Below are 56,713 nucleotides of genomic sequence, written 5' to 3' on the forward strand. Positions count from 1 at the left end.
GTGCGGGCCGCGCGCCGGCCCGCACCCGCCACCGCGACGGCCCGCAGGCCCGGCGGCCGCCCGCAGGCCGGCAAGCCCTCACGCGCCCCGGCGTCACGCACCCCGCACCGCCCCAAATCCGCCAAGCGACGCTGACCGTCCGACCTCTCCAGGAGAACCCTCCCCATGACGATCGCCCATGCCCGCCTGCGCCCGCTGCTCGCCGCGTTCCCGCTCGGCGTGGCCCTGCTGATGGCCACGTCGGCCTGTGGCGGGTCGGATGCCGCCGCTCCCGCCCAGTCGGCGGCCCCGGTCTCCACCGAATCGGCTGCCCCGGCTCCTGCCGAGTCGGTTCCCGCGGCCCCCGACGCGTCGGCCGCCGCTCCCGCCGACTCGGCCGTGAAGGAGATCACCGTCACCATCGCCGGCCGGAAGGTCACCCCGCCGCCGGGACGGATCGAGGTGACCAAGGGCCAGACGGTGCGGATCACCGTCACCAGCGACACCGCCGACGAGGCGCATCTGCACGGGTACGACAAAGAGGCCGGCCTGAAGCCCGGAACCCCCGCGAGCATCGAGTTCGTCGCCAACGAGACCGGGCTGTTCGAGATGGAAACCCACGAGTCGGGACTGCAGCTGTTCCAGCTCGTCGTGCGATAGGCCGCCGGAATGCTGCTGGCTCACGGCGTCGGGGGCCGTCAGGACCTGCCGATCCCCTTCTCGGCCGCGCTGACCGGCGCGGCCCTCGCGTTGCTGGTGTCGTTCGTGGCGCTCGGCGCGTTGTGGAAACAACCGCGGCTGGATGCCGCCCTCACCGCCGCCCGCTCGCTGCCCGCCGCCATCCAGACCGCGGTGAGCACGCCGGCCTGGCGGTGGGGCTGGCGAGTCGCGGGGCTCGTCGCCGCGGCGTACTTCTGCATCGGATTGATCTTCGGTCCCGATCAAGCGGACAATCCCACGGCAGGGGCCTTCTACGTACTGTTCTGGGTCGGCCTGGTGCCGCTGTCGCTGCTGTTCGGGCCGGTGTGGCGCGGCCTGAACCCGCTGCGGACGCTGCACCTGCTGGCCAGCAAGGGGCTCGGACGCGACCCCGAGCTCGGCCTGCGGCCGCTGCCCGCGAACGTCGGATACTGGCCCGCCTGCGCCGGCCTGTTCGCCTTCGTCTGGCTGGAACTGGTCGCCCCCGAGCGGGCCACCCTGCCGGTCATCGGAGCCTGGCTCGCGGCCTACGCCGTGCTCATGCTCGCCGGGGCGGCCGTCTTCGGCTCGCGGTGGTTCGACCACGCGGATCCGTTCGAGGTCTACAGCGACCTCGTGGGACGGCTGGCCCCGGCCGCCAGACGCCGCGACGGCGTCGTGGTCTGGCGCAACTCCCTCGACGGCATGGCCGGGCTACGACCGGCGCCGGGACTGACGGCACTGGTGGTCGTGCTCCTGGGCTCCACCATGTACGACAGCCTGTCCAACGCCCCGGTGTGGGTGCGCTTCATGCAGGAGAGCGCGGTGCCGGCCCCGGTCACGGGGACCGCCGGTCTGGTCGCCGTCATCGGCCTGGTGCTCGCGGCGTACCGGACCGCGACCGCGCTCGCCGGCCGGTGGGGCGCGGCGGAGCCGGGTACGACGGCGGGCGAGATCGCCCACTCGATCGTGCCGGTAGCCGTCGGATACGTGGTGGCGCACTACTACACCCTGTTCCTGCTGGAGGGGCAGCGGACCATCGCCCTGCTGTCCGATCCACTGGACACCGGCGCCGACTGGCTCGGCACCGCCGGGTGGACCATCCAGGCGCTCGGCACCACCCCCGCCGGAGTCGCCACCCTCCAGGTGACGGTGATCGTCATCGGGCACGTGCTGGGCACCGTTCTGGCGCACGACCGCGCGCTGGCCCTGTTCCCTCGGCGTACCGCCGTCCTCGGGCAGATTCCCCTGCTCGTGCTGATGGTGGTCTACACCGTCGTGGGCCTGCTCCTCCTCTTCGCCGCATAGCCGCGGCGAGAGTTCGCCGCGACCGTATTCCAGGTGCCTTCTCACGGTCGGGCCGGTTAGGTTACGGGAGGCGCGAAAGGAAAGAGCATGTCGGACGGGCTGACGACCTTGTGGCGGCCGACCGGGCCGGAGGAGTTGGAACTGGTCCGGCGGTCCCGGTGGCGCGCGTGGCCGCCGCGGCTGCCCGAGCAGCCCATCTTCTATCCCGTGCTCAACGAAAAATACGCGATCAGAATCGCCCGCGATTGGAATGCTCCCCGCCACGGGGTGGGATACGTGACCCGCTTCCGGGTTTCCAGTGAGTTCCTGGCTCGTTATCCGATCAGGCAGGTCGGCGGGGAGACGATTCTCGAACTGTGGGTGCCCGCCGAGGAACTGGACGAATTCAACGCGCACATCTCCGGTGTCATCGAAGTGGTGCACGAGTTCCGGCCGGATCTCGACAGGCGCTGAGGAGGCGGCGCGGACGCTGCGTCGCGGCCTGGCTTCCTCAGCGCCCGCAGGCGTGGCGCGAGGCCGTGGAGGTCGTGGCGATGGACGGGTTCACCGGCTCAAGACCGCCGCCGCTGAGGAGAGGCGTCGGCTGCCCGACCAGGGACAGCGATGCGCAAACGCAGCCGAGGCCCGATCTTGTGTCACCGTTCGCAGTGGACTTCTTCGCGTACCCGCTAGATCGGTCAACGGCGCACCCGATAGCGCAGGTGAAGCACCCGGTTGCCCTGAATCACCACGTCAGGATCCTCCAACAGGTGCTGCGCGTGGACCGACCCGAAGTAGCGCTTGCCGGACCCGAACACGACGGGTACGACGTCCATGCGCACCTCGTCGACCAGACCCGCGGCAAGCACCTGGCCACCGACGTCGCCGGCGGCGACCTCGATCAAGCGGTCACCCGCGAGGTCCTGCGCCTTGGCTACGGCTGCCTCGACGCCGTCGACGAAGTGAAACGGCGCCTCGGGGTCCCAGCCCTCGGGCTGCGGCCGGTGCGTCACGACGACCACGTGGTCGATCCCGCTCGGCGGCTTTCCGTCCCAGCCGTCCGTCAGGTCGAAGACGTGGCGGCCGACGATCGTGACTCCGATCCGGTCCCAGTACGGCCGGGTGTAGTCGTAGGACGTCCGCGACACCTTCAGCTCGCCGCTCTCGTCCAACGGGACGTCACCGCTGGACAACCAGTCGAACAGCGGTCCGGGCTGGTCATTGTCGTCCGCGACGAAGCCGTCCACCGACACCGAGCTGTACATGACCACCTTGCCCACGGGGCTCTCCTCTGCTTTGGGGTGCCCCAAATTAGCGTGTCGTGAGCTGCGGCTCTTGTACGAAATCAATCGGCCGGCAGCGGCCAGCCGTCCATCACGTGGCCGGGATGTTCGCGCAGGAACCGCCGCCGGACTTCGACGTACCGGGTCGGCGTGAGCCCGGTGAACGCCCGGAACTCGTGGCCGAAGTGGGCCTGGTCGAAGTAGCCTGCGCCACCGGCGAGGTCGCCCCAGTCGATCGGTCCGGCGGGGTTGATCGCGAACACGGTGGCGGTGAAGCGGTAGGTGCGGGCCAGCCGCTTCGGCGTGACGCCGATGAGCTCCTTGAACCGCTGTGCCAGATGAGTGCTGCTGACACCGGCTGCCACGCTCAGGCCGCCGATCGCCACCGCCCCGCTGGTCGCCGCGAGGACGCTGCTCGTGTGCCGGACCAGCCCCAGGCCGGCGGTCTCGCACAGCCGCCGCATCAGCTCCTGCTCGAGCAGCGTCAGCATCTCGTGCGGTCCGTCCGCCGTGGCCAGCCGGTCTCGCAGCTCAGCAATGGCGGGCCGGCCCCAAACCTGCTCTACCGTCACCGGCCGGTCACACAACTCGGCCGCGGGCATCGGCAGGAACGGCGCCAGCCCCCACGGCTTGAAGTGCACGCCGACGGACCGGGTCCGGAGGGGGTAGCCGAACTCCAACGCGCGGGTGGGCATGGTGACCACGCAGCCGTCGGCGTACTCGTCCGTCTCGATGTCGGTGCCGGCGCGGATGCGGAACGGCGCCCCGAGGTTGACGATGAGCAACGCCGCCGGCATCGGCGGCAGCATCAGCCGGGCGTACGGCGGCGCACCCTCCAGGTAGTAAAGGTCGTCGATCAGCCCGTCCAGCGGCGGTCGCGGCACTCTGGACACGTACTCCACGCCCACAGCATGGCCGCCCCCGTGTTCGCGATCAAACCCGCCGGCATCGGGCGGAGATCACCCAGGAGCCGGAGAGCCCTGCTCAGCTCTGTTCATTGGTCGGCTCCTCGGCTACGGCTCGCTAGCCGTAGAGATGCTGACGGACTGTGGCGTCGTTCTCCAGGATGTGATCTATGGTCTCCCAATAGTCCGGCAGCCAGGGATGGGCGAGGGCTTCCTCCCGGGTCAGCTTGATGAACCCGGTCACGCGATCGAATGGGGTCTGGCAACAGTCGCAGACGCCGGTTCGAATGTTCCTGTCTGGATCGATTCGCAATTCCACGCTGGCATTATGGGGCGGCTTGCAGGGGGTCGCCGGCTCCGCGGAGGTGGTGAGGGGGTTTGGCGGACAGAATGACGTTTCTGGGCTGATCGGCGATTTCCGCATCCTCCCCTGCCGAGTCACGCTGGTGGAGGATGAAGGGCGGCACTATGTGCCACCATCGCGCGGGAGTCGCCCTACTACCACGGTTCACATATCAGGGGGTGACCTTCAGCTCCACGAGCGAAGCCGCTGCTGTCGAAGCGCGCGCCCGAAGCCCACCCGACCAGCCACTCGGTCATGGTCTCCCTGATCAAGTGCTCCTGCTCCTCGTAGCCATGAGTGATGAGCGCCACCGGCCATTCCTCCGGCGTGCCCACCGTCATCCAGCCGAGGTCGTCGCCATGGATGGTGGAGCCCCACGGTAAGAACCCTCCAGGCTCAGGCCACATCGCCAGCGGGAAGTCCTCGGGAGAATCCTCCGTGAAGATCAGCGACGAGCTGCGCCCTCAGCTCCAGCGCGCGTCACTGTCGGGCCCCCGCACCGTAGGGCGTCCCGCGTTCTTCGGCATCGATCGCATATCAGGGTTCGACCCCCTGCCGGTCAGAGGCGCCCGCCCGCAGCCGACAGAGTGTGATGAACGCTGCTCGCGCACCCCGGCGGCATTCACGGCACCGGCCGAACAGCCATTTTCCGACCAGAGGCACGTGGCGTTGACTTTGTCTCAATGCATGTCTCATGATGTTGCTACAAATCTTGCGACAAAGGAGGGGCTATGGCCAATGAACCCCCGGACACCAGCCCGTCGGCGCGTGCGACCGACCTGCGACTGGCGGACGCATGGCTCGCCCGGCACGGACTGTCCGGTGCCCGCTCGACCCCGCTGCTGGCCAGCCGGCTGGCGGTCCGGGGACGTGCCCGCCTCGCCGCGGCGACGATTCCGGCCCTGCTGATCGTCGCGAGCGCGCTCGCCGCCGTTCCCGCCTTCGACGGCCACGAGCCGCATCGTCCGCTGCCGCTGCTGGCCCTGACCGCGCTGGTCGCCGGGCTGCTGCTGGCACAGTCGCTGCTCGACTGGTGGGTGCGACGCGTCGATCAGCGGGCGGGCGCGACGCTGTCCCGCAGGGCCGCCCATCCGATCCAGCCCAGCTGGCGGGCCGTGCTCGGCCTGCCGTACGCCGTCTTCGCGGTCGCCACGTTCGCCGGCGCGATGGCGCTGGCCGGGAGCGCCCTGGCCGTATCCGACCCCACCGTGCGGCAGTTGGCGGTCGTCCTGCTGATCGGCCTGCTCGGCGTGACAGCCATCACCGCCGTGCAACTGCGCCACCTGCTGCGGCGCCCGGTCGTGGCGGAGGACGAGGAATCGCTGACCGCCGACGTCATCATGCGTGTCGAGGACGCCCGCGACCTCACCACGCCAAGCGTGCAGTGGTCGCTACCCATGGTGCTGCTGTTCGGCGCCGCGCCCGGTTGGTGGAGCGCCGCCGCGGTCGCCAACGTGGTCTTGGGCATGGTCGCGTGCATCGCGCTCCGTTTCAGGACGCCGTCGAGCGCGACGGTGGCCCGGCAGGTGATGAGCGTCCGATGATCGTCATCGACGCCGCTTCACCGGTGCCGCCGTTCGAACAGCTGCGCGCCCAGCTCGCCCGGCAGATTCAGGATCGCACGCTGGCCGTGGGCACCCGCCTTCCGACCATCCGCCAGCTCGCGGCCAACCTCGGCCTGGCCGTGAACACGGTCGGCCGGGCCTACCGGGAGCTGGAGGAGGCAGGTCTGATCGAGACGCGCGGCCGGGCGGGTTCGTTCGTGTCGGCCGCCGGTGAGGATGGCCTGGAGCGGGCCCGCCAGGCCGCCGCCGACTACGCGGCCGTGGTCGCCAGCCTCGGCATCGACGCAGGCGAGGCGATCCGCATCGTGCAGGCGGCGCTGACCTCGGGCACGGTGAAACCGGCCTCGTCATGACCGCGACTCTGACCGGCCATCCCGGGGGGAAGAGGTCCCCCGGACCTCCTGTCACCGGCCACCGTCAGTAGGTCCATCCGGCGGTGCCGGTCGAGCTTCACGCGGGTCGGCGCGGCGTTCTCGTTGCGACTTTCCTGTCGGCTCTCCTCGCGGAAGCGCCGGCCGGCTCATGGCGTACGAGGGCGTGGCCGGTGTCCGTGACGGGCAGCAGCGAGATTACGAGGCAGTGGCCAGGTCGGGCAGCGGGCTGTTCGGACAGTCCTGCGCGGTGTGCATCCCCCACACCTCCCGCACCCACTCCGCTCCCCTCCCGGCTGGCGATCGACTCCTGATCGCTTTCCCCCTGTCGACGACGTGGTTGCGAAGGTACTCGTCCTCGCACATGCCCTTGAGAAAGGCATGCTCGGCCACCTGCCGGTTCGTCGGCGCCACCTCGGCCTCCCATTCCGTCGACAGCTCGGTGACCGATGCTGCACTACGCCGTCGACAACACCTGCCCCGTCCGAGGCGACACGGGCGGCCGTGAGCCGAGTCCCTTTTTGCGGTTGTGCCGACATATGCCGATACGCCAGAGTCTTCCCGATCTTTGTTGTGGATCTAGGTCGACATGGGAGGAAGGGCATGGCGGGTCGCCCGTACGCGCGGCTGAGGAGTCCGGTCCGGCGGACGCGGGGACCCCTGACGCTGTTCTCGGCGGTGCTGGCGTCGTCCCTCCTGGTCGCGGTCCCCGCGGCGGCCGCCCCGGCGACCGGCGCCGGGACGGTCCCGGCGAAGTCCGCGGCTTCCACGGCCGGGATCGCGAAGGACGACCTCCTGGCCCGGCTCAGGGCCGTCCCCGGTCTCCGGGTGGTGTCGGTGAAGAAGGGGCGGGCGAAGGGCTACAAGGACTACACCCTCACCTTCACCCAGCCGGTGGACCACCGGAACCCGCGCGGCGGCACGTTCCAGCAGCGGCTCACTCTCTCGCACCGGTCGCTGGACCGGCCCGTGGTCCTCTTCACCAGCGGGTACTTCATGCCGGAGAAGGTGTGGCTCGAGGAGCCCACCTATGGGCTCGACGCCAACCAGCTCTCCGTCGAGCACCGCTTCTTCGGCACCTCGCTTCCGAAGGGGAAGGACTGGGCGAAGCTCGACATCTGGCAGGAGGCGAGCGACGAACACGCGATCGTCGAGGCGCTCAAGCGGGTCTACGACGGCGCCTGGATCGGCACCGGGGCCAGCAAGGGCGGCATGACCGCCGTCTACCACCACCGTTTCTATCCGGGCGACCTCGACGGAGTCGTGGCCTACGTCGCGCCCAACGACGCGGTCAACGCCGACGACCGCGTCTACGAGCGGTTCTTCACGACCGTGGGCACGCCGTCGTGCCGGGCCGCCCTGCGTAGTTTGCAGCGGGAGGCGCTCAAGCGCCGCAAGAGCCTGGTCCCTCGGCTCACAGCCATGGCGAGGCGCGAGGGCCTCACCTTCCGCCGCACCATCGGCACGGCCGACCGCTCCTTCGAGATGAGCGTGCTCGACTCCGCCTGGACGTTCTGGCAGTACTTCCGGCAGCAGGACTGCAAGGACATTCCCGGCGAGAACGCTTCCGACGCCGCCATCTTCCGATGGGTGGACAAGATCCAAAAATGGAGGCAGTACACCGACCAGGGCATCGAGCCGTACCTGCCCTATTACTACCAGGCGGCCACCCAGCTCGGCTGGGCGTCCCTGAGCTTCGCCCACCTCAAGGGCCTGACGAGGTATCCGGGGCTCTACCAGCCGAACTCCCTGCTGCCCGCGTCCCTCCGCTCCCGCTTCGACGGCAGGGTCATGCGGGACGTGGACGCGTGGGTGACCCGGCAGGCGAGCCGGATGATGTTCGTCTACGGCGGGCGGGATCCCTGGAGTGCCGAGCGGTTCACGCCTAAGGGTACGGACTGCCATGTGTTCGTCGCCCCGAGCGCCAACCACGGCGCGAGCATCAGGCACCTGTCGTCTCGCGATTACGCCCAGGCCGCGGACACCCTCAGGCGGTGGGCCCGGCTCACCTGAGCGCCTCCGAGCACGCATGCATCAGGGGCCTGGCCGATTCTTGGACCTCGAGGCCGGAGACGGTGCGCTTGTCGCCGGGTTCATTCTCGTAGGTGCGCCGGCGCACGCGGCCTCGGACGATGACGCGCATGCCGCGGACCGATGCTTGGGCTTCGGGTTGTTGTTCGCGATCCCTGGCGGTCCACTGCTTTGCTGACGGAACTCATTGAGGTCCGTACGGGCGGAGTGGGTCCGGTCGGACCGCTTGCGGTGGCACCGTTTTCCGCTGATGCGTCCGCCCTAAGCCCATATACCGCCAGGGAGTCACTCGAACGAGATACATTCCTCAATATGAGTGCCCAATATGCATGGTCTGAACGCTTCCCTGCGAGGCATCCGGCTACCGAGGGCCCTGATACTGACAGCGATCTGCATTCCCCGGCTACAGAGGCAGAGGTCCGCCGCCTTGAAGAGCGATTGGGCATGGCGTTGCCGTCGGGTCACCGACAGTTTCTCCTTTTCTCCAACGGGTGGGGCAACGCCGACGACTGCTGCCTGCTACGCGTCGAGGAGATCGGCTGGCTTCGTGATGTCGACCCCTCGGTCGCCGAGAGCTGGTCAGAACCCAAGCCCGAGAACTCATGGAGCGTGCCCGACGAGCTCTACTTCGTCTACGGACACGAGCAAGTCTCCGGCAACATGAGAGGGGAGTATGTATCCGACACCCTTCTGGTGGGGTATTGGGACGATGGAGTCGTTCTTCTCAATCCTCACGTCAAAACTCCTGAAGGTGAGTGGGAAGCCTGGTATCTCGCGCCTTGGCTAGCCGGCGCCAGGCGTTACATGTGTTTCTGGGACCTGATAGCCGACCAGCTGAAAATCGGGGTCTAGGGGGCGCGCTTAGCAGGGCAGTTCTCGGCACTGAGCAGCCCAAGCGCATCCCCGGGAACTGGGCGGCTCCTGTCGGTAGCGATGCGGACGAGCCGCTGCACAGGACCACCAGCGATGAAAAGAACACAGAAAACCGGCTCGTCTTCTCGGGACGTTCATTCATCTCCGATCTCGGCAAGACGACGCAGAAGGTATGGCCGGATAACCCGGGAAGCAACTATTGCAAGTACTACCAGTGGGAGAAGTACATTGCCCCCGGGGCCAGGTGGAAGGACCCGAACTGTGACGAGTATCCATTCGCGGCCACATTAGAGGGAGCCGCGAGCACCGAGTGGGACTTCTCGATTCGGGCGCTCAACGCAAAACAGAACCGAGACCAGGGCAGCAGCAGGCAGACAGGCAGCATCGGCGGTAAGAACCACGTGGCATGGGAGCCCTCGTTCCCTATCGTCGATTCGGTGCCTGCTGAGTGCTGACAAGGATGAGGTTTTTATCCAGGGCTCCCGTAGCTTTCGCCGCCTGAGCCGCGAAAAGGAGTTCGCGACGAGCCGCGAGAGCCGGGCCCGCTACTACAGGCCCCAGGCTGCGTAGTCACGCCTTCCCCCGCCGTACGCACCTCACGGTCATGTCCACACACGCCCACTGTTCACCACTCGGCGAGTGATGGGGGCCGGAGCCCGGATTGTCGCGGATCCGGGCTCCGGCCGCCGCACGGCGATGCGCCTAGCCGGCGGCCCTGGAGCGGAGCCCGAGCAGGGTGTCGATCACCAGGAAAGCGGCCAGGGAGATGCCCATCAGGGGCAGGAAGTACCCCACGACGAGGGCGAACAGGGCCAACGGTGCCAGGACTCCCCAGTGCACATCCCGCCAGCCACCACGCGGGTAGGGCCGGCCGAATCCGCGGGTCGGACGGCGCCGCCACCACATCCGGTAGCCCAGCACGATCAGCGTGACGAGCCCGACCGCGATCGCGGCCAGGACGATCTGGTTGGCCAGGCCGAACAGCAGCCCCATGTGCGCGTCGATGCCCCACTCGGTGAGCTTGGCGGCCAGCGGATAGTCGGCGAACCGCAACTCGCCCACGACCTGCCCGGTCGCCGGGTCGAACGCTAGCTGGTCCAGTTGCGTGGGAGCGGTCTTGCGGATCTCCTTGACCACGTACGCGGCCCCGGGCTCGGTCGGCAGGACGATCTCCAGCGGGCCGGACAGCCGCCAGCTGGCCGCCGCCAGCATGATCTTGTCGATCCCCACGTCCGGGGTGTCCCCCGCCTGATCACCGCTCGCGGAGTGTCCCCCGTGCCCCCCGTGCCCCGCGTGCTCGCCGAGATCGGTGCTGATCGACGGAGTCGCCCAGCCGAACTTTGTGCGCAGCTCGCCGATGTTCTCTCCGGCGTACTTCGACCAGGTCAGGCCGGTGGCGGACAGGAACAGCACACCCAGCGCGGCCCACAGGCCAACCGAGCCGTGCCAGGACAACGTGCGGCGCGACCCGGTGGCGGCGCGGTCGGGGGTGAGCAGGCCGCGCAGGCGGCGGCCGTCGCGGCGCCGCCTGCTCAGCCACAGCGCCAGCCCGCCGAGGGCGACGACCCACAGCCAGCTGGCGGCCAGTTCGCTGTAGATCCGTCCGGGCTCTCCCAGGTGGAGGCGACGGTGCAGGTCGGAGATCCAGGCACGTACGGGCAGCGCGCCGGAGCCGCCGTAACTTTCCAGTGTGCCGCGCACCTGACCGGTCCCCGGGTCGACGAAGACCGCCATCTGCGTGCTTTCGGGCAGGTTCGGCACGTCCAGCAGCACCCGGGTGGTCAGGCCGGGCTCAGCCGCGGGCCGCACCGCGGTGACCTTCCCTTCGGGAAGCGCCTGGCGAGCCGCGGCTACCTGCTCGCTCAGAGGGACGGCGGTCTGGCTCACCGGCGCGGTCAGCTCGTGCCGGTAGACGACGTTCTCGATCTGGAAAGAGGCGGCGTACAGCAGGCCCGTGGTCGCGGCCACGAGCAGGAAGGGGGCGATGAGGATTCCGGCGTAGAAGTGCAGGCGCAACACCAGCGGGCGCAGCGCCGCCCAGTTCGCACGCCTGGGGCGGGGAGGCCGGGCCGGATCGACGGCACGCTGGATACCGGCGGTAGAAGTCATGGGGTTCTCCGTTCAACGGCGAGCGCACACCGACAGGTATGCGTCACCTGAGTAGGGGGTTGAGCCGCGGACCGCCTTCAGCGCGGTTCAGGGCGGCGAAACGGGCGCATGGCATGGCGAGCCGATGCCGCCAAGGCAGGCGGCAGCCCGTGTCAGAGAACGGAGACGGCCAGAGGCGGACCGCGCCGAGCGACCACCACGACGAAGTCGTTGCGACGAGGGACCGGGAGGGGAGGTTCCCCCACCGGACGGGGAGAGGACGGTGCGATGTCGGCCAGCGCGCCCGCGAGGACGCGCAACACGGCCCGCAGCCCGCGCACCGGCGTGACGGCCAGATGCACGATCATCGCCAGGGCGGACTCACCGTGTTCCAGCGCCCAGGCGGACAAGATCGCCATCGCGGCATGGATCAGCACCATGCCCAAACCGGTGCCGTGCTCACCCGTCCACGGCGACGGCGACGCGTGCGCGGCGCCGAGAGTGAACAGGTGGTGCATCCCGTACTGCGCGCCGAAGGAGGCGCCCAGCAGGACTCCCATGCCTCGCTGACGGCCTGCGAGCAGGAACGCGCCCAGCCAGGTCAGTGCCATTGCGGCGACCAGGGTTCCCCCGCGCACGGGAGCCCCTCCGGCCAGCATGTGCAGAGCGGCCGAGACCAGCACGCACGCTGCCGCGAACACCGCGGCACGTAACGCACGCAGGGACGATCCGCCGACATGCACAGCGCAATCGTCCCAGAACGCCCTAGCACCTTCCATTCTTGACTTGTTCGATCCCTGGCGGATATGGGTGTCCATTACCCCACATGGGGCTTGACCAGGATCAACCGCCTGCCGGGGTTGCGGAGACAGCAGAAGAAACTCATGAAACGGTCATACGACCGGTCGATGACGCGATCGGCCGTACTGCGCAGGCGTCTGGCCGATCGGCGGGCTTCTTCGGCGTGCAGCCTGGACTGTTACGCTCAGCCCCGGGACGACGGCCAGGTGGTCTCGCTGGGCGCGGCCGCCGAGCGGCTCTTGGTGCCCGTCAGGTGCCTGCCCCCTGATGTGGAGTCAGTCCGGCTGCGCACGTTATCTCCCGTCATGTGGAGTGGCGGGATCCCTCCGCGGGGGTGTCGGGAGCTGGCGGACGCCGGTCCGTGGTCGGAAGCCGGAAGACGAACCGGGCACCCCGCGGTCCTCCAGGTCGCCGGCTGTCATGGCGGTTCCCCCTCACCCCGAGTCCTCACGGACGAACGCGGATGACCGTCTTCCCCTTGATCCGCTCGGTCGGATTCAAGGCGGCGACGGCATCGTCGAGGGTTGCGACGTTGCCGATGTTCGTCCGCAGCCGTCCGTCACGCACCCGCCGGACGATCTCACCCAGTTGGGCACGATCGGCCTCGACAACGAAGTCGATCGCCATGCCGTTCACAGGCCGCGCCTCGGGCGGCCCGACGATGGACACCAGCGTTCCTCCGGCTCGTACCAGACCCGCGGACCGCTTCTGGATGTCTCCGCCGATGACGTCGAATACCAGGTCGACGCCGCCGACGTCTTGTAGCGCGTCGTTCTCAAGGTCGACGAACTCCATCGCGCCGAAGTCGAGCGCCTTCTGACGGTCGGCGGCGCGTCCGGTGCCGATGACGTACGCACCGAACTCACGCGCGAGCTGAGTCACCATCGACCCGACTGCGCCGGCCGCGCCGTGAACGAGCACGCTCTGCCCCGCCTGAAGGCGGCCGTGCTCGAACAGCCCCTGCCACGCGGTCAGCCCCGAAATCGGCAGGCTCGCGCCCACCGTGAAGTCGACGTCGCCAGGGAGCGGCGCGAGGTTGCGTGCCTCGACGGCCACATACTCCGCCAGAGTGCCGTCGCGATGCCAGTCCGTGAGGCCGAACACCCGTTGTCCCACCGACAGCCCCGTCGTGCCATAGCCGAGGGCGGTGACCAATCCGGCCAGCTCGTGCCCAGGGATCGACGGTGTTCGGTCACGGTCGCGGCGATCGGTCCAGGTCGAGGGCCACGCCATCTCAGTCGGGACGAATCCCGACGCATGAACCTCAACGACGACGTCGTTTATCGCTGCCGGCGGCTCGGGCCGCTCCACCAGCGTCATCCCGGCCGTTCCCGCAGCCTGGTCCGTCACCACGATCGCTTTCATGGGAATCGTCTCCTCGGTCATTTGTCTATCCGGTGCATTGATGAGCGCGCGTCGCTCACAGACGAACCCGGTGATCGTCTGCCCGCTGATCCGCTCGGTCGGATTGAAGGCCGTGACGGCATCGTCGAGGGGTTGCGATGTTGTCGATGTTCGTCCGAGGTGGACGTGTGCAGGCCGACGTGATCGATCTCATCTGCTCACGAGCGTTCGTTCGTCTGTCCCGTTTTGGGTTCTCATCAGGGAGACGAGGTGGCCCCTCGAGTTGTGACAGCTCAGACGTGAGAAAGCTTGTCCGGGTTGATGACCCTGCGGTAGGCGGTGATCAGACCGTCTGTGATCTGCAGCGTGTCCACGGAGTAGACACGGCCCTCCCGGTGGCACACCAGAACGAGCTCGCCGCCGACCTCGACGAGGTCGATGCGGTCCGGACGCCACCGGTGGCCCACCCGCACCATCACCTCAGCGACGCGTTCACCACCGTAGACGGGCTTGCGCATCGCGGCGACCTTGCCGCCGCCATCGGTGACGTAGACGGCGTCGGGGTGCAGCAACCTGACCAGGCCAGCCAGATCCCCGGCCTCGTAGGCGGCGCGAAAGGCCGCCAGCACACGTTCACGCTCCGCCTTCGACGCCTGCGGCGAAGACTGCTTCGCGTTGGCCACCCGCCGCCGCGCCCGCGAGGCCAACTGCCGGGCACCCGGCACGGAGACATCCAGCACTTCGGCGATCCGGACGAACTCGAGACCGAAGACATCATGCAGGACGAAGGCCACCCGCTCCGGCGGGCTCAACTCCTCCATGATCAGGAGCATCGCCGAGCCGACGGACTCATCGACGAGGACCGGCTCGGATGCGTCCGGCCCCGTCAGCAGCGGTTCCGGCAGCCACGGCCCGACATAGGTCTCCCGGCGGAAACGGGCACTCTTGAGAATGTCGTACGACCGCCGTGCGGCCACCGTCACCAGCCAGGCCCGCAAATCATCGATATCCTGCAGATCCGTTCCGGCCGCCCGCAGCCACACGTCCTGGGTCACGTCCTCGGCATCGGCCACACTGCCCATCAGCCGGTAGGCCACGCCGAAAACCGCGGGCCGGTGCCTCTCCCATTCGGCTCCGAGCGTGTTGTCGTGCTCAGAGCATCCAGGCCCGTTCTCGTCGCCCATGCAGATCGCGACCTCCCCCAACTTGCGGATCAAGCGTAGTCATCCGAGCACGGAACGCCGCGCGGGACGCCACCGGCCGGGTCGGCCCGGAAGGCCCCGGCCGCCGGCAGGCTCAGGCCGTACACCGCCAGCAGGCAGGGGCGCAGCCGCGGCTGTGAGCCCGGCGCAGGCCCGCGGCGAAGGCCATGATCGCCCCCCGTGGATCACCACCAGGGCGAATTGGACGATTTAGTCCACTTTGAGGCTAGTTGCCCGATTGTGTCAACTTGGCGACAGAGGTTCTGACCTGGGCTTTCAGGTGGTTCAGCACCACGTCGAGGGCAACCACGGGCCGCTCGTCCTGCATGGTCTCGGCGAGCAGGTAACCGCCCTGCGGGGCGGCGATGACCGCGACGGCGAGTTCCCGGGGATCGGTGCGGGGTCGAGCTCGCCGCTCTCCCGCATGCGGGAGAGACCGTATTCCGCATCGAGCACAGCGCGGTCATGACAGTGATCTTTCGCGGCGGCAACGGGCACGTACGGGCGCTCGCCGGCCGCCTGCGAAGGATCCGGGCCGGGCGGGTCGCCGACGCCCTCCTGATCGGGGTCCCGGCGGCCTTGCAGGCGCGGCGAGCGAGGGACGGGTCACTGCGGGCGGTGGCGTCCATCCGCCTCGATCCGCCCACTCGGTCATCTCCTCGGCGGTGAACGGCTCGCCGGTGAAACTGCCGTTCCACCCCACCGTCGCCTCACTCGCCGCCGCGTCGCCGCCGGGCGCGTACGTCGTGTCGAACAGCAGCTGCCGTCCGCCGAGCTTGTCGGCCTCCGTCGTCATCTCGCAGATCCTCAGGTTCGCTCTTGTACGGTCCGAATGCCCTGATGGTGGTGCCTGCGGCGAGCAGCACCATGCCGCCGGCGCAGATCCACAACAGGGCGCGGGGGCCCAGGACTCCTGTTGCGACGCCTCCCACGCCCATCGTCAGCGGGCGTAGGCCCCGGGCGATGAACCGGAAGGTGCTGTTCACCCTGCCCTGGAGGTGGTCGGGGATGAGGGACAGCCGGTACGACATCTGCGTCACGTCGTACACCGGGCTGATCAACGCGACGAGCATCCAGCCGGCGATCAGCACCTCGGGGGTCGTCGCCGAAGGCAGGACGGGCATCACGGCTGCCCAGGCGAGCACCGAGCCGACGATGATCCCGCGCGGGCGGAAACGCTCGGCGATCCGGGAGGCGAGCAGTCCGCCCACGATGCCGGCCCCGCCGCCCAGGGAGAAGACAAGGCCGACGAACGCCTCGGAGGCGTGCAACTCGTCCCGCGCCAGCCCGATGACGGCCAGGTAGCAGGGGCTGAACAGCACGTTCAGACACGCCGAGACGAGCGCCACGCAGCGGATGGCGCGGTGCCGCCACAGGAATCCCAGCCCCTCCCCCACCTCTTCTACGAGGTCGGCTGCCCCTTTGCGCGTGGTGCGCTCCGCGGCCGCGTCCGCGGTTCCCACCGGGCCCTCGCCTTCCGCGCGGCGTCCTCGGCCGGGCCCCGTCGTGCGCCACCCCGTCGTGCGCCGCCCCGTCGTGCGCCGCCCCTCCGTCGGCGTAGCAGGAACAACGGCCCCGTCCCCACGGCGTAGGCCACGCCGGCGGCCAGGAAGGCGAGCGCGCCGCCGTCGACCGGGGTGGAGCCCAGCGCGACGATCGCGCCACCCAGTCCCGGGCCGACCAGTCCCGCCGTCGACTCGATCACCGCGTTCACCGAAGTCGCCCGGGGCAGCCGGGAATCGTCCACCACGTCGGGCAGCACCGAGAGTTCGGCGATGTTAGAAGACGAAGGCGGTGCCGTTGACCAGAGACAGCACGTACAGCTGCGTCATCTCCAGCACCCCGAGGGCCTGAGCGGTTGGGACCCACAGCTCGACCGCGGCCCGTACGGCGACGCCGACCAGCAGCACGCGCCGCCGGTCCCACCGGTCGACCAGCGCTCCCGCCGCCAGGCTCAGCACCACGTGCGGCGCCGCGCCGAGCGCTCCACCTGCCGGGGTAGGGACATGGGTCGAGCCGTCGCCGCGCGGGGTGGGCGGCCCGTTGACAGTGCGGCACCAGATCGTTGCCCTGTTTGCCCTGCATTGGGGTTAACAGAGCCAGAGGAGCTGAGGCTTGACGGCCGTCGTATCCCTGGCCGCGTTCGAGGCGGGCGGCGCTGATGAGGAGGTCGGCGACGAGCTAGTGGCGCCGTCGGACATCTCAACCAGGGCTCGGAGCGCCTCACGGTTGAGGCCGAACTCACCGATCAAAGAGGACGCCACTACCTGGTCAGCCGTCGCCTCGGTTTCCTCGTCGTCGCCGAAGTATCCAATCGGCACGCCGAAAAACTTGGCCAGTGCCTTCAACGTCTTGAGCTGAGGGTTGTTCGGTCGACGCCACCTGGCCGGCGGCGTGCATCAGCTCGATCAGCGGGTCGGGCCTCGGCGGGTTCACCATCCGCGCCGCCGCCAAGGCCGCCTCCGCCGCTTACGCCCCGTACGCCAGCCCAAGACGTTCGGCGGCCGTGCGAAAGTTGGCGTACTCCTCCTCGGTCAGCACGAACTTCACCACGTGCCGCCGCGGCACCTCCATGTGAAAGGCCCGTCACTATCTCTGCTGCGGAGTCAGGACGTGTCGGGTCCGGTCCCCGGTCCAGGCCGCTTCGAGGATCGCGGTCAGGCTGGCCGTGTCGGCCGGGCCTGGATGGTTCTGGATCAAGCGGGTGACGCCACTGGCCATCTCCGCGAAGCGCGGGAGGTCGGCGCGTGCCACGCCGATGTCCGCCAGGGTGGGAGGGATGCCGATGTCGGCAAGGAGCCCGTCGAGCCAGGTGAGGAACATATCTGCGGCCTCGGCATCCGAGGCGTCGGTCACGTCGAGCCCGCACACCCTGGCGAGGATGGCCAACCGGTCACCGATGGCGTCCCTGGCCGCGTCCAGCGCGTAGGGCAGCAGCAGCCCGACGCCCAGGCCGTGCGGTGTGTGGGTGGCTGCGCCGATGGGGTACTGGAGGGCGTGCGGAGCCGCGGTGCCTGCGTGGGCGAATGCGAGCCCGGCCAGCATCGACCCATAGGACATGTCCGCGCGCGCCTCCTTGTCGCCTCCGTCCCTGACGACACGGGGCAAGCTGCGGGCGATCCGCTCCGCGGCCAGGAGCGCGTAGTGATCGGTGATCGGGTTGCGGCCGAGGAAGACCTGCTCCACCGGGTCGCGCGGTCCATGGGGCCGGGGTCGCGCGGTGTAGCTCTCCACCGCGTGACAAAACGCGTCGATGCCGGAGTGGGCGGAGACGGTCGCAGGGCAGCTGTAGGTGAGCTCGGGGTCGACGATGGCGAAGTCGGGCACGATGTGGACGCTGGAGACTCCCACCTTCAGCTCGCGGTCCGGGTCGGTCAACACCGAGACGGGCGTGAGCTCGGAGCCGGTGCCCGACGTCGTCGGGACCGCGACGAGAGGAATCGTCGGCCCCGGCACCTTCGACTCGCCGTAGTAGTCGCGCGGCGTCCCACCGTGGCGCCGGATGACGCCGACGATTTTGGCGAGGTCGATCACCGTGCCACCCCCGATGGCGAGGATCACGTCGGCGTCCACCTCCGCGGCGGCCGAGACGGCCAGGGCGACATCGGCGAGTGGCACGTCCGGAGTCGCGTCGGCGAACACCCCGACGGCTTCGACCTTCTCCCGAACGGCGGCCACGATCTCGGCCACGCTTGGCTGCCCCAGAAGAACCCGGTCCGTCACGATGAGGACTCGCGAGCCACACTCGGCCACCACTCGTGGGATGTTCTGCGCGACCCCTTCGCCCACTATCAGCTGGCGTGGTCCGCGGACGGTCTCAAGCATGTCAGTGCCTCTCTGGAACGTCGGCGGTGATTTGCTGGGCGGACGTCCAGGTCACCTGCGAGACCGGGACGGCGTGGGCAGGGTTGGCTGCCGGGTGGCGCAGGCGCGCGCCCGGCTTCCGGACTCGGGCGCGCCCGGGCGCCCTCGGGTCCATCGCGACGAAGACGTCGCCCTCGGCGGGCGGTTCAGCCGGGTCGAGGGTCCCGCGGACGTCGTCGCCAAGGGCCGTACGAGTCGAGGTCGCGACCAGCGCCTCGATCATGAGCCCGAGGGCCTGGCCTCTGGGCCCGCCGAAAGGGCTGATCGCCCCGTCCACCGCCGCGGCCCCGTCCACCGCCGCGGCCGCGTCTGTGGCGCGCACACCGGCGAGGTCGACGGCGTCCCCGGGTGCCGGCGGATTCGTGCCGGCCATGGCCCGGGTCCCGCCCCACGGGTGGGGGCGGGTCAGGTCATGTGCGCACAGGGCGCGGTGGTCCTCGGCGGGCACCCGGAGCAGCAGGCCGGTCACGGTAGGTCGATCGCCGCGTAGGTGACGTCGAGGTACTCGAGGATGCCCTCGTGCGACCCCTCCTTGCCGATCCCGGACTGCTTCACGCCTCCGAACGGAGCCGACGGGTCCGAGATCAGACCACGGTTGATGCCGACCATCCCCGTCTCCAGCCTTTCGGCGAACCGGAGCGCCCGCTGGAGGTCACGGGTGAAGACGTATCCGGCCAGGCCGTGCTCGGTGTCGTTGGCCTTCGCGATCACCTCGTCGTCGGACGTGAACGAGATGATCGGCGCCACCGGGCCGAAGATCTCCTCCTGCAGGATCTGCGCGTCTTCGGGCACGTCGACGAGGACCGTGGGCGGGTAGAAGTGGCCCGGCCCATCCGGCCGCTCGCCGCCCACCAGGGCACGGGCGCCGCGACCGACCGCGTCGGCGACGAGCTCGTCGATCTTGGCGACCGAGGGCTCGTCGATCAACGCCCCGACGTTCACGCCGTCGTCGAGACCATGGCCCACCGAGAGCGCGCCCATCCGCTCGGCGAAGCGCGCCGTGAACTCCTCGCGCACCGGCTCCTCGACATAGATCCGGTTGGCCGCGATGCAGGACTCCCCGATGTTGCGCATCTTGGCCACCATGGCACCGTCGAGCGCGACGTCCAGGTCCGCGTCGGCACACACGATCAAGGCCGCGTTGCCGCCCAGTTCCATGGAGGTACGCAGCACGTTGTCCGCCGCCTGCCGTAGCAGCACGCGCCCGACCTCTGTCGACCCGGTGAACGAGAGCTTGCGGGTCCGGCGGTCGGCCAGCAGTGCCGAGACCACCTCGCCGGAGCGCTTGGTGGTCACGACGTTGACGACGCCCGGGGGGACGCCGACCTCCTCCATGATGCGGGCCAGGAACAGCATGGTGAGTGGCGTCTGGGCGGCCGGCTTGGTGATCGTCGTGCAGCCCGCCGCCAGCGCAGGAGCGATCTTGCGGGCGCCCATGGCCAACGGGAAGTTCCAGGGCGTCACGAAGACGCACGGTCCGACCGGCTTCGGCACGGTGAGCACGCGATATCCACCAGCGGGAGCGGTGTTGTAGCGCCCCTCGACGCGCACCGCCTCCTCGGCGAACCAACGGAAGAACTCGGCGCCGTAGGCCACCTCTCCCCGAGCCTCGGCGAGGGGCTTGCCCATCTCGATCGTTATCAGCCGGGCGACCTCCTCGGATCTCTCGGTCAGTGCCCGGTACGTCGCGAGCAACAACTCTGACCGTTTTCGCGGCGGGGTCGCCGCCCACTCCGTCATCGCCTTGCTCGCCGCGTCCAGAGCGGCGAGCCCGTCAGCGACGCCGGCGTCCGCCACCTCGGCGATGGTCTTGCCGGTGGCCGGGTCCTCGACGGCAAAGGTGGCTCCGCTGGCGGCATCGCGCCAGGCGTCGCCGATCCGAAGCCGCCGGTGCTCGGGGGCCAGGACGTTCATCGGGTCACTCATCGCGTCGCCTCCTGTGATGTTTCTGGTGATGTCCGGCGTGACCTCGGCGATCGCGCCACGCGCGTTGACGAACGGGTCACACGACCTCGTGGGGCCGAGGTCGCCGAGCGGGTCCAACGTGACCTTGGCCCTGGCCGCAGGGCGACGCCCCGCGCCCGCGATCGCCTTCTCGGGCCATGGCTGCTTCGGCGTCGTCAGGCCGTGCTGACCCGTGACGCCGCGGCTCGATTGCCACGTGCGGGCGCATGTCGACGTCGCCGCCCTGTGCTGTTACCTCCCGGGCGGTTACCTCCCGGCCTCGGACAGCGCCAGCCCGGTGCCCGCGTCGAACAGGTGCGCACGGTCCAGGTCGACCGTCACATGCAGCCGCTCGCCCGGCGTACCGGTGAAGGTGGGCCGCGCCTTGACCTTGAGGATCTCCGTCCCTACTTGGACGTCGACCACCGTCCGGTCACCGAGCGGCTCAAGGCCGTAGAGCTCACCCGGCAACGACGCGTCCCCACGCTGCTCGACGGACAGGTCCTCCGAGCGCAGGCCAAGCAGCAGCGGACGACCGTCCTCGGCCGTGGTCCAGCGGGGCCGCGGCAGTGTCCAGCCTTCCGCCCCGACCAGACGATCTCCCTCGGCGTGGCAGGCGAGCAGACCGATCTGCGGGCTTCCGACGAATCTCGCCACCCACTGGTTGGCTGGACGCTCGTACACCTCGGCCGGCGTTCCCACCTGTTGCACCTTCCCCTCCTTGAGGACCGCGACCTGGTCGGCCATGGACAGGGCCTCGACCTGGTCGTTGGTCACGTAGACGAAGGTTGCTCCGAGGCTCCGGTGGATGCGGGTGAGCTCGGTGCGCATCTCGACGCGGAGCTTGAGGTCGAGGTTCGTCAGCGGCTCGTCCATGAGAAACGCGCGCGGGCTACGGACCAGCGCCCGGGCCAGGGCGACACGCTGCATCTCACCGCCCGACATCTGCGCCGGACGACGCTGCAACAGACGTTCGATGTGCAGCAGGCTCGACATCCGCTCGACGGCAGCGGCGATCTCGCTCGAAGAACAGCGGCGTGCCCGCAGCGGCGAAGCGATGTTCTCGTACGCCGTGAGTCGCGGGTAGAGGGCGTAGCTCTGGAAGACCATGGCCAGGTCGCGTGCGGCCGGGGAGTCACCGGTCGCGTCTCTCCCGTCCAGATGCACCGACCCGGCGTCAAGCTTCTCAAGGCCGGCGATCGCTCGCAGGGTCGTCGTCTTGCCTGCCCCGGAGGGTCCGAGCACGACGAAGAACGAGCCGTCCGGCACGTCCAGCGTCACCCCGTCCAGGGCCTGGACCTTATCGAAGGACTTGCGCAGCCCGTGCACTGCCACGGTTCCCATCAGGCCACCAGCTCTTCCGTGCTCACGTCGTAGACCGGCGGGGGCCCGCCGGTGTGCCGCAGCCCGACCGGTGCGTCAGCGGCGAAACGGACAGTCGGTGGCATCCGAACCCGTACGTCGCGCTGGCCGCCGTGGTCAACCACGTAGATGATTTCGTCGCCCAGCCACTCCGCGGAGACCACGCGGGCCGGGACCGAACCTTCCGCCCCTGGTTCTGTGACTTCCAGCGCCTCCGGCCGGACGCCTGCGACCAGGCGACGGTCGCGCGGCAGGCCTGGCGGTGGCGTGAGGACCAGCCCGCCCTGACCGCGCAGCTTCCCGTCGGCCACCTCCACCTCGATCAGGTTCATCGGCGGTGAGCCGATGAACCCGGCGCAGAAAAGACTCGCCGGACGGTCGTAGACTTCCAGCGGCGTGCCGATCTGCTCGACGCGGCCCTTGTTGAGGATGGCGATCCTGTGACCGAGCGACATCGCCTCGACTTGGTCGTGGGTGACGTAGACCATCGTCGCGCCAAGCTCCCCCTGCAGGTGCTTGATCTCCGTGCGCATGTCCTCCCTCAGCTCCGCGTCCAGATTGGTGAGCGGTTCGTCCATGAGGAATGCGCGCGGTCGCCGCACCAGGGCGCGGGCGAGCGCGACGCGCTGCTGCTCCCCGCCGGACAGCCGGTGCGGTCGCCGGTCCAGGAGCGGAGTGAGCCGCATCAGCCGGGCGGCCTCGTCGACCCGCTCGCGCACCTCCGCCTTGGGCAGTCCCTCGGCCCGCAGTGGGAACGCCAGGTTGTCGCGAGTTCTCAGATGCGGGTAGAGAGCGTAGAACTGGAACACCATGGCGATGTCGCGCTCGGCGGGCGGCAGGTCGTTGACCAGCGTGTCGCCGATGCGGATGTCGCCCGTCGTCTGCCTCTCCAGGCCGGCTATGGCCCGCAGCGTGGTCGTCTTGCCGCAACCCGAAGGGCCGAGCATCACGAACAGCTCGCCGTCGCCGATGGACAGGTCCACGTGTTCAACTGCGACCGTCCCGTCCGGGTAGCGCTTGTGCAGGGCGGTCACCTCGATGCCGGCCATCAGCGTCGCACCGCCCCGAGCGTCACACCGGCGACGAGGTGCTTGCGCACCAGGTAGGCGAAGACGAGCACCGGTAGGGCGAACACTACGGAGGCGGCGGCCACGAGACCCCAGTCCACAGTGGTTCCACCGATGAGACCGGCGATGGCGGGTGGGGCCGTCCGCACGCTGTCGCTGGAGGTAAGGAAGATGGCGAACACGAACTCGTTCCACGAGAAGATGAGTGCGAAGACCGCGGTCGCGGCGATGCCGGGCAGGAGCAGGGGAAGGGTGAACTTCCAGAACGCCTGCAAGCGGGTGTAGCCGTCGAGCATGGCGGCATCCTCATACTCCGCGGGCACCTCGTCGACGAACCCCTTCATCATCCAGATCGTGAACGGGACGTTGAACGCGGCGTAGATGAGGATCAGGCCGAGCTTGCTGTCGATGAGTCCGACTTGGCGGTACATGAGGAAGATCGGGATCACGACCACCACGGGTGGCATGAAGCGGGTGGACAGGATGAAGAACAGTTGGTCCTTCTTGGCCTTCACGGAGAAGCGTGAGTAGGCCCAGGCCGCAGGGACCCCCAGCACGGTGGCCAGCACCGTGGAGACCCCGGCGACCACGACGGAGTTGAGGAACGAGACGGACAAGGCCGAGCGGCCGCCGCCGGAGCCGGCGAACACGTCCTTGAAGTGGTCCAGAGTGACCGTGAAGTCGAAGAACTTGGCCGGGATGGCGTAGACGTCCCGGTTCTCCTTGATGGACGTCTCGATCATCCACAACGCCGGGAAGAGCATCACGACGGCCAGCACGGCCAGTAGCGCGACCTCCAGCACGGCGCGGCCCCGGCCGCCGAAGCGACGCGCGGGGGGCGTGTGATCCCGGCCAGGACCTGTGGACACGGCCTCGTCGACGGAGACGGCCATCAGTCCTCCTTGAGCTTGTTCAAGTAGCGCAGATAGAGCTGCGTCAGGACGATGACGATGAGGACCATGAGGATCCCGTACGCCGAGGCGGTTCCGGTGTTGAAGCCCAGGAACCCGACCTTGTAGACGTGGAACGACAACGTCTCGGTGGAGACCCCCGGACCTCCGTTGGTGAGGATGTAGACGAGGTCGAACAGCCGGAAGGCCTCGATGGCCCTGAACAACACGGCGATGAGGAGCAGCGGCCACACCAGCGGAAGAGTGATGGTGCGGAACTTGAACCACTCGGACGCCCGATCGATCGAGGCGGCCTCGTACAAGTACTTGGGAACCGCGGTGAGGCCCGCAAGTGCGATGAGCATGATGAACGGCGTCCATTGCCAGGTGTCGACCACGATCAGGGAAATCAGGGCCGTTCGCTGCCGGGTGAGCCACTCCACCTGCCCCAGGCCGAGCGAGCCGAGCATGCTGTTGATCACGCCGAATTGCGCGTCGAGCATGAATCGCCAGAACAGCCCGACCACGACCGGCGACAGCATCATCGGAACCAGGAACAGAGTGGTCAGCACTCCTCGCCCGCGCGTGCGCCGTGAGATCAGGTAGGCGATGGCGAAACCGAGCACGGTCTGCAGGACGACCGCGCCGATCACATAGATCAACGTCGTCAAGGCCCTCAGGTGGACCTGCGCCGAAGTCAGGATGGCGGTGTAGTTCTCGAACCAGACGAAATGGGCCGGCCCCCCGCGGGTGGCCGAGTAGTCGGTGAAAGACAGGTACAACGCCCACAGCAACGGGAAAACCGACATCGCGAGCAACAGCAGCAGCGCCGGGGAGATGAAGGCCACGGCGAGCGTGCGGTCGCTCAAGCGGCGGGACCGCCCCGGTGCAGGCGGCGTCGCGGACGCCACCTGCCCGGGGTGGTCGGTCGTCAGAGGGGAACTCACAGTCCGCCGCCGCCCTTGCGGTTGCCGGAGTCGAGCACGCCCTGCTGCTGCTTGGCGATGTCGTCGAGCGCCTCCTTCGGCTTCTTCGCGCCGTTGAGAGCCGCGTTCACGTTGGTGTTCTCGATGTCGACGAGGCGCGCGTACTCGGGCACGTTCCACATGTCCCGCATCCGCGGAACCGAGTCGGCGTACACCTTGTTGAACGGCCCGGCGTTGAGGAACTCGGGCGACGCCAGGGCGTCCGTACGCGACGGCACGCCACCGGCCGCGGCCCACTTCTTCTGGATGTCAGCCTGTTCGAACCACTTCATGAAGTTCAGGGCCTCCGCCTGGTTCGCCGTGGGCGAGTAGGCCGACACGTGCATCCCCATGCCGCCGAGAGGCACCAGGTTCGTCTTCTGGCTCGGCAGGGGGGCGAAACCCAGCTTGTCGAGAATCTGCTCCCGCGTGGTGCCGAGCGTCGACTGCTTCGGGTCGAGCAGGCCGCCGCTAGCGGCGATCCAGTTGAACGCGATGCATGCCTTGCCCTGGGCGACCGCCGCGTTCACCTCGTCGATGAACCAGTTGCCGGAGCCCTTGGCGGTCAGCGGCTTCATCTTGTTGACCAGGACGTCCATCGCCTCCTGGCCCGCGGCGTCGTTGAGGACGCCGTCGATCTTGCGCGTCTTGGCGTCCCAGAGGTTGCCGCCGTAGACGCCGTTGACCGTGTTGTAGGTGACGGCCGCGGCGTCGGAGCCGTTGGCCTGGTGGAAAGCCAGCCCGCTGACGCCTGGGTTGTCCGTCTGGCACTTCTCGGCGACCGAGATCATCTCGTCCCACGTCTGCGGTGGCTTGTCGCCGATCAGGTCCTTGCGGTAAATCATCGTCCAGGTGTCGCCGAGCAGCGGCAGTCCGTACAAGCTGGCGTTTTCGTCGCGCTTGCCGGTCTCCGCCTGGGGGTACTGGCCGTAGGCCGCCAGGAGGTACGGGTTGTAGGCATTGACGTCGATGTTCTTCTTGACGAAGTCGGTGATGTCGAGGATGTTGCCGTTCGTCACGGCCTCGCCGATGTGCTGCGAGTCCAGGATCGCGATGTCGAAGTCGGTCTTGTGCGCTGCGAACTGGGTGAACATCGCGTCGTGCCAGTTCGCGTTCGGCACGGTGTTGACCTTGACGGTGACGTTCGGCCGCTCCTTGGCGTACTCCGCGTTCGCGAACTCTTCCAGCGCGTGGGCGGGGGGCCAGTCGAACCAGATGAACTTGAGGGTCAGCGGGTCCTTGGTGAGCTCCGGGACGGTCGCCGGCGCCTTGGGGGCGCTCGACTGCGCGCCGTCGTCCTGGCCGCAAGCCGCCATGGTCGTGGCCACCAGCATGGCCGCCGTCGCCAGCCGCACCGTTCGACCGGGAACGGACAGTCGTCCTATTCGCTTCGGATACCGCATCCTCTTGCCTGCTTTCTGGGGTGGGGACGTCTGGAGCCCTGCTGCGTGCTTCGCCGAGCAGTCTGGGGGGTGTTCAGGCGTGTTGCCGGCTGTCGCAGGGGCTGACCCGCAGACCGGCGTCACGAGTACGCCGCGACGTAATCGGGCTTCAAGCAGTCGAGAAGTCCTTCGGTCCTTGTGCCGCCCAGTGGCGGATCGAGTAGGACCGACGTCGACATGCTCATAGAAGCTCCAACTGATCGAAGCGGAGCGATGACGGGCGGTTTCGTAATGGGTGAAGGATGGCTGGCATCCGCCACCTTTCCTATACGATCCGAGTGGGGGCGTCAATATCCCGCAGCGTTGCGACCGACGTCAACAGGTTCCCGAAAACCCAAGAAAGGACCTCACGTCACGATGGACGACGAAGTGATGATCGCGCGGCGCCGTGGGGCCATGACGGGCGGAACGCCGCCGCGAAGATCTCGCGGCCGGCTTGCCGACGAGGTGTACGACACGCTGCTCGGACAGCTGATGTCGCTACGGATCGAGCCTGGCTCCCGCGTCACGATCGACGTCCTGGCGCGAGAGCTGGGGGTCTCGCAGACGCCGATCCGAGACGCCCTGAACCGCATGGAGGCCGAAGGCCTGGTCGTGCGTGTGCCCCATGCCGGCTATCGCATTCCCCCTCAAATCACCCGTCAACGATTCGAGGACATGCTTGAGCTCCGCCTGCTCCTCGAGCCGGCAGCGGCGCGCAGATCCGCCGAACGCGCATCCTCGCAGCAGGTGGCCGGTCTGCGACGGATGCTGGAGGAGATGGCGGAGCTGGAGGGGGGCAACGGGATCATGGCCTATGGCGCCTTCGGGCTGCGCGACGCCGCTTTTCACGATCTCGTCGCCCTGAGCGCGGAGAACCAGGTCATCCGCGAAGCGCTCGCTCGCCTGCACACGCACGTGCACCTGTTCCGGCTTCTCCACGACACCCAGGTCACTCACTTGGCCATGGCCGAGCACGAAGAAGTCGTGGCCGCGATCGCCGCGCGCGACCCCGACGCCGCCGCCTACGCCATGCGTCGGCACATCCTGCTGTCCGGTGAGCGGTTCCGGCGATTGTTCGACGAAGTCAAGGACGCGGACGAATAGCGGTAAAGGCTTGACGGGCGGGCTGGGCCGAGGAATGCTGACTCAATCGGATCGGATCCGATTGGATCCACCTCATCCGCCCCAGTTGCGAGGAGAAGCAGGTGCCCAGAGCACTGCTCCTGACCGGCGACGCCGCCGAGGAGCTCGACACCATGTATCCCTACTATCGCGTGCAGGAGGGCGGCTGGGACGTCGACGTCTCGTCACGGACGATGCGTGACGTTCAGCTGGTCATCCACGAGTTCGACCCCAACTCCGACGCCTACGTGGAGAAGAACGGCCGGAAGTTGCCGGTCGACGTGCCCTGGGCCGAGGTCGATGTCGAGCGCTACGACGCCCTCATCATCCCTGGGGGACGTGCCCCCGAGTGGATCCGGGTCGACGCCGACGTCAGGCGCATCACCGAGCACTTCTTCGCGCGCAACCTCCCGATCGCGCTGGTGTGCCACGGCGCGCAGGTGCCGGCTGTGTACGGGCTGCTGAAGGGTCGCAAGACGGCGTGCTTCCCCCCCATCACCGGCGACATGGAGAACGCGGGCGCGACGGTCATCGACGCTCCCGACGTCGTGGACGGCAACCTCGTCTCCTGCCGGGGATGGCCCGACATGCCGCAGTTCGGCCGGGTGATGATGGAGGTCTTCTCGAAGTCCGTCAACTCCGCATCGGCATGAGCACACCTCAGGTGTCTCGGTGACGGCACTTCGGACCGTCACGGTCGACGGCTCCCCCGTCCACGTCATGGAGAGCGGCACCGGGCCCGCAGTGCTGATGCTGCACGGCTCCGGACCCGGTACGACCGGATCCGGAGCCTGGGCAGCGACCGCACAGGCGCTGGGCACGTCCTGGCGTCTGGTGGCTCCTGACCAGGCGGGGTTCGGCCGTACACCCATCCCGGCGGGCTCCAGGGGTGGGCTCCGGCTGTGGACGGAGCAGGCCGCGGGCCTGATGGATGCTCTCGGTGTCGAGCACTACGCCGTGGTGGGCCACTCCATGGGCGGTGCCGTGGCGCTGGCGTTGGCGGCCGCGCGTCCCCAGCAGGTCACCCGTGTCGTGGCGGTCTCGACGATGGGCGCCCCCGGGGCACCGCTGTCCGCCGACCTCGACGCGGTCTGGGCCGCCCCCGCCGGCCCGCCCGGGGCGCGGGACATGTTGAGTCGCCTCGTCTTCGACCAGGCGCTCGTGACCGAGTCGGCCGTCGCGGCCCGTGCGGCCGCAATGGAAGCGGGGGCGGCCGCATACGCGTCGTTGTTCCCGCCACCCAGGGCACGCTGGGCCGACGACCTCACCCTCTCGGCGCAAACGCTGGCAGGGATCCGCGCGCCCGTGCTGCTCGTCCACGGAGCCGAGGACCGAGTCACCCCGCTCGGGACGGCAGCCCTGCCCCTGCTCGAACACCTGGCCGATGTCCGTCTGCACGTGCTCGGCCGATGCGGGCACGTGCCGGCGCTCGAGCACCCGCACGACTTCAGGCGACTCCTGTCGTGCTTCCTCGGCGGGGAACGAGGTCACTGATCGCTGCGACAGGTCCGCAGCCCGTGCTCGAGCAGATCGGCATGGAGCAGGCGTGATCCGCGCAGAAGCCGGCGCCGTCCCCGAGACCCGAGCCATGACGAGGCAGTGTTGGCATCGGGTCATCCCGGCGACGTGGGCACGTACGACCCTGCTGTCTACGGGCGAGTGGATGGTTCGGGTCGTCGAGTCCGACGCCGGAAGGCAGACATGACGACTGTGGGTGACGGCAGCGGCCGACTCGAACTGACCGAATACCAGCGGGCGGCCGAGCCGACAGCCGTAGGAGCCGGGGCGAACGCAAAGGCCTGCTGTGGATCCGCGTGTCACCCGCGGATCTCTCACCGATGGCCGCGGCCGCGGTGGCTGGACGCCCGGACCACCAGCTCGGGCTGGAAGACGACGTGCCGATGGCTGTGCTTCTCGCCTTCGAATGACTCTTCCAGCAACAGTTCCGCCGCCGTACGGCCGAGTCGGGCGCGGGGCCGGCTTACGGAACTCATCAGTGCGAGGGTCGCACCGGCACGACGGTCGGCCACCTGCCGGATCGAGAGTGGGCCACCGACGTACAGGATTCGATCATGGCCCTGGCCGGCGAGATGCTCGGCCGCCAGACGGCCCCCGGCGACGTCGTCGACCGCGACGGAGCAGCGGCTCGGATGACCGGAGCCGCGGTCGCGAACCACCAGCATCCCGCCGGCGCTCTCGACGACCGCCTCCGCACCATGGATCACATCGGTGAAGAAGGCATTCGACACGTCGAGGACCACGATGGCGACGGTCTGGCTGCGACCGGCGCGCAATCGCCGAGCGGAGTCGTTCCGCACGTAGCCCGGTTCGCCGATCGCGTCGAGCACCCGCCGGCGCGTGGTGGGTGCGACGACATCGGGCCGGTTGAGCACATTGCTGACAGCGCCGAGCGACACACCCGCGTACCGCGCCACTTCCTTGATGTTGGCGGATGCCATGTCTCTCTCACTCGCTGATTTGCGCGCGGTTCGACAGCGGCACGGCGTGAAAGCTCATTCGAGCAGGAAGTATGTGAAACTTTCACACTTCTCTTGATCCTCGCAGCGAGAATCATCACCATCCTGAGCTGTGTGACCGCCGGGAATGTCAGCTATGACGATCAGCTTCCGGCCATTCGACGATTGACGGGGTGATCGTCGATTTTTACCGTCTGATTCGCCTTGTAGCGGCGATGCGACAACCGCTAATGCGACGTTCAGCCAAAGAGCGCCTTGACACACCACCAGGGCCGACAACACGACCCAGAAGACATCGTGTGAACCCACACCTGACCAAGCCGGGCGAAGGGACGCCGTACGGTGCCCGGGTGCGCCGTGTGCGGTGAGCCGGGAGGGGGTCGCCGTGCGGTCACCCGCCGCGACGGACCGCAGGTTGCGATGCCGACCACCCAGGCAGAACAGCGCCTGCAACCGGCCGCCCAACCCGGGCTTCCTCCTCGGCGACGGCATGCCCACACCGCCCCAGCCCAAGGTCTACCTCCGCTGACCAGGTCCCGGCTCCTGCCAGGACCGACACCATCCCTCGATGAGAGGACGGCACGGCGGCAACGGCCCGCACCCGGCAGGACCTCACGATGAGCGCGGCGTCCGCCGGGGCCAGGTCACCCCGGGCGTCCCGATGCGATCGCTGTTCCCGTCCAGACGTCGACCCCAGCGACGAACCCGCCGCAGGAGGAACGGACATCGATGAAACTCTCACGCCTCTCCGTCGTGGCCGCCGCCCTCGGGACCGCCCTCGCTACCGTGCTCGCGACGCCGCCCGGAGCCCAGGCCGCCGCCGGAGACGGGACGCCCACCGACCCGAGCATCCGCTTCGTCGGCCGCTGGGACACTCGCAACAGCTCCCTCTACGTCCCGGGCTGGGCCGGCGCCTACTTCACGACCGGTTTCACGGGCACCACCGTCAAGCTGAAACAGCGCGACACCATCGATCTCTACTACAGCATCGACGGCGGCCCCGACATCTACCTGCAGAACGTGCGGGGCACGGTCAACCTGACCCCGAAGCCGTTACCCGCCGGCAACCACACCCTGCGCGTGTCCTACCGCGTGGTGGCCGGCTCCTATCACGGCGACGCGGTGTTCCAGGGGCTGGTGCTCGACCAGGGCGCGCGTACCCTGCCCGCCCAGCCCGCCCGCGGCATGGTCGAGTTCGTCGGCGACTCCATCACCGTCGGAACCACCACCTCGAAGAACGCCCTGACCGCCTACGGATGGCTGGTCGGCGAGCAACTCGGACTGGACCACACGCAGGTCGCCCAGGGGGGTGCCTGCCTGGTCACCACCACCGACGGCTGCGTCGGCCTGGACCGCCGCTTCGTGAAGGTCAGCGCCGCCGACGGGGCCGTCGACCACGACTTCTCGCGATACCAGGCGGACGTCGTCGTGATCAATCTCGGCACCAACGACGTCGGGCACGGCGTGTCCACGACCCAGTTCCAGAACTCCTACGTCGGCCTGTTGCGGACCATCCGGAGCAAGTACCCGAAGGCCGCGATCCTGGCCCTGCAGACCTTCCGCGGGCGGTACGTCCCGCAGACCCAGGCCGCGGTGCAGACCGTCAACAACGCCGGCGACCACAACGTCTTCTTCGTCGGCACCGACGGATGGGTGCCGCCCGACGGCCTGTCCGACAGCGTCCATCCCAACGACGCCGGGCACCGCGCGATCGCGGCCAAGCTCGCGCCGATCGTGGCCGAGCACCTCCCCCCGCGCCCCTCCCCCACCCCGACGCCGAGCCCGACTCCCTCCACGTCGCCCAGCTCCACGCCCACACCCTCGGCATCACCCAGCGCGACGCCGAGCGGTCCGTCCATTGGCTGCGCCGTGCGCTACACCGTGACCAACCAGTGGCCCGGCGGCTTCCAGAGCGAGGTACGGGTGACCAACACCGGCAGCACGACACTGAGCCCGTGGACGCTGCGCTGGACGTTCGCCGACGGTCAGCAGATCGGCCAGGGCTGGAACGGCACGTTCGCCCAGGCCGGTGCCACGGTCACGGTCAACGGCCCGGATTGGGGCCCGGCGCTCGCCCCCGGCGCGTCCGCGACCGTGGGCTTCACCGCGACGTGGAACGGCGCCAACGGCGTGCCGACGTCCTACACCCTCAACGACGCCGGATGCCGGATCGCCTGACGACACCGGCCGCGTGATCGGGGATTCCCCTCGCCCCGCCCCCGACGATCACCACAACCACCCCGAGTGCACGGCTCCAGACCACGACCCCGGCCACGTGGGCCGGTCCCGGGCCGGCAGACCCCAGAAAGTGAGACCGCAGATGGACTTGTTCCGACGACGGACCGCCGCCCTGATCGCGCCGGCTCTCGCCGCATTGGCCGGCGCGCTTACCTGGGCGGCCGGGGCACCGGCCGCCGACGCCGCCGTCGGATGCGCCGTCGACTACCGGATCACCAACCAGTGGTCGGGTGGGTTCGGCGCGGACGTCACCGTGACCAACCTCGGTGACACGGTCAACGGATGGACGCTGTCCTGGACCTTCGGGGCGGGCCAGCGTGTCGACCAGGTCTGGAATGCGACGGTCGCCCAGACCGGGGCCGACGTCACCGCGAGGAACGTCGACTACAACCGCACCATCGCGGCAGGCGGATCGGTGAATTTCGGGTTCAACGGCGCCTGGAGCGGCAGCAACCCCGTGCCCGCCGCCTTCACGCTCAACGGCGTCACCTGCACCGGCGGGGTCACGAGCTCCCCCAGCGCCTCCCCGACCCGCTCCCCCGGTTCCAGCCCGAGCACCAGCCCGAGCCCGAGCGCGAGCCCGACGCCGAGTCCCACTCCGGCTCCGGGACGGATCACCGTCTGGCTGGCCGGCGACTCCACCGTCGCCAACAGCTCCGGCACCCCCATCGTGGGATGGGGCCGGGAACTCGGCCAGTACCTCACCACGAACGCCACCGTGGTCAACAACGCCGTGGGCGGCCGCAGCGTCCAGACCTGGCTGTATGAGTCGGCCGTCAGCGACCGCATGAACTCCTCCGGCGAATGCGCGCTCAGCTCGACCGCCTACGCCTCCCGCTGGCAGTCCATGCTCGACGCCTCGACCGGGATGAAGGCCGGCGACTATCTGTTCATCCAGTTCGGCATCAACGACGGCTCCTCCACCTGTCCCCGCCACGTCGGCGCCGCCAGGTATCGGGAGTTGCTCACCACGATGGTCGGCGCGGCCCGGCAGCGCGGCGCCAACCCCGTACTCGTGACCCCCGTGGCCGCCCTGACCTGCAGCGGAAGCACGGCCACACCCAACCGCGGATTCATCGCCGACACCTTCGCCGTGGGCACGGCCACCGGCGCACCGGTCATCGACCTGCACAAGCTGAGCTACACGCTCTACAACAGCCTGCGCTTCTGCCCGTTCAACGGCGACTACACCTCCGGCCCGGTCGGCGCCTTCTTCGCCAACGACCACACCCACTTCGAGGCCGCCGGCGCCCGGCAGATCGCCGGCCTCGTCGCCGGGGCGGTCCGCGACCAGCGCCTCGGGCTCGCGGCGTACCTCCGATAGCAGTGCCTCGGTCCCGGGGCGGAACCCGGGAGGATCAGGCCGGCGTCCGTCAGCGGGAGAGGCGGGCTTGGGCGCGGTCCCAGCTCGCCTCGCCGCCCTCGGGGGGTGATAGGTCCGGAGTGGTTCGCTGCGGTGGGCGAGGTCGCGGAGGTCGTCCACCTCGCCAAGATGGTGGATCTTCAGTGAAGATCCGGCCGGACCTCGGTCAGTCGATGCCTTCGACGATGCGGAAGTCGCGCTCGACGCCGTCGGAGAGGGCGACCAGCGCCTCCTGGTAGGCCGCACTCTCGTACGCCGCGACGGCCTGCTCGAAGCTGTCGAACTCGACCAGGACGGTGCGCTCGGCTAGTCCGGCGTCATGCGCCACGACCCGACCGCCACGGACGAGGGTCCGGCCGCCCCCGGCCTTGACGGCCGGACCGGCCAGCTCGTTGTAAGCAGCCAGCTTTTCAGGGTCTGAAATGGTGCGGTAGGCGCTGACCCAGTAGCCCTTGGGCATGGAACCTCCAGTGTCGGGATGAGTGGATCTTACTTACGGGTTGGTCTCGGACGAGCGCCGGCGGGCGAGAGCGAGGCTTGTCAGCGTCGTGATCGCCATGGCGCCGATGCCGACCAGCGCCGCGGTGGTGTAGGCGCTGTCGTCGGGGAAGAGGCGGCCGGGGCCGGTGCCCGCGGCGAGGATCAGGCCGCCGATGGCGCTGCCCAGGGAGTACCCGACGCTGCGGACGACGTAGTTGAAGCTCATGGCGCTCGACGTCTCGCTCTTGGGGGTGACGGCCAGGATGACGCCGGGCATCGCGGCCGAGAAGCCGCCGACGCCGAAGCCGAGCACGCCCATCGCCGCGAACAGTTCGGCCAGGTCCGACCGGGCCGCCGCGAACAGCGCGAACCCGCCGCCGACCACGACGGCGCTGCCGGCCAGGAGCAGGGGGTCGGCGATCCGCGTCCGGACCCGCGACGTGAGCTTGCCGGCGACGAACCCCAGCACCGAGAACGGGATGAGGACCAGCCCGGCGACGAAGGTCGTCAGCCCGAAGCCGTAGCCCACGCCGCGCGGCGTCTGCGCGTACCGGGTGATGAGCGTGAGCAGGAGGTACATGCCGATCCCGCCGACGAACATGGCGAGGTTCGCCCCGGCGACCGCCGGGTGCCGCACCGCCCGCACATCGACCAAGGGCGTCGTGCTGCGCAGCTCGATGACGGCCCAGACGCAGAGCAGCACCACGGCGACGACGGCGAGGCCCGCCGCCACGGCGAGGTGCCGGCTCCACAGATCCCGTTCGCCGGCGAGGAACAGCACCAGGAGCAGCGCAGCGGCCAGGACGACCGCGCCTGCCACGTCCATGTGGGCGGAGCGGCCTTCGGGGGCTTCGGGCATGGAGCGCCACGCGGTCAGGAGGGCGGCGGCGGTGACGACCAGGCCGAGGCCGTAGGCGGCCCGTACCCCGCCGAGCTCGGCGAGCAGTGCGGCCAGCGGGTAGCCGACGCCGGCCCCGATGATCGAGACAACCGAGACCAGGGCGATCACGGCCGCGCCGCGCTCCTCGGGGAGGTGGTCCCGGGCCACGCCCATCATCAGCGCCGTCAGCCCCAGCCCGACGCCCTGCGCCGCCCTGCCGGCCAGCAGCCAGGCGAACGGCAGCGGCAGCACGGTGAGCGCGCTGCCGGCGACGACGACCGCCAGCGTGGCGAGGATCGTGGCTCGCCGGTGCGGGCCGGCTCCGAGCCGGCCCAGGACCGGCGTGGCGACGGCGCCGCTGAGCAGCGCGACGGTCAGCGTCCACTGCGCGCTGCCGAGCGAGACGTGGAACGAGGTCGCCACACTGGTGATGAGCGGCGTCCCGAGGCTGGCGACCGCCGCCACGACCAGAGCGATGAACATCAGGGCGGGGACCAGCAGCCGCGCCTCGGAACGCGCCACCGGGAACGCCTTCGCCGCGACCCCGTCGACCGGCTGCCCGGTCACTGCTTCGGCCCTTCGCGGTCCTGGCTTTCGAGCTCTGCCAGATGCCGCAGCGCAGGAAGGGCCGCCACCAGCGCCTCGACCTCGTCGCCGGTGAGCTCGCCGATCAACCGCTCGAACGCGTGGACGCCCGCCTGGCGCCGCGTCCGGACATAGGAGGCGCCGGCCTCGGTCAGGCACACCAGCGTGACCCGCTTGTCGGACGCGTCGCTCCGCCGCTCGACCAGGCCGGACTCCTCCAGTACCCGGACCAGGGCGGTCATCGCGGGCTGGGTGACGCCCTCGACCGCGGCCAGATCGGTGATGCGCCGCGGGCCGGTCCGGTCCAGGGTGGCCAGGGTGGCGGCGGACGTCAGGCTCATGTCCCGGGGCAGGCGTCTCACGGCCCTGGTGGCCAGGCCGTAGAGGGCTGCCCCGATGGCGGCGGACGCGCCAGGAGCGGCGTCTTGACCACTCATGCTCGAAGCATAACATATTTATATTCATAGTTTATGGAAATGGTCTGCCAGCCGGTCCGGCTTCGCCCGCAGCGGCTCCAGCGTGCCCCGCACCTCGACCGGCAGGCCGAGCACCTGTTGATCAAGACAGTGGTGCAGCTCCGGTTTTCGTTCCGATGTTCCTCAACCCCGGGAGGCCAGGCCGTCCGGGGCGCCCGCGGCGGCGTCGGAGCCGGCCAGACGCGCGTACGGTCCCCTCGCGCGCAGCAGACCGGCGTGGGTGCCGGCCTCCACGACCCGGCCGCCGTCCATGACGAGGATGAGGTCGGCGTCCCGCACGGTGCTCAGCCGGTGCGCGATCACAATGCGGGTCATGTCCAGCCGGGCGAGGTTGGCCTCGATCGCCGCCTCCGTCGTCGTGTCCAGGTGGCTGGTGGCCTCGTCCAGGAGCAGCACCTTCGGCCGGGACAGCAGGGCCCGCGCGAGGGCGACGCGCTGCCGCTGCCCCCCGGACAGGCCGCCTCCCTCCGCGAGCATCGTCCCGTAGCCCATCGGCATGGCCATGACGTCGTCGTGGACGCATGCCAGCCGGGCCGCCTCGGCGATGTCCTCCACCGACGCGTCGGGCGCGTTGAGCGCGATGTTCTCGGCGATCGTGCCGGTGAACAGCACGGGATCCTGCGGCACCACCGCGAACTGGCGGCGTAGCGCGCCGGGGTCGAACCGGGAGGCGGGGAGGCCGTCGTAGCGGATCTCCCCCTCGACCGGGGTGAAGAGCCCGAGCAGCAGCCGGGCGAGGGTCGTCTTGCCCGAGCCGGACCGACCCACCAGGGCGATCTTCTGGCCGGCCGCCACCTCCAGGCTGACGTCCCGCACCACCCACGGCGCGCCGGCCGCGTAGCGGAAGCCCACGTCTTCGGCGCTGACGCGGCCGCTCAGCCGGGCGGTCACCGGGTTCGCGGGGACGGGCTCCGCCTCGGCCCCCCAGACGTCGGCCAGCCGTTCGACGTACGGACGCGCGGATTGGAGCCCCTGGAGACCGCCGACGAGCGAGGACAGCAGGGACAGCGCGACGGCCGCCAGAGCCTGCAGCGCGAGCATCTCTCCCAGGGACATCTCCCCGGCCACGACCTGTCGGGCCCCGATCCACACCAGGACCAGCGGGGCCGTGAACCTGAGCGCGTCCAGCACCGCCTGTCGCAGGCCCTGGGCCCGGCCGCTGCGCCTGGCCCGGTTCACATATGTCCCGAGCAGCCTCGTCCACCGATGCCGGATGCGGGGTTCGGAGCCCGACGCCTTCACCGTCTCGATGCCCCGCACCACCTCGACGAGCCGGCCCTGGACGTCGCTGCGCGTGTCCGCCTCGCGGCGCGCGAGGTCGGCCACGTGCCGCCGGGTCGCCAGCAGCAGGGTGATCTGGGCCGCCGCGAAGGCCAGGAGGCAGGCGCCGGTCAGCGGATTGCGCACGGCCACCGTCGCCAGGTATCCCAAGGCCAGCGGCCCGTCGAACACCGCGAGGAGGGCCTGGCCGATCACGATCTCCCTGATCAGCACGGTTCCCATGACCTTGTTGGACAGGTCCACCGAGCTCCGCCCGGTGAAGAACCGGAACGGCGCCGCGAGCAGCCGCGTCGCAGTGGTCGCCAGCAGGTCGGCGTCCGCACGGACGCGCAGGGTCGCGAGCGTCGCCGCCCGTAGGACTCCGACCGCCGCGTGCGCGGCGAAGACCGCGACCACACCCGCCCCGAGAGAGGCGATCAGGTCGCGCTCGCCCGCGAGGACCACCCGGTCGACGATCAGTTCCGTCAGGATGGGAAGCGCGAGCCCGAACCCCTGCACCATGACGCTGAGCAGTGCCAGCAGGGCGACCAGGGACCGCCGGGCGGCGAAGGCGGTGCGGACGAGCTGGAGCCACGCGCGGCCCGGCCTGTCGCCGAACCGCCCGCGCGCGAAACCCGGCCCCGGCGCGAAGACGAGCACCACCTCGGCGAAGGACTCGGCGAACTCCTCCTCGCTGATGCGGTGACGCCCCACTCCCGGGTCCACGACCTCGACACGGCCGCGCCGCACGCCCTCCAGGACGACGAAGTGGCGCGACTCCCAATAGACCACGGCGGGGAGGGGGACGTGACGGATCCTGTCCGCCGGGAGGGAGAACGCCCGGGCGGTGAGGCCCCGCCGACGCGCCGCCTGGATGATCGACAGGGCGTTCGCGCCGTCTCGCCCGACGCCCATCTCGTCGGCGAGCGCGCGGACCGTGGTGTGGTGCCCGTACGTCCCGAGGATCATGGCGAGGCAGGCCGCGCCGCATTCGGTCATGGAGTCCTGATACTTCAGCGGAACTCTCGTGCGAACGAACCTCATGGACCCCGGAGTGTTCCCCGGCCCACTGGGGATCCGCTTGCATCGCCTCGCGTGACTTCACGGTCCGCGCGCCGGCGCGGCCCTTCGTGAAGATCCGGAAACCGGCCTCCACCTCGGGTTGCAGTGGCCCGCAAGCCATGCTCAGCCTGCCCGCAAGGCGATCACAAGATCTTCCGTCGAGCCTGGGCGGCACGGGAGCCGCCCGGCTCCCCGGGAAAAGGAGGTGGCCCGCATGGGCAAGGCACCGCGCACGGAACTGCGCGATATCTCGGAGATCGGCACCGAGCTGGACGAGAGCCGGCTCCAGGGCATCAACGGCGGGATGTACTCGGACGGGGCGTTCAGCCTCACCGGCTGGGCCGGCACCCGCGACGACGTGTACTGCTAGGACAAGGGAGACACCGACATGACGGCGCGAACCGTACTCACCGACATCGACGCGATCGGCGCCGAGCTCGACGAGGAGTCCCTGCGGGGGATCAGCGGCGGGATGTGGCCCGAGTACAACACGGGCTCGTACGCCAACAACATGTGCTCCTGGGACGACATCGCCCTCTGAGCACCGGCGGTGGGAGCACCCCGGCGGTGCTCCCACCCTCCCCGACGACCACGAAAGGCCCCGCGATGCCCTCGCCGCACGTCCTCATCCTCACCGGTGCGGACGACCCCCACGCCGATCGGGTGGGCGCGATGCTCACCGGTCGCGGAGCGCGGGTCACCGTCTTCGACCCCGGCGACTTCCCCGTCACCTGGCGGGTGGACCTGACGTACGCGGCGGACGGCCTCCTGCGGCGCGTCCTGCGCGACGGGAAGCAGGAGATCGCCCTCGACACGGTCACCGCGGTGTGGTGGCGCCGCCCCACCCCGCCCGCGCCGCACGCCGAGATAGCCGACCCGGCGGTCGCCGCGCATGCGGGCAAGGAGTGTCAGAGCCTGCTCGGGGACCTGTGGGAGCACCTGCCGTGCCCGCAACTGCCCGCGCGCGAGTCGGTCTGGCGCCGGTCCGGCCAGAAGGCGTCCCAGCTCGCCCTCGCGGCCGAGCTCGGCTTCGCCATACCGGAAACCCTGATCACCACGGACCCGGAGGCGTTCCTCGACTTCCACGAGCGGCACGAGGGCCGGATCATCACCAAGTCGTTCCACATCCCCTTCATCGAAGGGGTCGGAGACGGCCTCACGGTGACACGGCTGAGCGATCCCGTGTCGCCACGCGACCTGGCGTACGCCGACGGGCTGCGGTTCTGCCCCATGATCGTGCAGGAGCAGGTGCCGAAGCGTCTGGAACTACGCGTCACCATCGTGGGCCGCCGGATATTCGCCGCCGAGATCCACTCTCAGGTGTCCAACCGGTCCAGCGTCGACTGGCGGCGCTACGACACCCGGGTCACCCCGCACCGCCCGCACCGCCTGCCGGACGAGGTGGCCGCCCGCTGCCTCGCCCTCATGGAGCGCCTCGGCCTCGAGTACGGCGCGATCGACCTCATCCTCACCCCGGACGACCGCCACGTGTTCCTCGAGGTGAACCCCAACGCGCAGTGGTTGTGGGTGGAGTACCTCACCGGCCTTCCGATAAGCGAGGCCGTCTGCGACCACCTCCTCCAAGGAGCCTGACGTGCCGATCTTCTCCGACCACCTGCTGACCGACGTCCTGGCCTTCTTGCGGCGAATCGGCGACGTGGAGCCGGCCGAGGCGAGACGGCTGCTGGGCGGCCTGCGCGCCGAGCACCCGGGCGTGCCCATGCGCCTGGTGTGGCAGCGCGACCACCCCGGCGGGAGCCGCCACTACGACATGCTGATCTCCGCGCCGGACGGCACGGTATCGGTCGCCTTCGCGCCGGCCCGGGCGATCCCGTGGCCGCTGCGCGGCAGCCACAACGCGGGCGAGCAGGTCGTGGTCCGCGTCGACGGCGTGGACGTCAAGATGGAGCAGGCCATGGCCGTGCTGGACGGGCTCTGGGGCGACTCCTCCCTGGCGGTCCGGCTGGTGAACGCCGCCCTGGTAGAGCAGGAGCTGGAGCGCGATCCGATCGAGCTGTCCGCAGAGGAACTCCAGAACGCCGTGGACGCCTTCCGCCGGGCCCGGGGGTTGCTCACGGTGGAGGCCACCCGGGAGTGGATGACGGAACGTGGGCTCGACCACGCCACACTGGAGGAGCTCGTCCGCCAGGAGGCCGCCATCGCCGGACTGCGCCGGCGCGTGACCGGCGACGCGGCCGGGCTGTTCGCCGCCGCTCCGGGCGACTACGACCGGCTGTGTGTGGTGCGAGCGCGGTACGCCCGGCCGGAGGACGCCGAGGCCGGGGTCGCCCGGCTCCGGGAGGCGGGACGGTCCGCACGGACGGATGATCTGCTGGCCGTGGCCGCCGCCGAGGCGTTCGAGCACGGCGCGGACGTCCGCCTGGCGCTGGCGTTCCGCTGCGACCTCGGACCGGACGCCGCCGAGGCCAGGGCCGGGGACGTGCTCGCCGGGGCCGGAGGGGAGCCGGTGGTCGCCTGCGTGCTCGCGGTCCGGCCGGCCGTGTTCGACGACGAGACCCGGCGGGCTGTCGAGAAGCGGATCTTCGATCGCTGGCTGACCGCCCGGCGCCGTGAGGCGAGCGTCGAGTGGATGTGGGGCACTGCGCGGCGGACCGACTCGGTCACCCGGGCGCTTCGCGCGTTCACGCCGGCCGCGTCCGAAGTCCCCTGAGCGAACGCCGGCGGACGGCATGGCACTACCTGCGGCGCCTGGCCCACGCCAGCCGACGGCGGCCTCCGGCGGTGATGTCACACCCCCCTTTTTCGCCCCGGCCGCGTGCTGACGGGCCCGCATGATGGTGGAGTTCGCCGCGACCAGCCAGTCGATGTCGCCGCGGGCGTCGGCGCCGGCTTGCAGGGCCTGCAGCATGCGGGTGAAGGCTAGATCACACTGAAGACACGGCCTAGCGTGCCCTGCCGGCCTGGCTGATCGAGGACACAGGCTTCCCGCAAGGGCGGAATCACCTTACCCGGGGCGCCCCGGCAGTACTCCGGCACCTTGGGCGGCAGTGCCTGGCGGACCGGGAGGGGACCGCCCGAAGGTGGGTCCCGGCTGCGGGCGCGGCGGCGTATGCCGGGGCCGTCCCGTCCCCCGTGAGCGAGGCAGGCGCTCGACATCAAACACTGACTGTGACCTAATGATTACAGAAAGTGTTGTCGTTGTTCCGGGAAGAGGATCCATGCGTCTGCACTCTGCCGTGGCCGCCACCAGCGGCGCCCTCATGCTGGTTCTGGCGGTTCCCGGCTCCGCATCGGCCGCCACAGGCCAGTTCCGTTACTCCTACAAGACCGCCGACGGGTACGACGCCGTTGGCTTCGTCAACGACCCCCAGAGCGGGAGATGTATCGACATCAAGGGGGCCGGCTCTGACGGCAGGTCGGCCGCCTACGCGCCGAAGAACCTGACCGGCTCAACGGCCACGGTCTTCCTCGATGCCGGCTGTATGGGAGATGCCTTCTACAGCCTGCCGCCCGGCGCAGGCGCTTCAGAGCGCCTACTGCTGCGCTCCGTCGTCTTCTCCTGAAGCGCGCGCGGATTCGGGCGCCCTGGCCATCACGACCCCCGCGGAGCGGCTGGTGTGGCCGTTCCGGTCCGCACCGACAGGCTGGTCAGCCCTCGACCGACACCGCGGTGGCGTCGTGCTCGCGGAGCATGCGCAGGACGGGTGCCGGCCCTTCTTCTTGCCCTTGATGATCACAAGCTGAGCGCACTGTCACGCAGGCTGAGGTTCTGCTCGCGCAGGTGAAAGGCCACGGGGAGCATGGCGCCGTCCGTGACGGCGGCGCCGCCGATGGTCTTGCCGCGGCTGCGCGCGGACTCGCGGCCTCCAAGGGGTGCGGTCACGGATGTACTCGCGCTCCCCCGAACACCGAGGTCAGGCATACGGATTCGTTCTTCCACGCCCGTAGGCCGGCTCAACAGGCGTCTCCCACGCACCGTGAAAGGAACAGCAGTGAGCGCTACCGTGCCGCAGCATCCCCGCAGCGTTCCCGCCGTCCCCCGCCACCTGCGCCGTGCCGGGCATGCCGGTCGGGTTCTGGCAATCCTGGCGCTGAGCGCCACGGCCCTGGCCGTTCCCGCACCCGCCCAGGCCCGGGCAGCCGAGCAGGTGGCGGTGTCCCTGGGGGACAGCTTCATCTCCGGCGAGGCAGGCCGGTGGTGGGGCAACAGTACGGTGTCCGCCGCTGCGGGCTGCACCCGCGGCGGAACCGACCGGGCCGCTTATCGCAAGCGTTTGATCTGTTACTACGACCCCCAGCGGGTGTATGACGGCACGGCCGTGCACGGAGAGGGCACCGGATGTCACCGCTCCGACGTGGCCGAGATCACCGGGCTGGGCCAGGCCGGGCTCACCCCGGTCAACCTGGCCTGTTCAGGGGCGGAGACCCGGCACGTTATCAACGAGGCGTTCAAGGAGAACACCGCCCCCCAAGCCGAACTGCTTGCGCAGGTTGCCGCCACTCAGCAGGTCAAGGTGGTCGTGCTGTCGATCGGCGGCAACGACCTGAACTTGTCCGGGATGCTGCGCCGCTGCGCCGCGATGTACATGGCGGGCGACAGGCGCTCCTGCGCCTCCACAGGCGAGGGCGATCGGTTTCTCGCCGCGCTACCGGCGGTGGAGCAGCAGGTGACCCTGGCGGTTCAGGAGATCCGCCAGGTGATGAGCCAGGCGCCCGCTCGTTCCGCCGGATTTCGGCTGATCCTGCAGTCCTATCCCTCTCCGATGCCCTCCTCGGCCCGGGTGCGCTACGACGAGGGCGGCGGCGGCAAGGCCACCAAGCGTACGCTCGTGGGCGGCTGCCCGCTGTGGGACGCCGACTTCGACCTGATGCACGACACCCTGGCACCCGCGATCGACGCCATGCTGCGGCGGGTCGCCACCGCGACCGGTGCGGAGTTCCTGAGCATGCTGGGCGCCGTGGAGGGCCACGCGTTGTGCGAGCAGGGCACAAGCCAAGCCGGCCCGCTGGACGACGCCGCCAAACTGGGCGACACGATGGAATGGGTGCGGTACGGCACCGCCGGCGCGAAGATCAGCCAGGGACACCAGCAGGAGGCCATGCACCCCAACGCGTTCGGCCAGCAGGCGCTCGGCCGCTGCCTGCTGGCCCTCTACCGCAAGCCCGGCACCCAGCCCTGCAACGCGGGCACGCCCAAGGAGTCAGACCTGATCCATTTCACAGCCCGCACATAGTCCTCGACGGCACCATCATCGAACTCACCCGGCGGCCAGCGCTGCACGCGCCTCCATCCCAGGGGCCGTGTGCCTTACCGGGGGCGGTCGCGTCACCGGCCTCGATCGGGCCCATGCGTGGGGCCGGGCATCACGGTCCAGCCCGGCTACGGCGCGCACCTCACGCAGGGTTCCGGAAGCTTCTTGGTGAACCAAGGCCACGGCCGCTGCCGACCACGTTCGAGCACCAGGGCGCTGAGACGCCAGCGCGGTCTCGGCACACGATCTGCGCACCGTGGTGCCAATACGCGGAATGAGCACAGGGCCACGACGCGATGGGCGATGCCTTCGTGCACGAACTCCGGGCGGTGGCGGTGTCGTCTCTTGGTAAGGGCATAGTGGCGGATCGGTCGTTGCCGGGAGGAGGACATGTGAATACGGTGAGTAACAGGTCGATTACGCAGAGTGCAGACTACTGAAGATCGCCAGTCGGCCCGCCCGGGAAGGAAGGACGATTTCGGTTTGCCTTTGCGCGACGTCCGGTCAAAGACATCCTGTCTCAGGAGAGGAGCATCCGATGACCCGTTGGGTTCGCCTGGCCGCCGTAGCGGCGCTGGGAGCCGGGCTTGCGGCGGTTCCTGGTGCCGCACACGCCGCGCCGGCCCCCGACCCGGTGGCACGACAGCAGCGCGCGGCACGCAGCGTCGACGTCACGTTCAACAACACCACCAAATGTGTGCTGACGCTGCGCGACAAGGAGCTGGACCACGGAATCTGGGTCACACACCCCGCGCGGACTATTCAGCCCGGCGCCAGCGACAACTTCGAGACCGAGTCCGACGGCTTCATGACCGGCACCGAGGCCGCGGTGAGCTATCTGGCCAGCAACTGCACCCAGTCAGGCAAGCGGATCCGCTTCCACTGGGACAACCCCTACACGGGACGCAACAGCTACGACTGGGATCAGACCGACCAGGTCTTCGACACCGACTACACCGGTGGTAACGGCGACAACGCCTCCGTGACCGCAACGGTCTCGGCACCCGACTGATCCGCCGGCCTACCGGCTCTCACCCAGACATATCACCGACCCGGTCCCGCAGCGGCGATCCCCGCGGCCTGTTCTGGAGCCTCCTACCGGCCAGATCAGGCCGCCGGGGACGGACCGCGCCCTCCCGGGGGCCGGTCCGGGTCGCGGCAAGGCCAGCCTCCCTGTGATCCTTCATTCCCAAGGAGCGCGCTGTGACGACAGCCGACCAGACCTACCACGCCTCCCAGCCCTCCGGCACCACGCTCAAGCCGGGCGGCATCTACCTGATCAAGCAGGCCGACGGGAACAACGTGCGGGTGTACCGGCCCGAGCTGCCCAAGTGCCTACTCGACCTGGCCGCCAAGCCCGAGGCCGCCAACTACTTCCACCTGATGCCGATCAACAGCGCACGCACCATCTACTGGATCGTCAACGCCAACCGGGGCGAGCTGGTGATGCCTGAAAACCTCAGCAGCGCCGCGGACACGAACCTTGTGATCGAAACCTCCGGCCAGCAGCGAGCCTGGGCGGCCAACACCCTCACGCACTGGGCCATCGTCGGCAACGGCGTCGGCTACGAGATCACCAACGCAAGCACCAGCCTGTACGCCCGCCGCAAGAGGGCGGGCGACCCGCCGCTGGTCGTCGGAGACGACGATGAAGTCCTGGCCCGGTTCACCCTCCAAAGGGTCAATCACCTGCCCAAGGTCGAGAACTTGGCGCACATCGACACCGACCCGTCCCAGATCGGTGACGTGGACCGGCTCAAGGGCTTCCAGCAGCCCAGGATGCGCACCGACGAGGTCCTCATCGGCCAGGTCGCCATCCCCTACCTGGCAATCAACGAGCCCGGTAAGGACACCACCTGGCAGGCCAAGCACAGCCCGTACTACATCGTGCGGCGCTACGGCTACTGGCAGCAGGTGCTGTACTACGAGCACGCCGGCAACAGCAACTACACCAAGACCGAAGAGGCCTACATCGGGCTGACCACTCGCAACCAGCAGGTGGTCGAGGAGACCACCAACATCCGCGTCAGCCTCGACCTCGCGTTCTCCTACGAGGGATTCTCCTCCGCGGTCAGCTCCTCCTACGAACACGAGCTGAAGGTCACCACCACCTCCGAAGAAATCAAGGAGCAGTGGAAGAAGGTGACCGTCAGCCGGGACTTCAAAAACGACGGGAAGCGTGTCGCCCTGTGCGTTTGGTACCGCGGAGATCACTACACCGTTAACCGGATCGATTCGGCCGAAACCCTGATCGCCGACTGGCGCACCCTCACCGAGACTGGCCACATCGACGACGGGTGGCCAAAGAACTGACCATCCCGGCCTCCATGTCGACACGCCCTTCTCGCTGGCCTCGGTGTCCTGATCGCCAGCACGCCGACCTCGGCCCGAGTCGGCGATGGATGAGGTCTACGGCCAGGACCAGCGCCTGCGCGGGCTGCTGGAAGCGTGGCAGACCGGGTATGTGCTGGTGATCGCGGGCACGCCCCGGATCAGCGCGGTCGCCACCTTCGCTCCGTCAAGCGCCTTCGACGCCGACGACGAGAGGGCCGCCACATGGCATCCGATGCCGGCTGTTCCTCCTCCCGCCGAGTGTGTGCCACTCCCCCTGCATCGGCTCACCGGCACCTTCGAGCAGCGCCTGGACCGAAGGGCGCCTACGGCGGAGACCGTGGGGTTCCTCACGGACGGACCCGCGGGACCACCCGAGATCGGCGGCTGGACCCGCTTCTCCGACGGGACACCGACCGGCGTCACGACCGTTCCCCTGCTCATGGACTCATGGCCACCCCCACCTCACCGGCACTTCGGCCTCGGCGGCAGCGTGGTGACGGTCGATCTCACCGTCCATTGGAGAGGCCGGCCGGGGAACGGGTGGCACTTCGTGTGGTTCGATTCCCGCTTCCTGCGGCACGGTTACGTCGAGATCGACGGCCGCCTATGGCGCGCTGACGGCGTGCTGGTCGCGCAGAGCAGACAACTGGCGCGTTACACGCCTCCGCCCATCTGACTCCGAATATCGGCACCGCGAACGCCGCCGGCCTAGGCCGGCGGCGTTTTCGCGCGTCGGCGGACGATTGCGCCCAGTGGGACCGAAGCATGAGCCGCACCAAATCCATGGCCGATACCGTCTCACCGATCATGGCAGTTCCCAATACTGAGTCTTTTTCATCCTGAGTACGATCCGCTTCGACAGCTTCCGAAGAAGGGGGAAAACCGGGTCTGTCCAATCAACGGTGCAACTCGGTCTTGCTGGGTTCTATCGGGCGGTTGGGGTTAGGCGGCCTTCGAAGCTGCTGGCGAAGGCGTTGAGGGCGGCCTTCCATCGGGCCACCCAGCGTTTGCGGCCCTTGCCGGTCGGGTCCGAGCTCATGACGGCCATGTACACGCACTTGAGCGCGGCCTGCTCGTTGGGGAAGTGGCCGCGGGCCTTGACCGCCCGGTGGATCCGGGCGTTGACCGACTCGATCGCGTTCGTCGAGCAGATGACCCGCCGGATCTCGACATCGAAGGACAGGAACGGCACGACCTCCGCCCAGGCGTCCTGCCACAGCTTCACGATCGCCGGGTACCTACCGCCCCAGGCCTCGGCGGACTCGGCGAACCGCTCGATCGCGGCGGCCTCGGTCGGGGCGGTGTAGACCGGCCGCAGCGCCTTGGCGATGGCGTCCCAGTGCTGGCGTGCGGCGTAGCGGAAGGAAGCGCGCAGCAGGTGCACCACACAGGTCTGCACCACGGCCTGGGGCCAGACCTGCTCGATGGCCTGCGGCAGCCCTTTGAGGCCGTCGCAGACCATCTTGAGCACATCGGCGACGCCCCGGTTCTTGATCTCCGCCAGCACGTGCAGCCAGAACTTGGCGCCTCACCGCCGTCGCCGGCCCACAAACCGAGGCTGTCGCGCTCGCCGTCGGCGGTGACCGCCAAAGCGATGTAGATGGGCCGGTTGGCGACCTGCCCATCGCGGATCTTCACATGGATGGCGTCGATGGACACCACCGGGTAGACCGCATCCAGGGGGCGGTTCTGCCACTAGGTCATGCCCTCGGTCACCTTGTCCGTGATGGTGGAGATGGTCTGCTTGGACACCTGCGCCCCGTAGACCTCGGCCAGGTGCGCGGAGATCTCGCCGGTGGTCAGGCCCTTGGCCGCCAGCGAGATGACCATCTCGCTGTATTCCGGTAGCACCTCAGCTATGGACGATCCAGCTCACGGTTGCGATCCTGTGAGCCAGGATCGTTCGGCCCGGAGGGGCGGTCGACGCATGAAGCAGCAGCCGAAGGTGAAGATCGCGCAGATGGCCGGGGCGTTGACCGCCGGGGTGGCGCGCCTGCTGTGGAAGAAGATCGCCTCCCGGCGCTCCGGCCCCGAAATGGAGCCCGATTCCACCGACTCCAGGATCGTGTACTTCACCTATTCGCCGACCGTGAATTCTCCCACCGGGGAGGAGCTCATCGCCCGGAGTTCGATCAAGCTGGTTCCGGCGGGAGTTCTTGCCACCTGGAGCCGGATCAAGCGCTATCAGGATCTGACCGCTGCGGACTATGTGCTGGCCGGTGATGAAGGCGGCCGCCCGGTGGTCTGTGTGTCGCATCGATGGATCGAGACCGGGCATCCGGATCCCCAGGGCCAGCAGCTCCGGGAAATTCAGGGGCGCCTGCGAGAGCTGGCGGCCCTCGATGCCCGATACGCCGACTGCCTGGTCTTCTATGACTACAGCGCGGTGCCACAGGAGCCGCGCACCCCCGACGAGGACCTGGTGCAACAGCGGGAGATCAACGCGCTGGGCACTCTGTTCGGCACCTGCGACAAGGTGATCATCCTGTCGGAGGGCTACCGGGACTACATCGAGCGCGCCTGGTGCTTCTTCGAAGCGTTCGCGGCAACACGCGACTCCAGCTGGGACGGGGAAACAGCCACGGCGAACGTGCATTTCTTCGCCGATCAGCAGGACATCCGGACTGACCTGGAGTTCCTACTCTCGTCCATCTACCGGCGCATGTTCGGCACGGTCGTCTCCATTCGGACCTCGTTTGGCCACACCTACAAGCCGGAGCTGCGCGAGGTGCAGAACATCGCCGCGGTGTTCCAGCACTTCGGCTCATGTGGAACGACCCGGCCCGACGACAAGCCGATGCTCAAGCAGATGCTGGTCACGGAGTTCCTGACCCGCAAGAACATGACGCCCTACGCGCGACTGCTGATCGCGATCAATAAGTTCTTCGACGTCACGCTCTGCATCATGACGTCCAAGATGACGATCTGCCCCACGGTTTCCCGCATCGGCCGGACCGACATGCTCGTCCTGCAGTCGCTTGCCGTTGACGGACAGGGGGCCGGGGAGATGGAAGTGAGCCCGCTCGCGATATCGCGCGAAGACGCCGAGATCTACAAGCGAGAGCTGATCCAGGAATTCGTGCTGCGGTTGACCTGCCCGGATGGGTCCAGTCCGGAGGACCTGATTCAGACGGCCCGGGAAGCCCGAGACTGGAAGGAGTATTTCGTACCCGCCTATTCTCCGGCCGCGGATGAGTACGCCGACCGCGCTCTGGACCTGTTCCCCACCCGCGACCATGTCCTGCACACGATGCTCGCGCTCAACCTACCCTTCATCAGCCATCCGGACGGGCATGTCTATTTCCCGATCATGCAGCCGGAGAACCCCGAGTTCAGGACGGCCTTCACCTCCGTCAGCTACGACAACGACGGCAAGTCCACTCAGCTGGTGACGCTGTACCAGGTCGACGGCGCATGAATCCGGACAATACTCAGCGCGACGTCGCGCCGGCCGTGCTCGACCTGTACAAGCTGGCCGTGGAAATGGCCGACCGGCTGTCCGCGCGCCGAGGGTCGGCCAATGCGTTCTTCCTCACCGTGCAGACCACCTTCATCGCGGTGCTGGCCGTGACGGCGCCCAATCTGGCCAGGTCCCCGTGGGGTGTGGGACTCGTCGTGATGCTGGCCGGCATCGCTCTGTCGGCGACGTGGTGGCTGCAACTGCGCAGCTACCGGGACCTCAATGCGGTCAAGTTCAAGGTCATCAACAAGATCGAAGAGAATCTGCCAGTGAAGGTGTTCTCCGACGAGTGGGAGCATCTGAAGCGCGATCCCGTCCGCACGTGGCGGAATCGCTACGCCGAACTCGGGATGAGCGAACGTGCCATCCCGTGGGTGTTCGCCGCGTTGCACACCCTCATGTTCGTGGGAAGACTGTGGCAGTGAGCTACCTCAGCGACGACGCCGCGCTGATCCGGCGGTATCTGGACCGGACGGCCCAGCCACCACCGGAGTCGGATGGGCTGTTCCTGCTGTACGCCGTCCTGATGCGGGCCAAGGGCGAGCAGGTCACCGCCTCCGATGTGCACGACGCATGGACCGCGTGGACGCTCACCCGCGACCCCGGCCATCCCGCCCTTCTGCCGTTCGTTGAGCTCAGCCCGGAGATCCGCGCCCTGGACCTCCCCTACATGCGCGCCATCCACTCGGCCGCCCGGCAGCGCGCGCAGGACGGCTGAGCGCCGGATCGGTCAGCGGGTGATCGGCGATCAGCGGATGCCCAGGGCGACCAGGACCAGGCCGGACACTCGCCGGGATAGAGATCCTCGAACCATGGCTGTGACGCCAGTTGGGGGCGCCCACGCCTGGCGGCAGGTCTCTGCTGAAGCGGCTGCCCCTCCTCATGGCCGTCCAGCAGGCGCCGCATCTGCATCACCCGCTGACGAAGGGCCTGATCAGTCACATCAGCGGCCTGAGCGAGCTCGGCCATCCGCTGCAGCACCGCCCGGTGCATGGGCGGAACGACTACCGCCCCCTCCCCGATCAGGTCGTCGAACGGCATGTCGGCAGCGCGCCGGGGCCGGGGCGGGCGGCAGCCGTGGCAGTGCAGTCGTGGGCGCCCGCCCGCGGCTGACCCGCTGCGGTCGACGATGCCTCCGCACGTCCGGCTGGTGCGGTCATGCCATCGGCAATGTCACCAGCCCGCCGCGCCTGCGTCCTGGAGGGGCGGCATGGGTGGCAGTGTTGCCGAGGGCGACCGCCTCGCCGGTGGGCGCTCGATTCGATCGGACCTTGGCATGTCTGGCAGGATGCGTCGGCAGGCGGGGCTGCCGTCGGCTCCGTCACCGCGGCGGCAGTGAGCGGCCCGACCTCGGTTTCGGCGTCACCGGCCGGGCCGATCCCGCCTGGCCCACCGCCGTGCCGGTCTGCTGGGTGCTCGGCCGCAGGACGAGGGCCTTCTCGGGTTCAGCGGTGATCAGTTCGCTGATCTCGCAGCCGAGCACGGCGCAGAACGCGTCCAGCTCTTCGGGGCGCAGGACATTGGGCTGGCCCGACCACAGCCCCGACAGCTTCCCCCACGCTCATCTCCACGCCGCGCTCGGCGAGCAGTCGGCGCAGTTCGCTGGCTTTCCAGATCCCGCGGTTGGCTGCCGCCAGGCGCAGGTTCCACTTCATCGGATCAGTCCTTCCCACCGCTTGGCGGCGCGCTGCTGGCCCCGCATCACGGCGTCCTCGACAAGCGTTCCGTGCGCGTGGACATAACGCATCGTCGTGGCGAGCCATGGACGCCCCAGCAGTTCCTGGATCTGGAGGATGTCCACGCCAGCCTGGTAAAGCTGGCTCGCGCAGTAATGCCGCAGCACGTGCGGGGTCAGCCTGCCCGCCCAGGCCGGCAGGTGCCGGACGACCGCGTTCGCCAGGGCCCGGCATGGTCCTTCGGTGTCCACGCGCACGCCGGGAGCTGGCGACAGACACCGATTCGACACCGGACGCATGCGTCCGGCGGGCGACTTCGTGACCAACGAAAGGGAGCGGAAGCGATGGCGGGAGTAGTGAGTGTCGACCTCGACGAGGGCGGGGGCTCGGTGCTGGTCGAGCTGTACTCCGGGTCCGGTGTGCAACGCCTGTCCCGCAAGGGCGTCGACTTCGCGGAGGCGAAGATCTCTTTCGAGGACGCGCTGCGGGACGTCCGCGAGGCGGCGTCGGCGGCGCTGCGGCAGTTCCGGGCCATGGCGAGCCTTCCGGACGAGATCGAGATCCAGTTCGGGGTCAAACTGAACGCGGAGGCCGGAGCGATCATCGCCAAGACCAGCGCGGAAGGCCACCTGGACGTCACGATCAAGTGGCAGCGCAAGGACGACGGCCCCACGTCCCCGCGGCCCTCCGGCTGACCCCGCGCCACCGGCGCGGCCGATTTCCTAGTCGACCCCCTTGCCATGAACAGGACCCCCATGCCAGCAGTAGGCAAAGTTCTCATCGTCGGTGGCGGCATCGCCGGATCGGCCCTGGCGATCCCGCTCGCCCACGCCGGCGTCACCGTGGACATCGCGGAGATCCAGCCCGGGATCACCACGCTCGGCTCGGGCATCAACGCCCTGGGGGTGCTGCGTGACCTCGGCGTCTGGGACCCGGTCGCCGCGGCGGGCTTCCCGTTCGACTCGCTGGGGTTGCTCGCCCCGGACGGGACGCTGCTCGCGGAGATGCACGACGCGCGGAGCGGCGGCCTCGGCCTGCCCTCCGCGCTCGGCATAACCCGCCCTGCCCTGGCGGCCGTTCTCACCGACGCCGTGCGCGAGGCCGGGGCGCGGACCAGGTTCGGCGTGACCGTGGAGGCGCTCGCCGACACCGGCGACCGGGTCGGCGTGCGGCTGTCCGACGGCACCACCGGCACGTACGACCTGGTCGTGGGCGCCGACGGCATCCGCTCCGCGGTGCGCGGCCTGATCGGGATCGACGCCGCTCCGCGGCCGACCGGCCTGGGCGTCTGGCGCGTCCACACCCGTCGTCCCGCCGACGTCGAACGCACCGACCTCATGTACGGCGGTCCCTGCTTCACCGCGGCTACTGCCCGGCCGGCCCGGACACCATGTACGCCTACCTCGTGGAGAAGGCCCGCCCACGGGAGGCCGTCGGGGACAAGGTCGCGCACATGCGGGCCCTGGCCGAGGGGTACGGCGGGCCCTGGGACGAGATCCGCAAGGACATCACCGACCCGGAGCGCATCAACTACACGTGGTTCGAGTCGCTCCTGGTGGACCGGCCCTGGAAGCGCGGCCGCGTCGTGCTCATCGGCGACGCGGCGCACGCCTGCCCGCCCACCCTCGCGCAGGGGGCGGCCCAGTGCCTGGAGGACGCCACCGTCCTGGCCGAGCTGCTGCTGGCCGCCGACCGGCTCGACCGGCCGCTGTTCGACGCGTTCACGGACCGCCGGCGCGATCGGGCGAAGGCCGTGGTCGAGGCGTCCGTGCAACTCGCCTGCTGGCAGCTCGACCCGGCGCCGGACGCCGACGTGCCCGGCCTGGTCGGCCGGATCACCGCGCTCGTGACGGAGCGGCCGTGAGCCGGCGCCCTCCTCGCGGGCGGCGGTCACACGTGTGTCGCGGCGGCGAGTCCGTCGCGGACGCGCCGCGCGGCTTGTGAACACGAAGACCCCCGGCGGGGCGGGACGCCCGGCCGGGGGTTCCTCAGTCTCCTAGGGGAAGGTGGGGTACACGTCGTAGATCTGCCCGCCGACGCCGCGGTAGTTGGCACCGGCGGCCCAGAGGCCGTCGTTGATCAGGGGCTTGTAGTAGAACTGCTGCCCGATGGGGACGTTGATCCCGCACTCCCACAGGCCGGCCGACCTGCTGACGCAGTTCTGCCCGCCGGTCCAGCTCAGCGGCGCGTCGCCGCGCAGGGTGATCCGGTTGCCGGCGCCCGGGTCGTAGTGGACGCGGACCGTGGTCGTGAAGGTGGAGGTCGCCTCGATGTGCCCGCCGAGCGAAGTGCGCACCGAGGCGCCGCCGAACGACGTGGCGGTCAGCACACCGCCGTAGAGGCTGTTCGCGGCGTCGACCTGGTGCAGGGTGACGGTGACCTGCGCGGTGCCGTTGGCGGGCACCGTGACCTGGTTGGCGCTCAGGGTGAACAGGCCGGCCGGGGCGGGCGTGCCGCCGGTGGAGCCGGTGGCGGACACGGCCAGGCCCAGCGTGACAGGCGTGGCGGCGTCGTTGGTATAGGTCACGGTCTGCGTGGCCGTGGGCTGGGCGGCGGTGACCGACAGGGCCGCGCTCGGCGGGTTCGCCGTAACCTGCTGGCTCACCGCGCGGGCCGCGTCGACCCGGCCGGTGCCGTACGCGTAGGGGCTGGAGCCGGCCGCGGCCGCGGTCGTGCCCATCAGGGCGTCCTTCAGCCGCTGCGCGCCCCAGGCGGGGTGGCGTTGCTTGACGAGCGCGGCCGTCCCGGCGACGTGCGGGGTCGCCATCGAACAACCGTCCTTCGCGCCGTAGCCGCCACCGGGCACGGCCGCGGTGATGTTCACGCCGGGCGCGGTCATGTCCGGCTTCAGGCCCTGCTCCCCCACCGGGCCCCGGCTGGAGAAGTCCGCCACGGTGTCGTTCAGGTCCACCGCGCCCACGGTCAGCGCCTTGCCGGCGACGCCGATGGAACTGATGGTGGACGTGCCGGGCCCGGAGTTGCCCGAGCAGACCACGAACAGCGCGTCGTACTCCGCGGTCAGGCTGTCGATCGCCGCCGCGATCGGGTGGTCGACGCGAGCGGGGTCGCTCACGATGCTCATGCTGACGATCTTGGCACCCTGCTCGCCGACCGCCCAGTTCATCCCCGCGATGATCCAGGAGTCGTAGCCCGAGTTCCCGTCGTCGAGGACCTTGCCGACGACCAGGTCCGCGCCGGGGGCGACCCCCTTGTAGCGGCCCCCGGAGGCGGCGCCGGTCCCGGCGACGGTGGAGGCGGTGTGCGTGCCGTGTGAGTTGCCGTCCTCGACCCCGTTCGCGTTGCCGGTGAAGTCGGCGGAGGCGACGACCTGGTTCTGCAGGTCGGGGTGGTCGGTGTCGTAGCCGCTGTCCAGCACCGCGACCTTGACGCCGCTGCCGTCATACCCGCTCGCCCACGCGGTCGGCGCGCCGATGTGCGGGACACTCTGGTCGAGGCCGCCCGTCGCCCTGCCGTCGAGCCACAACTTGGTGACGCCGCCCTGCAGGCCCGAGGGCTTGGCCGAGCCGCCGGTGAGGCCGCGCCAGCCCTCGTGCGCGGCCTTCTTCCCGATGGCGAACGCGCTGATGCCCAGGCGGGGGAATGCGAGGCGCCGCTTGGCCGCGCCGTCGAAGACGGCCCGGGCCCGCTCGGCGTTCTCCGAGGTCGCGCTCTTGCGGTAGGTGGTCATGACCGGGATGGCCTGGCTGTGCTCGTCGTCATAGCCGTCCGCGATCAGCGTGCCCACCTCGAAGAGCTGGGGGTCGAGCCGGCCCGCCCGGATGAGGGAGGCCGCGTCCGACGGGACCACCGACACCTGGTCGCCCCGGTCGGTGACGGCGAAGGTGACGCCGGTGCGGCCCTCGCCCGGCTCGACCGACAGGACGCGCAGGTCGTGGCTCTCCAGACGCGCACGCACCGTGTCGCCGGTGACGAGCGTGACGGTGTGGTCTCCGGCCGCCGGCGCCGCGGCGGCTCCCGTCGCCGCGGAAGGACCGGAGGTGCCAGAGGAGGCTGAGGGAGTCGAGGGGCTTGGGGGCACGGTCTGCGCCGCGGCGGACGCGGCGAGCGGGCCGAGGAGGGCGGCCGCCGTGAGGACGGCGGCCACGGATGAACTTCGCAAGGGTTGTCTCCCGAGTGGTCGAGATGATCACTACGCGAAACAGGCTAAGTTTTTCCGCGAAGTTCTGAAATTTGCGAAATCCGTGTTGTTCGACAGAGTCCGCGATCAGAAAATCGGCGTGTCGCGCATCAATGAAATCGGTTTCATCACAATCGGCCCGGCCGTGCCACGAGATCGGCAGATATCCGCGCCCATGTGGCTTCGATCACATTGGTTTTTATTGTTTCCGCAGCTGACTGTGCTGTACGGGGGCGCGACGCCCCAGCGTGAGCGAACCCTGAGCGTTAGCCACCATGCGACAAGCGGAGATTTCATCCGGCCGAACAGTACGTGAAACAAATGTAACGGACTTTTGTTCCGGAGCGAAATGTCGATCGGGAACGGAGCGAAGTGGCCGCCCGGTAGGGCCTGGTCGAGATGCTCCAGATGTCGCCGGGTTGCGGCCGTTCGGGTTGGCCGCATCATGGGCGCGGCCGGTGGGGCGGATAGCGGTGCCGTGCGGTGCGCCGCCTGACTCCGCCAGGCTGTACTTGCCGACCGGTGGCCAGGGCGTCTGAATGGCGTTGGGCTTCATCCCGCCGTGCCGACCGGGACAACGCGCGGTCGCCGGTGTATTGCCGAGGTGCAGGGTGGCGTGGTCGTCTCGCCAGTGCGGAACCCTCATCGCGCCTCCCCCTGCACGGAGAGAGCCCTCATGGGAGGGGGCCCGCCCGGCCGAGGCCGGCTGACGGTGGACCTGAAGCCAGGTCGTGCTCGTTACTTCCATTTCTGTTCCGGGGCGGAACTCAGATAGGCGCTTCGAGTGGAGCAGCGGCCTCCGGCACCGCTCAGGCGTGAGCCGTTACCCCTGGTTAGAACGCCTCCGTACCTCTGGCGTCGCTCTGGCGCACGCCTCTCGAAATGCCGCGCCACCAAACGCCGAAGGCGTGCCAGAAGCAGTCGGGGATTGGCGCCGGAGCCGTGCCAGAGGCGACTCCTACAACCGGGTTCGACGAAGCGAAATCCCTCTCGCCGTGGAGAACCCGATGAGCACGAACCCATCCGACAGGGCCGGCCAGGACCGTCGGTAGGTGGCCGGGGAACGACCGGAGAGCCGGTCGTTCCCCGGCGAACGGTGCTACCAGGTGACCGGCAGGAAATCGAGACCGTAGACGATGGAGATCTCGCGAAAGGCCAGTTGCTCGAACGGCACGGCCAGCCGCAGACCGGGAAAACGCCGTAGCAGCGCGGGGAGAGCGATCCGCGTCTCCATCTGCGCCAGAGGAGCCCCAATGCATCTGTGGATGCCGTGTCCGAAGGCGACGTGAGGGCTCACCTTGCGCCCGGGGACGGCCCGGTCCATGTCCGTGCCGAGGGCGGGATCGCGATTGGCGGCGGTCAGCGAGCACAGCACCATCTGCCCCTTGGCGATGGGCTGCCCGGCGAGCACGAGATCCTCTCGGGCGAAGCGCGGGAAGGCGACCTGGACAACGGTGAGGTAGCGCAGGAGCTCCTCCACGACCTGATCGACGTGGTCGTCGGTCTCGCGGACCAGGGCGGCGTGCTCGGGATTGTCCAGCAGCCACAGCGTGCCGAGAGCGAGCATGCTGGTGCTGGTGTCGTGCCCGCCGGTCAGCAGGCCGTCGGCCAGGCCGGCCAGCTCGCGATCGCTCACCTCGTCACCGTGCTCACGCAGCAGCGTGCCCAGCAGGCCGTCACCCG

Annotated in this window: 55 protein-coding genes and 2 pseudogenes (1 of these 57 cut by a window edge); 29 read left to right on the plus strand and 28 right to left on the minus strand. The window is 69.3% G+C overall.

Going from position 1 to position 56,713, the window contains the following annotated elements:
* The first annotated feature begins 165 nt into the window (after positions 1–165).
* The 3 genes from AB0J39_RS01615 (at position 166) to AB0J39_RS01625 (ending at position 2,418) form a co-directional block, all read left to right on the plus strand.
* The gene (locus AB0J39_RS01615) at positions 166–639 is read left to right on the plus strand and encodes a hypothetical protein (RefSeq protein ID WP_363460679.1); all 474 of its coding nucleotides are present in this window, start codon (positions 166–168) and stop codon (positions 637–639) included.
* 9 nt (positions 640–648) lie between these two features.
* Complete coding sequence (locus tag AB0J39_RS01620) at positions 649–1,965, plus strand: hypothetical protein (protein ID WP_363460681.1); 1,317 nt, start codon at positions 649–651, stop codon at positions 1,963–1,965.
* A gap of 87 nt (positions 1,966–2,052) precedes the next feature.
* Positions 2,053–2,418: an ADP-ribosylation/crystallin J1 gene (locus AB0J39_RS01625; protein WP_363460683.1), complete on the plus strand. Its 366-nt coding sequence runs from the start codon at positions 2,053–2,055 to the stop codon at positions 2,416–2,418.
* Between the two features lie 224 nt (positions 2,419–2,642).
* Here the strand turns inward: AB0J39_RS01625 and AB0J39_RS01630 are convergent, their stop codons facing one another.
* From AB0J39_RS01630 to AB0J39_RS01640, 3 genes are all read right to left on the minus strand, one after another.
* The gene (locus AB0J39_RS01630) at positions 2,643–3,224 is read right to left on the minus strand and encodes a dihydrofolate reductase family protein (protein ID WP_363460685.1); all 582 of its coding nucleotides are present in this window, start codon (positions 3,222–3,224) and stop codon (positions 2,643–2,645) included.
* Between the two features lie 65 nt (positions 3,225–3,289).
* The gene (locus AB0J39_RS01635) at positions 3,290–4,129 is read right to left on the minus strand and encodes a helix-turn-helix domain-containing protein (protein ID WP_363460687.1); all 840 of its coding nucleotides are present in this window, start codon (positions 4,127–4,129) and stop codon (positions 3,290–3,292) included.
* Positions 4,130–4,250: 121 nt separating this feature from the next.
* On the minus strand, positions 4,251–4,376 hold the full coding sequence (locus AB0J39_RS01640) for a hypothetical protein (protein WP_363460689.1): 126 nt from the start codon (positions 4,374–4,376) through the stop codon (positions 4,251–4,253).
* Positions 4,377–5,206: 830 nt separating this feature from the next.
* On the opposite strand from AB0J39_RS01640, the gene AB0J39_RS01645 reads away from it, so the two are divergent.
* The 4 genes from AB0J39_RS01645 (at position 5,207) to AB0J39_RS01660 (ending at position 9,294) form a co-directional block, all read left to right on the plus strand.
* Positions 5,207–6,019 (plus strand): hypothetical protein, encoded by an 813-nt coding sequence (locus tag AB0J39_RS01645; protein WP_363460691.1) that lies wholly within the window; start codon positions 5,207–5,209, stop codon positions 6,017–6,019.
* Positions 6,016–6,393 carry a GntR family transcriptional regulator gene (locus AB0J39_RS01650; RefSeq protein ID WP_363460693.1) on the plus strand — a complete coding sequence of 126 codons (378 nt, stop codon included), beginning with the start codon at positions 6,016–6,018 and terminating at the stop codon, positions 6,391–6,393. The genes AB0J39_RS01645 and AB0J39_RS01650 overlap by 4 nt, the downstream gene beginning before the upstream one ends.
* 621 nt (positions 6,394–7,014) lie before the next feature.
* Positions 7,015–8,424: a S28 family serine protease gene (locus AB0J39_RS01655; protein ID WP_363460695.1), complete on the plus strand. Its 1,410-nt coding sequence runs from the start codon at positions 7,015–7,017 to the stop codon at positions 8,422–8,424.
* A 330-nt stretch (positions 8,425–8,754) separates the two neighbouring features.
* Complete coding sequence (locus AB0J39_RS01660) at positions 8,755–9,294, plus strand: SMI1/KNR4 family protein (RefSeq protein WP_363460697.1); 540 nt, start codon at positions 8,755–8,757, stop codon at positions 9,292–9,294.
* A gap of 723 nt (positions 9,295–10,017) precedes the next feature.
* On the opposite strand, the gene AB0J39_RS01665 is transcribed toward AB0J39_RS01660, so the two are convergent.
* The 6 genes from AB0J39_RS01665 to AB0J39_RS01690 all read right to left on the minus strand — a co-directional run bounded on the left by AB0J39_RS01665 (position 10,018) and on the right by AB0J39_RS01690 (position 16,813).
* A complete protein-coding gene (locus AB0J39_RS01665; RefSeq protein ID WP_363460699.1) occupies positions 10,018–11,424 on the minus strand; it encodes a PepSY domain-containing protein in 1,407 nt (468 codons plus the stop codon).
* Positions 11,425–11,576: 152 nt separating this feature from the next.
* A complete protein-coding gene (locus AB0J39_RS01670) occupies positions 11,577–12,104 on the minus strand; it encodes a hypothetical protein (protein WP_363460701.1) in 528 nt (175 codons plus the stop codon).
* Between the two features lie 547 nt (positions 12,105–12,651).
* Positions 12,652–13,590, minus strand: coding sequence for an NADP-dependent oxidoreductase (locus AB0J39_RS01675; protein WP_363460703.1), 939 nt, complete (start codon positions 13,588–13,590; stop codon positions 12,652–12,654).
* Positions 13,591–13,841: 251 nt separating this feature from the next.
* Positions 13,842–14,765: an RNA polymerase sigma factor SigJ gene (gene sigJ, locus AB0J39_RS01680; protein WP_363460705.1), complete on the minus strand. Its 924-nt coding sequence runs from the start codon at positions 14,763–14,765 to the stop codon at positions 13,842–13,844.
* A 695-nt stretch (positions 14,766–15,460) separates the two neighbouring features.
* Positions 15,461–16,213, minus strand: a complete 753-nt coding sequence (locus AB0J39_RS01685; protein WP_363460707.1) for an MFS transporter — start codon at positions 16,211–16,213, stop codon at positions 15,461–15,463.
* Between the two features lie 315 nt (positions 16,214–16,528).
* Positions 16,529–16,813 (minus strand): MFS transporter, encoded by a 285-nt coding sequence (locus AB0J39_RS01690; protein WP_363460858.1) that lies wholly within the window; start codon positions 16,811–16,813, stop codon positions 16,529–16,531.
* A 52-nt stretch (positions 16,814–16,865) separates the two neighbouring features.
* On the opposite strand from AB0J39_RS01690, the gene AB0J39_RS01695 reads away from it, so the two are divergent.
* Complete coding sequence (locus AB0J39_RS01695; protein WP_363460709.1) at positions 16,866–17,111, plus strand: hypothetical protein; 246 nt, start codon at positions 16,866–16,868, stop codon at positions 17,109–17,111.
* Between the two features lie 228 nt (positions 17,112–17,339).
* Here AB0J39_RS01695 and AB0J39_RS01700 read toward each other — a convergent pair whose 3' ends face one another.
* The 8 genes from AB0J39_RS01700 to AB0J39_RS01735 all read right to left on the minus strand — a co-directional run bounded on the left by AB0J39_RS01700 (position 17,340) and on the right by AB0J39_RS01735 (position 26,197).
* Complete coding sequence (locus AB0J39_RS01700; protein ID WP_363460711.1) at positions 17,340–18,575, minus strand: iron-containing alcohol dehydrogenase; 1,236 nt, start codon at positions 18,573–18,575, stop codon at positions 17,340–17,342.
* Position 18,576: 1 nt separating this feature from the next.
* Positions 18,577–19,083, minus strand: a complete 507-nt coding sequence (locus AB0J39_RS01705; RefSeq protein ID WP_363460713.1) for an Ldh family oxidoreductase — start codon at positions 19,081–19,083, stop codon at positions 18,577–18,579.
* The gene (locus AB0J39_RS01710; RefSeq protein WP_363460715.1) at positions 19,080–20,540 is read right to left on the minus strand and encodes an NAD-dependent succinate-semialdehyde dehydrogenase; all 1,461 of its coding nucleotides are present in this window, start codon (positions 20,538–20,540) and stop codon (positions 19,080–19,082) included. Before AB0J39_RS01710 ends, AB0J39_RS01705 begins: the two co-directional genes overlap by 4 nt.
* Before the next feature lie 285 nt (positions 20,541–20,825).
* Positions 20,826–21,902 carry an ABC transporter ATP-binding protein gene (locus AB0J39_RS01715; RefSeq protein WP_363460717.1) on the minus strand — a complete coding sequence of 359 codons (1,077 nt, stop codon included), beginning with the start codon at positions 21,900–21,902 and terminating at the stop codon, positions 20,826–20,828.
* Positions 21,902–22,969 carry an ABC transporter ATP-binding protein gene (locus AB0J39_RS01720; RefSeq protein ID WP_363460719.1) on the minus strand — a complete coding sequence of 356 codons (1,068 nt, stop codon included), beginning with the start codon at positions 22,967–22,969 and terminating at the stop codon, positions 21,902–21,904. Before AB0J39_RS01720 ends, AB0J39_RS01715 begins: the two co-directional genes overlap by 1 nt.
* On the minus strand, positions 22,969–23,880 hold the full coding sequence (locus tag AB0J39_RS01725; protein ID WP_363460721.1) for a carbohydrate ABC transporter permease: 912 nt from the start codon (positions 23,878–23,880) through the stop codon (positions 22,969–22,971). The genes AB0J39_RS01720 and AB0J39_RS01725 overlap by 1 nt, the downstream gene beginning before the upstream one ends.
* Positions 23,880–24,746 (minus strand): sugar ABC transporter permease, encoded by an 867-nt coding sequence (locus tag AB0J39_RS01730; RefSeq protein ID WP_363460723.1) that lies wholly within the window; start codon positions 24,744–24,746, stop codon positions 23,880–23,882. Before AB0J39_RS01730 ends, AB0J39_RS01725 begins: the two co-directional genes overlap by 1 nt.
* A 74-nt stretch (positions 24,747–24,820) precedes the next feature.
* A complete protein-coding gene (locus AB0J39_RS01735; RefSeq protein ID WP_363460725.1) occupies positions 24,821–26,197 on the minus strand; it encodes an extracellular solute-binding protein in 1,377 nt (458 codons plus the stop codon).
* A gap of 444 nt (positions 26,198–26,641) precedes the next feature.
* On the opposite strand from AB0J39_RS01735, the gene AB0J39_RS01740 reads away from it, so the two are divergent.
* The 3 genes from AB0J39_RS01740 to AB0J39_RS01750 all read left to right on the plus strand — a co-directional run bounded on the left by AB0J39_RS01740 (position 26,642) and on the right by AB0J39_RS01750 (position 28,882).
* Positions 26,642–27,370: a GntR family transcriptional regulator gene (locus tag AB0J39_RS01740; protein ID WP_363460727.1), complete on the plus strand. Its 729-nt coding sequence runs from the start codon at positions 26,642–26,644 to the stop codon at positions 27,368–27,370.
* A gap of 101 nt (positions 27,371–27,471) precedes the next feature.
* Complete coding sequence (locus tag AB0J39_RS01745) at positions 27,472–28,041, plus strand: DJ-1/PfpI family protein (protein ID WP_139572575.1); 570 nt, start codon at positions 27,472–27,474, stop codon at positions 28,039–28,041.
* A 19-nt stretch (positions 28,042–28,060) separates the two neighbouring features.
* Positions 28,061–28,882 (plus strand): alpha/beta hydrolase, encoded by an 822-nt coding sequence (locus AB0J39_RS01750; protein ID WP_363460730.1) that lies wholly within the window; start codon positions 28,061–28,063, stop codon positions 28,880–28,882.
* Positions 28,883–29,220: 338 nt separating this feature from the next.
* Here AB0J39_RS01750 and AB0J39_RS01755 read toward each other — a convergent pair whose 3' ends face one another.
* Positions 29,221–29,847, minus strand: coding sequence for a LacI family DNA-binding transcriptional regulator (locus tag AB0J39_RS01755; RefSeq protein ID WP_363460731.1), 627 nt, complete (start codon positions 29,845–29,847; stop codon positions 29,221–29,223).
* A gap of 747 nt (positions 29,848–30,594) precedes the next feature.
* Here AB0J39_RS01755 and AB0J39_RS01760 point away from each other — a divergent pair.
* Both AB0J39_RS01760 and AB0J39_RS01765 read left to right on the plus strand, forming a co-directional pair.
* Positions 30,595–32,043 (plus strand): cellulose binding domain-containing protein, encoded by a 1,449-nt coding sequence (locus tag AB0J39_RS01760; RefSeq protein ID WP_363460733.1) that lies wholly within the window; start codon positions 30,595–30,597, stop codon positions 32,041–32,043.
* A 142-nt stretch (positions 32,044–32,185) separates the two neighbouring features.
* Positions 32,186–33,427 carry a cellulose binding domain-containing protein gene (locus AB0J39_RS01765; protein ID WP_363460735.1) on the plus strand — a complete coding sequence of 414 codons (1,242 nt, stop codon included), beginning with the start codon at positions 32,186–32,188 and terminating at the stop codon, positions 33,425–33,427.
* Positions 33,428–33,632: 205 nt separating this feature from the next.
* On the opposite strand, the gene AB0J39_RS01770 is transcribed toward AB0J39_RS01765, so the two are convergent.
* The 4 genes from AB0J39_RS01770 to AB0J39_RS01785 form a co-directional block, all read right to left on the minus strand.
* Positions 33,633–33,926 (minus strand): DUF1330 domain-containing protein, encoded by a 294-nt coding sequence (locus AB0J39_RS01770; protein WP_363460737.1) that lies wholly within the window; start codon positions 33,924–33,926, stop codon positions 33,633–33,635.
* Positions 33,927–33,959: 33 nt separating this feature from the next.
* Complete coding sequence (locus AB0J39_RS01775; protein ID WP_363460739.1) at positions 33,960–35,393, minus strand: MFS transporter; 1,434 nt, start codon at positions 35,391–35,393, stop codon at positions 33,960–33,962.
* A complete protein-coding gene (locus tag AB0J39_RS01780) occupies positions 35,390–35,848 on the minus strand; it encodes a MarR family transcriptional regulator (RefSeq protein ID WP_363460741.1) in 459 nt (152 codons plus the stop codon). Before AB0J39_RS01780 ends, AB0J39_RS01775 begins: the two co-directional genes overlap by 4 nt.
* Before the next feature lie 162 nt (positions 35,849–36,010).
* Positions 36,011–38,191 carry a peptidase domain-containing ABC transporter gene (locus tag AB0J39_RS01785; protein ID WP_363460743.1) on the minus strand — a complete coding sequence of 727 codons (2,181 nt, stop codon included), beginning with the start codon at positions 38,189–38,191 and terminating at the stop codon, positions 36,011–36,013.
* A gap of 232 nt (positions 38,192–38,423) precedes the next feature.
* On the opposite strand from AB0J39_RS01785, the gene AB0J39_RS01790 reads away from it, so the two are divergent.
* The 5 genes from AB0J39_RS01790 (at position 38,424) to AB0J39_RS01810 (ending at position 41,733) form a co-directional block, all read left to right on the plus strand.
* Positions 38,424–38,579 (plus strand): hypothetical protein, encoded by a 156-nt coding sequence (locus AB0J39_RS01790; protein WP_363460745.1) that lies wholly within the window; start codon positions 38,424–38,426, stop codon positions 38,577–38,579.
* An 18-nt stretch (positions 38,580–38,597) separates the two neighbouring features.
* Positions 38,598–38,750, plus strand: a complete 153-nt coding sequence (locus AB0J39_RS01795) for a hypothetical protein (RefSeq protein ID WP_363460747.1) — start codon at positions 38,598–38,600, stop codon at positions 38,748–38,750.
* 65 nt (positions 38,751–38,815) lie between these two features.
* Positions 38,816–39,802, plus strand: a complete 987-nt coding sequence (locus AB0J39_RS01800) for an MvdC/MvdD family ATP grasp protein (protein WP_363460749.1) — start codon at positions 38,816–38,818, stop codon at positions 39,800–39,802.
* 1 nt (position 39,803) lies between these two features.
* Positions 39,804–40,880, plus strand: coding sequence for a TIGR04500 family putative peptide maturation system protein (locus tag AB0J39_RS01805; RefSeq protein ID WP_363460751.1), 1,077 nt, complete (start codon positions 39,804–39,806; stop codon positions 40,878–40,880).
* 508 nt (positions 40,881–41,388) lie between these two features.
* Complete coding sequence (locus AB0J39_RS01810; protein ID WP_363460753.1) at positions 41,389–41,733, plus strand: hypothetical protein; 345 nt, start codon at positions 41,389–41,391, stop codon at positions 41,731–41,733.
* Positions 41,734–41,903: 170 nt separating this feature from the next.
* Here AB0J39_RS01810 and AB0J39_RS01815 read toward each other — a convergent pair whose 3' ends face one another.
* Complete coding sequence (locus AB0J39_RS01815; RefSeq protein WP_363460755.1) at positions 41,904–42,053, minus strand: hypothetical protein; 150 nt, start codon at positions 42,051–42,053, stop codon at positions 41,904–41,906.
* A 109-nt stretch (positions 42,054–42,162) separates the two neighbouring features.
* On the opposite strand from AB0J39_RS01815, the gene AB0J39_RS01820 reads away from it, so the two are divergent.
* From AB0J39_RS01820 to AB0J39_RS01835, 4 genes are all read left to right on the plus strand, one after another.
* On the plus strand, positions 42,163–43,404 hold the full coding sequence (locus tag AB0J39_RS01820) for a GDSL-type esterase/lipase family protein (RefSeq protein ID WP_363460757.1): 1,242 nt from the start codon (positions 42,163–42,165) through the stop codon (positions 43,402–43,404).
* Positions 43,405–43,960: 556 nt separating this feature from the next.
* Entirely contained in the window at positions 43,961–44,434 is a 474-nt protein-coding gene (locus AB0J39_RS01825) for an aegerolysin family protein (protein WP_363460759.1), read from the plus strand.
* 191 nt (positions 44,435–44,625) lie between these two features.
* The gene (locus AB0J39_RS01830; RefSeq protein ID WP_363460761.1) at positions 44,626–45,735 is read left to right on the plus strand and encodes a hypothetical protein; all 1,110 of its coding nucleotides are present in this window, start codon (positions 44,626–44,628) and stop codon (positions 45,733–45,735) included.
* Positions 45,736–45,820: 85 nt separating this feature from the next.
* A complete protein-coding gene (locus AB0J39_RS01835) occupies positions 45,821–46,432 on the plus strand; it encodes a thioesterase family protein (protein ID WP_363460763.1) in 612 nt (203 codons plus the stop codon).
* Between the two features lie 249 nt (positions 46,433–46,681).
* On the opposite strand, the pseudogene AB0J39_RS01840 reads toward AB0J39_RS01835, so the two are convergent.
* Positions 46,682–47,589: pseudogene (locus tag AB0J39_RS01840) on the minus strand (IS256 family transposase); the annotation flags it as partial.
* Between the two features lie 94 nt (positions 47,590–47,683).
* Between AB0J39_RS01840 and AB0J39_RS01845 the strand changes: the two are divergent.
* The 4 genes from AB0J39_RS01845 (at position 47,684) to AB0J39_RS01860 (ending at position 50,329) form a co-directional block, all read left to right on the plus strand.
* Positions 47,684–49,174, plus strand: coding sequence for a hypothetical protein (locus tag AB0J39_RS01845; protein WP_363460765.1), 1,491 nt, complete (start codon positions 47,684–47,686; stop codon positions 49,172–49,174).
* Complete coding sequence (locus tag AB0J39_RS01850) at positions 49,171–49,641, plus strand: hypothetical protein (RefSeq protein ID WP_363460767.1); 471 nt, start codon at positions 49,171–49,173, stop codon at positions 49,639–49,641. Before AB0J39_RS01845 ends, AB0J39_RS01850 begins: the two co-directional genes overlap by 4 nt.
* Positions 49,638–49,934 carry a hypothetical protein gene (locus AB0J39_RS01855; protein ID WP_363460769.1) on the plus strand — a complete coding sequence of 99 codons (297 nt, stop codon included), beginning with the start codon at positions 49,638–49,640 and terminating at the stop codon, positions 49,932–49,934. The genes AB0J39_RS01850 and AB0J39_RS01855 overlap by 4 nt, the downstream gene beginning before the upstream one ends.
* Before the next feature lie 164 nt (positions 49,935–50,098).
* Positions 50,099–50,329: a hypothetical protein gene (locus AB0J39_RS01860; protein WP_363460771.1), complete on the plus strand. Its 231-nt coding sequence runs from the start codon at positions 50,099–50,101 to the stop codon at positions 50,327–50,329.
* Positions 50,330–50,537: 208 nt separating this feature from the next.
* Here the strand turns inward: AB0J39_RS01860 and AB0J39_RS01865 are convergent, their stop codons facing one another.
* Positions 50,538–50,765, minus strand: coding sequence for a helix-turn-helix transcriptional regulator (locus tag AB0J39_RS01865; RefSeq protein WP_363460860.1), 228 nt, complete (start codon positions 50,763–50,765; stop codon positions 50,538–50,540).
* A 102-nt stretch (positions 50,766–50,867) separates the two neighbouring features.
* The gene (locus tag AB0J39_RS01870) at positions 50,868–51,143 is read right to left on the minus strand and encodes a tyrosine-type recombinase/integrase (RefSeq protein ID WP_363460773.1); all 276 of its coding nucleotides are present in this window, start codon (positions 51,141–51,143) and stop codon (positions 50,868–50,870) included.
* Between the two features lie 93 nt (positions 51,144–51,236).
* On the opposite strand from AB0J39_RS01870, the gene AB0J39_RS01875 reads away from it, so the two are divergent.
* The 3 genes and pseudogenes from AB0J39_RS01875 (at position 51,237) to AB0J39_RS01885 (ending at position 52,756) form a co-directional block, all read left to right on the plus strand.
* On the plus strand, positions 51,237–51,587 hold the full coding sequence (locus AB0J39_RS01875; protein WP_363460775.1) for a CU044_2847 family protein: 351 nt from the start codon (positions 51,237–51,239) through the stop codon (positions 51,585–51,587).
* A gap of 60 nt (positions 51,588–51,647) precedes the next feature.
* A pseudogene (locus tag AB0J39_RS01880) lies at positions 51,648–52,103 on the plus strand (FAD-dependent monooxygenase); the annotation flags it as partial.
* A gap of 179 nt (positions 52,104–52,282) precedes the next feature.
* Positions 52,283–52,756 (plus strand): FAD-dependent monooxygenase, encoded by a 474-nt coding sequence (locus tag AB0J39_RS01885; protein WP_363460777.1) that lies wholly within the window; start codon positions 52,283–52,285, stop codon positions 52,754–52,756.
* Between the two features lie 132 nt (positions 52,757–52,888).
* On the opposite strand, the gene AB0J39_RS01890 is transcribed toward AB0J39_RS01885, so the two are convergent.
* Together AB0J39_RS01890 and AB0J39_RS01895 are read right to left on the minus strand one after the other, a co-directional pair.
* Positions 52,889–55,012, minus strand: a complete 2,124-nt coding sequence (locus AB0J39_RS01890) for a S8 family serine peptidase (protein ID WP_363460779.1) — start codon at positions 55,010–55,012, stop codon at positions 52,889–52,891.
* Positions 55,013–56,129: 1,117 nt separating this feature from the next.
* Positions 56,130–56,713, minus strand: partial view of a cytochrome P450 gene (locus AB0J39_RS01895; protein WP_363460781.1) — the end only. The gene runs 592 nt beyond the window's last position; the window shows 584 of its 1,176 coding nt (coding positions 593–1,176); its start codon lies off the right edge, out of view; its stop codon occupies positions 56,130–56,132.

Origin of the sequence: Microbispora sp. NPDC049633 (assembly GCF_040675265.1) — a bacterium.
Lineage (GTDB): Bacteria > Actinomycetota > Actinomycetes > Streptosporangiales > Streptosporangiaceae > Microbispora > Microbispora maris.

Excerpts from the sequence above, each read along its gene's own strand:
- AB0J39_RS01615 (WP_363460679.1), top strand. The coding sequence starts at position 166 with ATGACGATCGCCCATGCCCGCCTGCGCCCGCTGCTCGCCGCGTTCCCG.
- AB0J39_RS01620 (WP_363460681.1), top strand. The coding sequence starts at position 649 with ATGCTGCTGGCTCACGGCGTCGGGGGCCGTCAGGACCTGCCGATCCCC.
- AB0J39_RS01625 (WP_363460683.1), top strand. The coding sequence starts at position 2,053 with ATGTCGGACGGGCTGACGACCTTGTGGCGGCCGACCGGGCCGGAGGAG.
- AB0J39_RS01645 (WP_363460691.1), top strand. The coding sequence starts at position 5,207 with ATGGCCAATGAACCCCCGGACACCAGCCCGTCGGCGCGTGCGACCGAC.
- AB0J39_RS01650 (WP_363460693.1), top strand. The coding sequence starts at position 6,016 with ATGATCGTCATCGACGCCGCTTCACCGGTGCCGCCGTTCGAACAGCTG.
- AB0J39_RS01655 (WP_363460695.1), top strand. The coding sequence starts at position 7,015 with ATGGCGGGTCGCCCGTACGCGCGGCTGAGGAGTCCGGTCCGGCGGACG.
- AB0J39_RS01660 (WP_363460697.1), top strand. The coding sequence starts at position 8,755 with ATGAGTGCCCAATATGCATGGTCTGAACGCTTCCCTGCGAGGCATCCG.
- AB0J39_RS01665 (WP_363460699.1), bottom strand. The coding sequence starts at position 11,424 with ATGACTTCTACCGCCGGTATCCAGCGTGCCGTCGATCCGGCCCGGCCT.
- AB0J39_RS01675 (WP_363460703.1), bottom strand. The coding sequence starts at position 13,590 with ATGACCGAGGAGACGATTCCCATGAAAGCGATCGTGGTGACGGACCAG.
- AB0J39_RS01700 (WP_363460711.1), bottom strand. The coding sequence starts at position 18,575 with ATGCTTGAGACCGTCCGCGGACCACGCCAGCTGATAGTGGGCGAAGGG.
- AB0J39_RS01710 (WP_363460715.1), bottom strand. The coding sequence starts at position 20,540 with ATGAGTGACCCGATGAACGTCCTGGCCCCCGAGCACCGGCGGCTTCGG.
- AB0J39_RS01715 (WP_363460717.1), bottom strand. The coding sequence starts at position 21,902 with ATGGGAACCGTGGCAGTGCACGGGCTGCGCAAGTCCTTCGATAAGGTC.
- AB0J39_RS01720 (WP_363460719.1), bottom strand. The coding sequence starts at position 22,969 with ATGGCCGGCATCGAGGTGACCGCCCTGCACAAGCGCTACCCGGACGGG.
- AB0J39_RS01725 (WP_363460721.1), bottom strand. The coding sequence starts at position 23,880 with ATGGCCGTCTCCGTCGACGAGGCCGTGTCCACAGGTCCTGGCCGGGAT.
- AB0J39_RS01740 (WP_363460727.1), top strand. The coding sequence starts at position 26,642 with ATGGACGACGAAGTGATGATCGCGCGGCGCCGTGGGGCCATGACGGGC.
- AB0J39_RS01755 (WP_363460731.1), bottom strand. The coding sequence starts at position 29,847 with ATGGCATCCGCCAACATCAAGGAAGTGGCGCGGTACGCGGGTGTGTCG.
- AB0J39_RS01760 (WP_363460733.1), top strand. The coding sequence starts at position 30,595 with ATGAAACTCTCACGCCTCTCCGTCGTGGCCGCCGCCCTCGGGACCGCC.
- AB0J39_RS01765 (WP_363460735.1), top strand. The coding sequence starts at position 32,186 with ATGGACTTGTTCCGACGACGGACCGCCGCCCTGATCGCGCCGGCTCTC.
- AB0J39_RS01770 (WP_363460737.1), bottom strand. The coding sequence starts at position 33,926 with ATGCCCAAGGGCTACTGGGTCAGCGCCTACCGCACCATTTCAGACCCT.
- AB0J39_RS01780 (WP_363460741.1), bottom strand. The coding sequence starts at position 35,848 with ATGAGTGGTCAAGACGCCGCTCCTGGCGCGTCCGCCGCCATCGGGGCA.
- AB0J39_RS01785 (WP_363460743.1), bottom strand. The coding sequence starts at position 38,191 with ATGAGGTTCGTTCGCACGAGAGTTCCGCTGAAGTATCAGGACTCCATG.
- AB0J39_RS01790 (WP_363460745.1), top strand. The coding sequence starts at position 38,424 with ATGGGCAAGGCACCGCGCACGGAACTGCGCGATATCTCGGAGATCGGC.
- AB0J39_RS01795 (WP_363460747.1), top strand. The coding sequence starts at position 38,598 with ATGACGGCGCGAACCGTACTCACCGACATCGACGCGATCGGCGCCGAG.
- AB0J39_RS01800 (WP_363460749.1), top strand. The coding sequence starts at position 38,816 with ATGCCCTCGCCGCACGTCCTCATCCTCACCGGTGCGGACGACCCCCAC.
- AB0J39_RS01810 (WP_363460753.1), top strand. The coding sequence starts at position 41,389 with ATGCGTCTGCACTCTGCCGTGGCCGCCACCAGCGGCGCCCTCATGCTG.
- AB0J39_RS01825 (WP_363460759.1), top strand. The coding sequence starts at position 43,961 with ATGACCCGTTGGGTTCGCCTGGCCGCCGTAGCGGCGCTGGGAGCCGGG.
- AB0J39_RS01835 (WP_363460763.1), top strand. The coding sequence starts at position 45,821 with ATGGATGAGGTCTACGGCCAGGACCAGCGCCTGCGCGGGCTGCTGGAA.
- AB0J39_RS01845 (WP_363460765.1), top strand. The coding sequence starts at position 47,684 with ATGAAGCAGCAGCCGAAGGTGAAGATCGCGCAGATGGCCGGGGCGTTG.
- AB0J39_RS01850 (WP_363460767.1), top strand. The coding sequence starts at position 49,171 with ATGAATCCGGACAATACTCAGCGCGACGTCGCGCCGGCCGTGCTCGAC.
- AB0J39_RS01860 (WP_363460771.1), top strand. The coding sequence starts at position 50,099 with ATGGCCGTCCAGCAGGCGCCGCATCTGCATCACCCGCTGACGAAGGGC.
- AB0J39_RS01875 (WP_363460775.1), top strand. The coding sequence starts at position 51,237 with ATGGCGGGAGTAGTGAGTGTCGACCTCGACGAGGGCGGGGGCTCGGTG.
- AB0J39_RS01885 (WP_363460777.1), top strand. The coding sequence starts at position 52,283 with ATGTACGCCTACCTCGTGGAGAAGGCCCGCCCACGGGAGGCCGTCGGG.